Annotated in this window: 50 protein-coding genes and 1 tRNA gene (2 of these 51 cut by a window edge); 19 read left to right on the top strand and 32 right to left on the bottom strand. The window is 48.2% G+C overall.

Going from position 1 to position 57,671, the window contains the following annotated elements:
* Both SD53_RS16830 and SD53_RS16835 read right to left on the bottom strand, forming a co-directional pair.
* Nucleotides 1-235: the 5' end (the start) of a hypothetical protein gene (locus SD53_RS16830; protein ID WP_046521353.1), read on the bottom strand. The gene continues 377 nt to the left of window position 1, outside the view; the window shows 235 of its 612 coding nt (coding positions 1-235); its start codon is at nt 233-235; the stop codon falls past the left edge of the window.
* A complete protein-coding gene (locus SD53_RS16835) occupies nt 219-1,082 on the bottom strand; it encodes an MSHA biogenesis protein MshI (protein WP_125060863.1) in 864 nt (287 codons plus the stop codon). Before SD53_RS16835 ends, SD53_RS16830 begins: the two co-directional genes overlap by 17 nt.
* A 202-nt stretch (nt 1,083-1,284) precedes the next feature.
* On the opposite strand from SD53_RS16835, the gene SD53_RS16840 reads away from it, so the two are divergent.
* Nucleotides 1,285-2,202 carry a 1-aminocyclopropane-1-carboxylate deaminase/D-cysteine desulfhydrase gene (locus SD53_RS16840; protein WP_046521354.1) on the top strand — a complete coding sequence of 306 codons (918 nt, stop codon included), beginning with the start codon at nt 1,285-1,287 and terminating at the stop codon, nt 2,200-2,202.
* A gap of 14 nt (nt 2,203-2,216) precedes the next feature.
* On the opposite strand, the gene SD53_RS16845 is transcribed toward SD53_RS16840, so the two are convergent.
* Nucleotides 2,217-4,025, bottom strand: coding sequence for an EAL domain-containing protein (locus SD53_RS16845; RefSeq protein ID WP_046521355.1), 1,809 nt, complete (start codon nt 4,023-4,025; stop codon nt 2,217-2,219).
* A 171-nt stretch (nt 4,026-4,196) separates the two neighbouring features.
* On the opposite strand from SD53_RS16845, the gene SD53_RS16850 reads away from it, so the two are divergent.
* The gene (locus tag SD53_RS16850) at nt 4,197-4,664 is read left to right on the top strand and encodes a GNAT family N-acetyltransferase (RefSeq protein ID WP_046521459.1); all 468 of its coding nucleotides are present in this window, start codon (nt 4,197-4,199) and stop codon (nt 4,662-4,664) included.
* Here SD53_RS16850 and SD53_RS16855 read toward each other — a convergent pair.
* Nucleotides 4,661-5,362: a 2OG-Fe(II) oxygenase gene (locus SD53_RS16855; protein ID WP_046521356.1), complete on the bottom strand. Its 702-nt coding sequence runs from the start codon at nt 5,360-5,362 to the stop codon at nt 4,661-4,663. The two genes, SD53_RS16850 and SD53_RS16855, sit on opposite strands and share 4 nt — an antisense overlap.
* Nucleotides 5,363-5,379: 17 nt before the next feature.
* Between SD53_RS16855 and SD53_RS16860 the strand changes: the two genes are divergently transcribed.
* Nucleotides 5,380-5,778 carry an acyl-CoA thioesterase gene (locus SD53_RS16860; protein WP_046521357.1) on the top strand — a complete coding sequence of 133 codons (399 nt, stop codon included), beginning with the start codon at nt 5,380-5,382 and terminating at the stop codon, nt 5,776-5,778.
* Nucleotides 5,779-5,862: 84 nt separating this feature from the next.
* Nucleotides 5,863-7,575, top strand: coding sequence for a gamma-glutamyltransferase (ggt, locus tag SD53_RS16865; protein WP_046521358.1), 1,713 nt, complete (start codon nt 5,863-5,865; stop codon nt 7,573-7,575).
* 97 nt (nt 7,576-7,672) lie between these two features.
* On the opposite strand, the gene SD53_RS16870 is transcribed toward ggt, so the two are convergent.
* The 8 genes from SD53_RS16870 to SD53_RS16905 all read right to left on the bottom strand — a co-directional run bounded on the left by SD53_RS16870 (nt 7,673) and on the right by SD53_RS16905 (nt 14,355).
* A complete protein-coding gene (locus SD53_RS16870) occupies nt 7,673-8,428 on the bottom strand; it encodes an arylamine N-acetyltransferase family protein (protein ID WP_046521359.1) in 756 nt (251 codons plus the stop codon).
* Nucleotides 8,429-8,447: 19 nt separating this feature from the next.
* Complete coding sequence (locus tag SD53_RS16875; protein ID WP_046521360.1) at nt 8,448-8,774, bottom strand: DUF2288 domain-containing protein; 327 nt, start codon at nt 8,772-8,774, stop codon at nt 8,448-8,450.
* 15 nt (nt 8,775-8,789) lie between these two features.
* The gene (locus SD53_RS16880) at nt 8,790-10,139 is read right to left on the bottom strand and encodes a sigma 54-interacting transcriptional regulator (protein WP_046521361.1); all 1,350 of its coding nucleotides are present in this window, start codon (nt 10,137-10,139) and stop codon (nt 8,790-8,792) included.
* Between the two features lie 2 nt (nt 10,140-10,141).
* Entirely contained in the window at nt 10,142-10,717 is a 576-nt protein-coding gene (locus tag SD53_RS16885) for a hypothetical protein (RefSeq protein ID WP_046521362.1), read from the bottom strand.
* Complete coding sequence (locus SD53_RS16890) at nt 10,714-12,132, bottom strand: sensor histidine kinase (protein WP_046521363.1); 1,419 nt, start codon at nt 12,130-12,132, stop codon at nt 10,714-10,716. The genes SD53_RS16885 and SD53_RS16890 overlap by 4 nt, the downstream gene beginning before the upstream one ends.
* 134 nt (nt 12,133-12,266) lie before the next feature.
* Nucleotides 12,267-12,467 carry a hypothetical protein gene (locus SD53_RS16895; RefSeq protein WP_046521364.1) on the bottom strand — a complete coding sequence of 67 codons (201 nt, stop codon included), beginning with the start codon at nt 12,465-12,467 and terminating at the stop codon, nt 12,267-12,269.
* Between the two features lie 470 nt (nt 12,468-12,937).
* Nucleotides 12,938-14,167 carry an adenosine deaminase family protein gene (locus SD53_RS16900; RefSeq protein WP_046521365.1) on the bottom strand — a complete coding sequence of 410 codons (1,230 nt, stop codon included), beginning with the start codon at nt 14,165-14,167 and terminating at the stop codon, nt 12,938-12,940.
* A 101-nt stretch (nt 14,168-14,268) separates the two neighbouring features.
* Nucleotides 14,269-14,355: transfer RNA gene (locus SD53_RS16905), tRNA-Leu, on the bottom strand.
* 477 nt (nt 14,356-14,832) lie between these two features.
* Here SD53_RS16905 and leuA point away from each other — a divergent pair.
* From leuA to SD53_RS16930, 5 genes are all read left to right on the top strand, one after another.
* The gene (gene leuA, locus SD53_RS16910) at nt 14,833-16,404 is read left to right on the top strand and encodes a 2-isopropylmalate synthase (RefSeq protein ID WP_046521366.1); all 1,572 of its coding nucleotides are present in this window, start codon (nt 14,833-14,835) and stop codon (nt 16,402-16,404) included.
* A 2-nt stretch (nt 16,405-16,406) separates the two neighbouring features.
* Nucleotides 16,407-17,489 (top strand): 3-isopropylmalate dehydrogenase, encoded by a 1,083-nt coding sequence (gene leuB / locus SD53_RS16915; RefSeq protein WP_206539971.1) that lies wholly within the window; start codon nt 16,407-16,409, stop codon nt 17,487-17,489.
* Complete coding sequence (leuC, locus tag SD53_RS16920; protein WP_206539966.1) at nt 17,489-18,910, top strand: 3-isopropylmalate dehydratase large subunit; 1,422 nt, start codon at nt 17,489-17,491, stop codon at nt 18,908-18,910. The genes leuB and leuC overlap by 1 nt, the downstream gene beginning before the upstream one ends.
* Nucleotides 18,910-19,512 carry a 3-isopropylmalate dehydratase small subunit gene (gene leuD / locus SD53_RS16925; protein WP_046521368.1) on the top strand — a complete coding sequence of 201 codons (603 nt, stop codon included), beginning with the start codon at nt 18,910-18,912 and terminating at the stop codon, nt 19,510-19,512. Before leuC ends, leuD begins: the two co-directional genes overlap by 1 nt.
* 276 nt (nt 19,513-19,788) lie before the next feature.
* Nucleotides 19,789-20,160: a DUF3718 domain-containing protein gene (locus SD53_RS16930; protein WP_046521369.1), complete on the top strand. Its 372-nt coding sequence runs from the start codon at nt 19,789-19,791 to the stop codon at nt 20,158-20,160.
* Between the two features lie 89 nt (nt 20,161-20,249).
* Here SD53_RS16930 and SD53_RS16935 read toward each other — a convergent pair whose 3' ends face one another.
* On the bottom strand, nt 20,250-21,224 hold the full coding sequence (locus tag SD53_RS16935; RefSeq protein WP_046521370.1) for an aq_1923 C-terminal domain: 975 nt from the start codon (nt 21,222-21,224) through the stop codon (nt 20,250-20,252).
* A 131-nt stretch (nt 21,225-21,355) separates the two neighbouring features.
* On the opposite strand from SD53_RS16935, the gene SD53_RS16940 reads away from it, so the two are divergent.
* The 4 genes from SD53_RS16940 (at nt 21,356) to SD53_RS16955 (ending at nt 24,641) form a co-directional block, all read left to right on the top strand.
* Nucleotides 21,356-21,982, top strand: a complete 627-nt coding sequence (locus SD53_RS16940; RefSeq protein WP_046521371.1) for a trimeric intracellular cation channel family protein — start codon at nt 21,356-21,358, stop codon at nt 21,980-21,982.
* Between the two features lie 132 nt (nt 21,983-22,114).
* A complete protein-coding gene (locus SD53_RS16945; RefSeq protein ID WP_052749446.1) occupies nt 22,115-22,567 on the top strand; it encodes a MarR family winged helix-turn-helix transcriptional regulator in 453 nt (150 codons plus the stop codon).
* Nucleotides 22,564-23,628, top strand: a complete 1,065-nt coding sequence (locus SD53_RS16950; RefSeq protein ID WP_046521372.1) for an HlyD family secretion protein — start codon at nt 22,564-22,566, stop codon at nt 23,626-23,628. Before SD53_RS16945 ends, SD53_RS16950 begins: the two co-directional genes overlap by 4 nt.
* Before the next feature lie 17 nt (nt 23,629-23,645).
* On the top strand, nt 23,646-24,641 hold the full coding sequence (locus tag SD53_RS16955; RefSeq protein ID WP_046521373.1) for a DUF2955 domain-containing protein: 996 nt from the start codon (nt 23,646-23,648) through the stop codon (nt 24,639-24,641).
* Between the two features lie 34 nt (nt 24,642-24,675).
* On the opposite strand, the gene SD53_RS16960 is transcribed toward SD53_RS16955, so the two are convergent.
* The 8 genes from SD53_RS16960 to SD53_RS16995 are packed head-to-tail and all read right to left on the bottom strand — an operon-like array spanning nt 24,676 to nt 39,122.
* A complete protein-coding gene (locus SD53_RS16960; RefSeq protein ID WP_046521374.1) occupies nt 24,676-25,437 on the bottom strand; it encodes a TerC family protein in 762 nt (253 codons plus the stop codon).
* A 49-nt stretch (nt 25,438-25,486) separates the two neighbouring features.
* Nucleotides 25,487-26,299 (bottom strand): type 2 periplasmic-binding domain-containing protein, encoded by an 813-nt coding sequence (locus tag SD53_RS16965; protein WP_046521375.1) that lies wholly within the window; start codon nt 26,297-26,299, stop codon nt 25,487-25,489.
* Nucleotides 26,300-26,311: 12 nt separating this feature from the next.
* Complete coding sequence (locus SD53_RS16970) at nt 26,312-27,940, bottom strand: GAF and HD-GYP domain-containing protein (protein WP_046521376.1); 1,629 nt, start codon at nt 27,938-27,940, stop codon at nt 26,312-26,314.
* Between the two features lie 18 nt (nt 27,941-27,958).
* Nucleotides 27,959-30,166 carry a CHASE2 domain-containing protein gene (locus SD53_RS16975; protein ID WP_241481853.1) on the bottom strand — a complete coding sequence of 736 codons (2,208 nt, stop codon included), beginning with the start codon at nt 30,164-30,166 and terminating at the stop codon, nt 27,959-27,961.
* Nucleotides 30,160-30,975 carry an MBL fold metallo-hydrolase gene (locus SD53_RS16980; protein WP_046521378.1) on the bottom strand — a complete coding sequence of 272 codons (816 nt, stop codon included), beginning with the start codon at nt 30,973-30,975 and terminating at the stop codon, nt 30,160-30,162. Before SD53_RS16980 ends, SD53_RS16975 begins: the two co-directional genes overlap by 7 nt.
* Nucleotides 30,976-30,984: 9 nt before the next feature.
* Nucleotides 30,985-36,744 (bottom strand): Ig-like domain-containing protein, encoded by a 5,760-nt coding sequence (locus SD53_RS16985; RefSeq protein ID WP_046521379.1) that lies wholly within the window; start codon nt 36,742-36,744, stop codon nt 30,985-30,987.
* A 22-nt stretch (nt 36,745-36,766) separates the two neighbouring features.
* Nucleotides 36,767-37,927 (bottom strand): FecR family protein, encoded by a 1,161-nt coding sequence (locus SD53_RS16990; protein WP_052749447.1) that lies wholly within the window; start codon nt 37,925-37,927, stop codon nt 36,767-36,769.
* Nucleotides 37,917-39,122 (bottom strand): tetratricopeptide repeat protein, encoded by a 1,206-nt coding sequence (locus SD53_RS16995; protein WP_125060864.1) that lies wholly within the window; start codon nt 39,120-39,122, stop codon nt 37,917-37,919. The genes SD53_RS16990 and SD53_RS16995 overlap by 11 nt, the downstream gene beginning before the upstream one ends.
* 420 nt (nt 39,123-39,542) lie before the next feature.
* Between SD53_RS16995 and SD53_RS17000 the strand changes: the two genes are divergently transcribed.
* The gene (locus SD53_RS17000; RefSeq protein ID WP_046521381.1) at nt 39,543-41,042 is read left to right on the top strand and encodes a YifB family Mg chelatase-like AAA ATPase; all 1,500 of its coding nucleotides are present in this window, start codon (nt 39,543-39,545) and stop codon (nt 41,040-41,042) included.
* Here the strand turns inward: SD53_RS17000 and SD53_RS17005 are convergent.
* Entirely contained in the window at nt 41,039-42,223 is a 1,185-nt protein-coding gene (locus tag SD53_RS17005; RefSeq protein WP_046521382.1) for a Bcr/CflA family efflux MFS transporter, read from the bottom strand. The two genes, SD53_RS17000 and SD53_RS17005, sit on opposite strands and share 4 nt — an antisense overlap.
* 145 nt (nt 42,224-42,368) lie before the next feature.
* Here SD53_RS17005 and SD53_RS17010 point away from each other — a divergent pair, with 145 nt between their 5' ends.
* Complete coding sequence (locus tag SD53_RS17010; protein ID WP_046521383.1) at nt 42,369-43,073, top strand: transporter substrate-binding domain-containing protein; 705 nt, start codon at nt 42,369-42,371, stop codon at nt 43,071-43,073.
* Here SD53_RS17010 and SD53_RS17015 read toward each other — a convergent pair.
* The gene (locus SD53_RS17015) at nt 43,070-43,621 is read right to left on the bottom strand and encodes a sugar O-acetyltransferase (RefSeq protein ID WP_046521384.1); all 552 of its coding nucleotides are present in this window, start codon (nt 43,619-43,621) and stop codon (nt 43,070-43,072) included. The two genes, SD53_RS17010 and SD53_RS17015, sit on opposite strands and share 4 nt — an antisense overlap.
* 140 nt (nt 43,622-43,761) lie before the next feature.
* On the opposite strand from SD53_RS17015, the gene SD53_RS17020 reads away from it, so the two are divergent.
* The gene (locus tag SD53_RS17020; protein WP_046521385.1) at nt 43,762-44,436 is read left to right on the top strand and encodes a DUF3334 family protein; all 675 of its coding nucleotides are present in this window, start codon (nt 43,762-43,764) and stop codon (nt 44,434-44,436) included.
* 21 nt (nt 44,437-44,457) lie between these two features.
* Here the strand turns inward: SD53_RS17020 and SD53_RS17025 are convergent, their stop codons facing one another.
* The 4 genes from SD53_RS17025 to SD53_RS17040 are packed head-to-tail and all read right to left on the bottom strand — an operon-like array spanning nt 44,458 to nt 47,608.
* Nucleotides 44,458-45,663 (bottom strand): ATP-binding protein, encoded by a 1,206-nt coding sequence (locus tag SD53_RS17025; RefSeq protein WP_046521386.1) that lies wholly within the window; start codon nt 45,661-45,663, stop codon nt 44,458-44,460.
* A gap of 3 nt (nt 45,664-45,666) precedes the next feature.
* On the bottom strand, nt 45,667-46,362 hold the full coding sequence (locus SD53_RS17030) for a winged helix-turn-helix domain-containing protein (RefSeq protein ID WP_046521387.1): 696 nt from the start codon (nt 46,360-46,362) through the stop codon (nt 45,667-45,669).
* Nucleotides 46,362-46,736 carry a DUF3019 domain-containing protein gene (locus SD53_RS17035; protein ID WP_046521388.1) on the bottom strand — a complete coding sequence of 125 codons (375 nt, stop codon included), beginning with the start codon at nt 46,734-46,736 and terminating at the stop codon, nt 46,362-46,364. The genes SD53_RS17030 and SD53_RS17035 overlap by 1 nt, the downstream gene beginning before the upstream one ends.
* 14 nt (nt 46,737-46,750) lie before the next feature.
* The gene (locus tag SD53_RS17040) at nt 46,751-47,608 is read right to left on the bottom strand and encodes a MipA/OmpV family protein (RefSeq protein WP_052749448.1); all 858 of its coding nucleotides are present in this window, start codon (nt 47,606-47,608) and stop codon (nt 46,751-46,753) included.
* 577 nt (nt 47,609-48,185) lie between these two features.
* Between SD53_RS17040 and SD53_RS17050 the strand changes: the two genes are divergently transcribed.
* Nucleotides 48,186-49,226 (top strand): LacI family DNA-binding transcriptional regulator, encoded by a 1,041-nt coding sequence (locus SD53_RS17050; protein WP_206539967.1) that lies wholly within the window; start codon nt 48,186-48,188, stop codon nt 49,224-49,226.
* Nucleotides 49,227-49,247: 21 nt separating this feature from the next.
* Nucleotides 49,248-50,183, top strand: a complete 936-nt coding sequence (gene rlmF / locus SD53_RS17055) for a 23S rRNA (adenine(1618)-N(6))-methyltransferase RlmF (protein WP_052749449.1) — start codon at nt 49,248-49,250, stop codon at nt 50,181-50,183.
* A 75-nt stretch (nt 50,184-50,258) separates the two neighbouring features.
* Here rlmF and SD53_RS17060 read toward each other — a convergent pair whose 3' ends face one another.
* The 4 genes from SD53_RS17060 to SD53_RS17075 form a co-directional block, all read right to left on the bottom strand.
* Nucleotides 50,259-51,770, bottom strand: a complete 1,512-nt coding sequence (locus SD53_RS17060; RefSeq protein ID WP_046521391.1) for an MFS transporter — start codon at nt 51,768-51,770, stop codon at nt 50,259-50,261.
* Between the two features lie 332 nt (nt 51,771-52,102).
* Nucleotides 52,103-54,172, bottom strand: coding sequence for a M13 family metallopeptidase (locus tag SD53_RS17065; RefSeq protein ID WP_046521392.1), 2,070 nt, complete (start codon nt 54,170-54,172; stop codon nt 52,103-52,105).
* 143 nt (nt 54,173-54,315) lie between these two features.
* The gene (locus SD53_RS17070; protein ID WP_046521393.1) at nt 54,316-54,657 is read right to left on the bottom strand and encodes a flagellar biosynthesis regulator FlaF; all 342 of its coding nucleotides are present in this window, start codon (nt 54,655-54,657) and stop codon (nt 54,316-54,318) included.
* Between the two features lie 9 nt (nt 54,658-54,666).
* Nucleotides 54,667-55,527: a flagellin family protein gene (locus tag SD53_RS17075; protein ID WP_046521394.1), complete on the bottom strand. Its 861-nt coding sequence runs from the start codon at nt 55,525-55,527 to the stop codon at nt 54,667-54,669.
* Nucleotides 55,528-55,681: 154 nt separating this feature from the next.
* On the opposite strand from SD53_RS17075, the gene SD53_RS17080 reads away from it, so the two are divergent.
* A complete protein-coding gene (locus SD53_RS17080) occupies nt 55,682-56,065 on the top strand; it encodes a DCC1-like thiol-disulfide oxidoreductase family protein (RefSeq protein WP_046521395.1) in 384 nt (127 codons plus the stop codon).
* Here SD53_RS17080 and SD53_RS17085 read toward each other — a convergent pair.
* On the bottom strand, nt 56,059-57,671 hold the 3' portion of the coding sequence (locus tag SD53_RS17085; protein WP_241481855.1) for a glycoside hydrolase family 13 protein. Its footprint extends 241 nt past the window's final position; only the last 1,613 of its 1,854 coding nucleotides appear in the window; the start codon falls outside the window, past its right edge; the stop codon is at nt 56,059-56,061. The genes SD53_RS17080 and SD53_RS17085 overlap by 7 nt on opposite strands.

Below are 57,671 nucleotides of genomic sequence, written 5' to 3' on the forward strand. Positions count from 1 at the left end.
GCTGGCGATTACCCAGCGTGTCCTGCAGTTGTTTTAACTGCTGCTCCTGGCTTTTCAGTTGTGCCTGCAACGCCACAAGTTCAGCTTGTTTCGAAGCCGCCTGTGCGTTCATCAAAAGGCCGGCTGCCAGCAGCACAGCACAGAGCCCTACAGTGCTGCCCACTAACAACTTTAAGCTGATTTTCTCTTTCACAGGCTGTAAGGCCTGTACATAAAGGTTAACCCGCAGCTTCAAGGTTCACCTCCCGTTGCGCACACAGTGGCTCTATGGCGCCGGCTAATGCTAACCAATACAGACTAAATTGCTCTGCGGACATCTGAACACCGGCATCTTTCGCTGACAGAGCAAAAACCTGAGAAAAACCATTTTGCACAAACAATTGGACCACATCACTCTGGATATTGCTGGCCAATAACAAAGCGATCTCTCTGACCGGAGCCTGCTTTAGCTGCCCTTCGAAATAATCGATAGACCGCTGTAATTCCAGCAGCAGGTTATCAAATATTCCCTGTTGTAATTCATCCAGGCTGTAGTGATCCAGACGATTAAAGCCGCGTAAACGCCGGGAGAAACAAAGATGGCCCTGCTGTAAAATTTGTACGGCTAAATCCTGACCATTCTGATGAGAAACCAACATCAGCGCCTGATTTTTAGCGGGCAGTAAGTTGCGTGCCAGCCACTCTTCCGGCTGGATCCCAACTAACTGCAGTTTGTTTTGCGTAAACAACGCCACTATATCGGCCAGCCAGCTTTTGGAACTGACCACTACATTCACTTTGCTGCCCTGCAATTGGTTTTGCAAAGGTAAATCCAGATAATCCAGCACCATATCATCATCAGGCAAAGTCACTAAGTCTTTGATAGTCCAGGGCAAGGCTAAGGAAATCTCTTCATCAGGCACTGCAGGTTTGTCAATCTGCAACACCATATAACGTTCAGGCGGTATCACTAAAGTACACTGACAATCCGGTGGTAATTTTGCAGCGACAGCCTTAAAAGCTGCGGACAATTGTGCGGCAGAGCTGAACTGTTCCTGGAACATCTGCTCAACCCGGGGTTCAGTTGCGGATTGCTGGATCACAGCAACAACCTTTAAACTAGTGGCAGACAGATGAATCCCAGCAAACACATTGCCTGGTTTTTTGGTGATTTTTAAGTGCGCCAATAGCTTTGTTAACATAACGGCAAATACTACCTACTGTGCTGTTTAATTTATTGTAACTCTAAACCATCGCAGAAACGATAAAAATGATAGAATTTTCATACCAAATTTACCACAGCTCATGAAACTAAGTTCTTATTTGCAGTGGCAAAACCTTCAACATCCGTTACTTACGGCTCACAACATTGAACTGTGGTTGCGTTATACCTCTTGTAACAATCCTGACATATCCGGAAATAAATTGTTGAAGCTAAAATACCAGTTGGAGCAGGCTCTGCAACAAAAATATCCGGGGCTGCTAACCTTCGGTGGGGCTTTTTCCAATCATTTAGTGGCCACTGCCGCTGCGGCTGCTGAACATAAGTTACAGAGCATAGGTATCATCCGTGGTGAAGAAGCGGATCTTGCTAATCCGACGCTGGCGCTGTGCCGCGCCTATGGCATGCAGTTAATCCCCGTCAACAGAGAGGTGTATCGGGCCCGCCACGAACCAGGGCTGTTACAACAACTCGCCAGCCAGTTCCCGGATTATTTCCAAATCCCCGAGGGGGGAACTTGTGCAGCAGCAGTACAAGGAGTCAGCGAGCTGGATATGTGCAATACCCCCAAAGGCAAAGCCTCTTTGCTGCTCTGTGCAGTGGGCAGTGGAGGCACCATCGCAGGTTTGATCCATGGCTCACCAAACACGCCCGTCTTGGGGATTGCGGTGGTCAGGGATCCGAGCTTACCGGACAAAATTAAGCAATTTTTACCTGCCGAACGTCCCTGGCCCGAGTGGCAGTTAGTTCAGGCTTTGCATCAGCCAGGTTATGGTCGCTTTGATCAACAGTTATGGCAGTTTTGTTTATCTTTTATCGGGCAGGGCATTCAACTGGAACCTATCTATACCGGCAAGGCGTTGTATAGCGTCTTTGAATTAATCAAAAACGGCACTATACCGGCAGGCAGCCGCCTGAGCTTTTTCCACACAGGGGGATTACAGGCACTGAAAGGTTTGGCATACCGCGGCTTGATCCCTGACTCAGAGTCGAACTACTAAAACCTTAGCCAGGGTTATTCTGACAACTGGTTCTGCGCAATAAGACGAGCCAGTGGCTGACTAAAGTAATAGCCCTGAGCCCCGGTCACCCCGAGTTTCTTCAGGCATTGCCATTCCGGATCCTGCTCAACTCCGGTGGCAATGACCTTGATATCTTTTCCGACACAAGATGCCAATAACCCCCGGATAAATAATTGCTGCTCCAGTTGATGATCGACTCCCCTCACCACAGCAGGGTGAATTTTCAACATTCTGATCGGCAACTCGTCCGTGTAAGGAGTAGCATCCAGGCTCAGCCCCACGTGATCGACAATAAGCTCAAAACCCCACTGCTGTAATTGTAATAGCTTAGGCTTGAGGTTTTTATAGTGTTTCATTAAATGATGTTCATGAAACTCTAACGCTAGCTCGGTCGTTACGATGCTGCCAGAGCTGATCTGTAATTCCAGCCAGTGCCACCAGCCCTCATCCAACAGCGACTGCACATTTAAATTCACACTACAGCGACAGTGCTCCAGCGCTTCGGTTTCGGTCATTTTAGCCACTTTGAGCAGAACATACTGATCGATAGCGCCGACTAAACCACAGTTAGCTGCCATAGGTAAAAACAAAGCGGCTGCTAATTTTTCCCCCTCACTACTGGCCAGTCTGACCAGCACTTCGTGTTGTAAGACGTCATTGTCCTGCCAGGAAAACACCGGTTGAAAGCTTAACAAAAACCGGTTTTGCTTTAACGCATTGTGTAATTCAGTCCGCCACCAGACCGAACCTTTAATTTTTGGCTTTTGTGGGTCGTTAAAACCATAAGCTGCATTTGGTCCTTGTAACTGGGCAGTTTTTAGCGCCATATCTGCTTCAGCCATTAACTGATAGGAACTCTGGCCCTGCTGATACAACACAAAACCTATATGGACTAAATCAAAATCCTGACATTCGGCAAAAAAGTTTGCCTGACTCAACACCTGAGCCAGGCGATCGCCAAGTTGTTCAGCTTCTTTTCCGTTCAGGCCGGGGATCAGTAAAGCCAAGTCATTTTCAGCCAATCGGGCCATCACAGCTTCAGGCCAAGCCGCAACCAGTTCAGCCATTAATTCCGTACAGCCTCTTAAACGCTGCAATTTAATCAGGTTGGATAAATGCAGCTCAGGATGCGATAACTGCACTAAAAATACGGCGCCAGAGGCCACTTCGGCGCTCTCCGTTAAATAATGATTGAGGCGGCTTTCAAAAAATACTCTGTTGCCTATGGCCAGCTCGTGGTCAACCAGACCTTGCACCCGCACTAGTTGGCGGATCTCACTGTCACGCTTCTGCCAGTTTTTCAGCTTCAGTAACACCCGTTGCAACTGAGTTGCCGGATTCGTTTGCCGGTGAAAAGGTAATTCAAGGTGTGTCAGCAGCAATTGAGTTTGTTGCTCAAGCTGTTGCAGTTCCTGTCGAAACTGCTGTTGATAAGGCCGAAGCCAGATCAACCAGGCCAGCCAGAGCATAAAAGGCAAATTCAATACCAGATAATCCAGAGCACTCCAGCTTTGTACCAACTCAGGCGCAAGATGTAACACCGGATTGGAGCCATCCAGAGCGACAAAATCTGCTGCATGCGGGGGCGCAGTGAATTCCAGTTTCAATTGCCCCTGTTCAGCGCTGAGCCAGGACTGTTGTGGCAAAGGTTGCAGCTCCAGCCATTGTTGCCACTGCAACTGCCGCTGCTCGGATTGCCATTGACCAATGCTGTAAAAACTGACATTGACCAGAAGCCACACCAATCCACTTAATACCTGCTGCCAATGACGCTTCTTCTGAACCAACTGACTCAATCCCATCACAACTCCTTTTGCCCCAACCTGTTGCAGGAATGAACTAAGTGTGAGTCAAATTTGGCGTCCATGCCGATTTTTTTACATGCCCGGACGCTCTTGATCAGGTTCAGACAAAAGCACACTGACTTTGGTATAGTGCAAGCAGCACTGAAAAAAGAACAACGGAACCTCAGGATGGAATGGCAAGTAGCAAGCTTCTCTCAACTGGATTCATACACCCTTTACGCCATGCTGCAATTGCGGGTCGATGTGTTTGTGGTCGAGCAAAACTGTCCTTATCCGGAACTGGATAATAAAGACTTAGATCCACAAACCCGCCATATTCTATTGAAAAAGGGCGATAAAATTTTAGCCTACGCCCGGGTTTTAGCACCGGGCGTCAGTTATGAACACAACCCGGCGCTGGGTCGTATTTGTGTGTCACAAACCGCCCGTCGTCTGGCTTTAGGTCGTGGTTTAATGGACAAAGCGTTGGCGGTAGCCAGCAGTTGCTGGCCTGATCAGGAGATCCGTATTTCGGCCCAATGTTACCTGCAGCGTTTTTACGAGTCCTTCGGTTTTGTGGCCTGCAGCGAACCTTATCTGGAAGATAATATTCCACATCTGGAGATGATTCGTCCGGTTGTAGCGGCACAGAACTAAGCACCAGTGCCGTACAATTGTTCGGCACGGTTAAACAGCACCCAGCTAGTTAAAATATACTTATCACCCGATACCGGCACACAGCCCCTGTGCGTATGAGTAAAGTGAGCCGGCGCTATCACCATGCGGCCGGCTTTGGGTTGTATGGCTTTGTTCTGATAATAAAATTCTGTCTGGCCACCTTCGGCAACGTCATTTAAATAAAACATAAACAACAAAGTACGGTGCAAGGCTTCGTTATGTGGCAATTGAGGGTAAACCTCTGAATGCCAGTAGCCATAATTGCCAATGCCCTGTTGATATTTCTGCGCCTGAATAGGACCAAGCCGGTATAAATTACGCACTAACTGAGCGACCCGTGGTGCGCCAAATTCTGCATAGTTTTCCGACGTGATGGTAATGAAATGGTTTTCTGTCGGATGTGGCATACTCATACTAACAGGGCCTATCAAGGCAAAATGATACTTGGCGAAATAGCGCGTCACATAGTCTGTAGTAAAACGGCAAATTTCGTTTAAAACACTGTGATATTCCGGATGTTGGTTCAGGTACAAATCTGTACTGATCTTTTTACTGGTATCTACACCACCACCAGTGCGGCCGGCTGTGGTATGGGGGCTTTGTTCAAACAATTGGATCAGTTGCTGACAAAAATCCCGCGGTAATACATCATCATAGACTTCAATAAAATCATTCATAGTTTTAGGTTATTGTTATGTTTAAAGAAATTATTCAGCCACGTTTCAATGAAACGGACGCTCTGGGTCATATCAACAATACAGTGCTGACGCAGTGGTTTGAAGGGGCTCGCGATCCTATTTTCAAAATATTTACACCCGACCTTGATACCAGGCAATGGCGACTGATCCTTGCCAGTATCAGTGTGCAGTTTAAAGCTGAACTATTTTATGGGCTACCGGTGGAGCTGCGCACTGCGATCAGTAGGGTAGGCAATAGCTCCTTTGAGGTACAGCAAGAAGCCTGGCAACAAGGCCAATGCTGCGCTGTAGGAAAGGCCGTGTTAGTGCAATACGATTTTGCGGCCAGGCAAAAAATACCGTTGAGTGCAGAACAAAAAGTCAGTTTGAGCGCACATTTGGTTTCAGCAAGCTAATCTGGCTTTTGGTCGCGTGCCGCTGGTAATTTCAACTGGTCCTGATTAGTTTGAATACTCCTGTATTTCAGAGGCACAACCAGAATGAAAAAACTCCTGCTCTGCAGTTTGATGGCTTTATCCCCTCAGTTAATGGCATATGACCGGATCACTGGCGCCGATTTTGCCAGCCGCTCCGAAGTGATAGCCCCCCATGCGATGGCGGCGACTAGTCAGCCCTTAGCCACTCAAATTGCGTTGGATATCATGAAACAAGGTGGCACTGCAGTGGACGCAGCTATTGCTGCCAATGCAGCTTTAGGCTTAATGGAACCTACGGGTAACGGCATAGGCGGTGACTTGTATGCCATTATCTGGGATGGTAAAACCAATAAAATTTATGGTCTGAATGCGTCAGGCCGCTCACCAAAAGGGCTGAGCTATAACCAATTATCGAAAGAGCTGAAAAAGCTCGACCGCAGCACTATTCCGCCTTATGGCATGTTGCCGATCAGCGTTCCTGGCGCAGTGGATGGTTGGTTTGAGATGCATCAGAAGTTTGGCAAATTGCCTATGACGCAAATTCTGCAACCTGCCATCACCTATGCTGAGCAAGGTTTTCCGGTCAGCGAGCTGATTGCCTATTACTGGGATAGGTCTGTACCACGCCTGAAAGACCAGCCGGGTGATTTTGTTGGCACTTTTACCATCAACGGCAAAGCACCGGCTAAGGGTGAAATCTTTAAAAACCCTGATTTAGCAGCCACTTATAAAGCGATAGCCACGGGTGGACGGGACGCCTTTTACAAAGGCGACATCGCCAAACGTATTGATGCGTTTATGAAAGCCAATGGCGGTTATCTGCGGTATGAAGATTTCGCCAGCCACAAATCAGACTGGGTAGAACCAGTGTCCGTCAATTACCGGGGTTACGACGTCTGGGAATTACCGCCTAATGGCCAAGGTATAGCCGCTTTGCAGATGTTACAAATTCTGAAGAATTTCGACCTAAAGGCCATGGGCTATAACAGTGTCGAAAGTATTCATACGTTAGTGGAAGCGAAAAAACTGGCTTTTGAAGACAGAGCTAAATATTACGCAGACTCAGATTTTAATAAGTTACCGGTCAAGGGCCTGATTTCCGAAGCCTACGGCAAAGAGCGCGCGAAGTTAATTGGCACTAAAGCAGCACAACGACTGGATGCCGGGAATCCAGCCGCCTATCAGGGCGATACCATTTACCTGACCACAGCCGACAAAGACGGCACTATGGTTTCACTGATCCAAAGTAACTACCGTGGTATGGGGTCAGGTGTGGTGGCGCCGGGTACTGGTTTTGGTTTTCAGGACAGAGGCGAAATGTTCTCTATGGATCAAAAACATGTGAATGCCTATGAACCAGGTAAGCGCCCTTTCCAGACTATTATTCCGGCTTTTATCAGCAAAGATGGTAAACCACTGACCAGCTTTGGCGTGATGGGTGGCGCTATGCAGCCTCAGGGCCACGTGCAGATTGTGGTCAATATGATTGATTACGGCATGAACTTGCAGGAAGCGGGGGACGCTGCGCGCTGGCAACACCTCGGCAGTACAGAACCGACAGACTCGCAAGCCATGTATTTAACCAATGGCGGCTACGTTCAACTGGAAAAAGGTGTGCCGTACGAAACAGCCCGGGAGCTGATGAAAAAAGGCCATGACGTACGTTATGGTTTGGGTGAGTTTGGTGGTTATCAGGCCATCATGAAAGACCCCAAAACCGGTGTGTATTACGGCGCTTCGGAATCCCGCAAAGACGGTCAGGCTGCTGGCTATTAACAGTGGGGCGGAGCTATCAGCTCTGCCCGCAACATCAGATCTTCAACAGATATTGGTTGTATCAACCGACAAAAGGGTCAGAATCAAGGTTCTGACCCTATGCCAACAACTGCTTTAACACTGTTTCCCGCTGTTCTGGGCTTAACTGCTGAACTTGTGTGCTATCAGCTCGTATTTGTTTGAACTGATCCCCCAGCAGAATATCGCGGCCTTGTTCGTGGTGTTTAATGACTAATAACTTCTGCACAAAAATGGTATCTGGATGGGTGCTGTTTAGATAGTTGGCAGGCATAAAATCGACCCACTCACTGGCATAAGGTTCAAAGCCAAACTGGCTTAGCCATTGACCATCCACCCAGGCCTGTACCACGTAAGCACCACTTGGCTCAGTGATTAAACGGAACTGATCAAAATCCTGCTGCTGTACCTGTTGCAGTGAAGATAAAGCAATAGGCGCACGAATACCGTAGCTACCAAAACCTAAATCACAGATCCACTGCTCGCCCTCAGCTTCCACCAGCAACACCATATGGGTTTTAGGGCGGCGCACCGGGTAAAACATCGGGCGACAGGCGACAAACTTGTAGCTGAACCCCAAAGCCTGTAACGCCATCGCAAAAAGGCCATTGACCTCATAACAATAACCGCCACGGCGCTGGCCTACTATTTTATCCACTATCTGTTCCGGTACTAAGGAGACTATCTTACCGGCCTGCACATCCAAGTTCTCAAAGGCGACACTGAAGAGCTGCGCACGCATCAGCTTGGCTAAGGTGTCAGTGCTGCGCTCTAACGACCCTGTATAACCAATACGTTTCAGGTAAGTCTCTAACTGGAAATTTTCTGCATACATAAAGGATTGACCTGCGTAGTTAATGAGTAGCTTGAGCCGCTTTATCCTGTACTAAGATCCAGGGCGATATCACCACAGCCCAAAGTTCAGCTTTTTGCTCCACCCAAAGCTGAGCTTGTGCATCTGAGACTCTGTCAACTAAACCCGCTTGCAGCCAATTCTGTACTGCTGCTTTATCATCCTGACTAAAGGCAAACGCCACTTCGACCAAATCCAGTTGTGCAGACACCTGCACCACAGAGCCTGAGGCATAAAATTTTTGCAGCTCCAGCCAGTTGATCCGGGCGGTCTCGCTGATGATTTTGGCCTTGAGTACATCGGGTTCGACATCAAAATTTTCGTGCATCAATCAATCTCTGAGTTATTCTAATTCGTCGCTTTGCTCGGACACCTGAGCTGCGCTGAGTTCATGTTTTTTCAGCAGTTTGTGAAAGTCTGTTCTGTTGCGCCCGGCCAGTTCTGCAGCCCGGGTGACGTTGCCTTCGGCCATTTTTAACACCCGGATTAAATACTGGCGTTCAAACTGATCACGGGCTTCGCTCAAGGTTGGCCAGAAACTGCGGTTTTGTGATAAAGCCTGCTCAACCAAAGCCACACTCAGCACTGGGCTTTGGGTTAAAGCCACACATTGCTCAACCACGTTCACCAATTGGCGCACGTTCCCCGGCCACTGCGCTGTCACCAGCGCCTGCATTGCATCTTCGGAAAAGCGGTTCACCTGCACACCATGGCGCTCGGCATTTTGTTGCAGCACATGACGGGCTAATAATGGAATGTCTTCCGCTCTTTCTCTTAAGGTGGGCAGTTGCAGATTCACCACGTTTAAACGGTAATACAAATCTTCGCGGAAACTTTGTTCCTGCATCGCCTGTTTTAAATCACGGTGCGTTGCCGACAACACCCGCACATCAATAGGAATAGTCTTAGTGCTGCCGACAGGGCGGATTTGCCGCTCCTGCAAAGCACGCAATAACTTCACCTGCAATGGCATCGGCATATCCCCAATTTCATCAAGGAATAAAGTGCCGCCGTCGGCTTCGCGGAACAAACCTAAGTGTTCATTCACAGCGCCGGTAAAAGCCCCTTTGGTGTGACCAAACAGCTCGGATTCCAGCAAATGCTCAGGCAAAGCGCCGCAGTTAATAGCGACAAAATGGCCTTTAGCCCGGGGGCTGGCTTTATGAATCGCCTTGGCCAGCATTTCTTTACCTGTACCGCTGGCACCGGTAATTAAAACACTGACATCGCGCTGCGCTACACGATAAGCCTGATCCAGCACCTGCTCCATCACTTTACTGCGGGTGATAATATCAGCACGCCATTCATCTTTGCTGGGCACATGGGACTGATGCACAGCCTGCGCTAAAATATCGCGCAAGTCATTATTATTCAGTGGCTTAGTCAGAAAACCAAAAACACCACGTTGTGTTGCGGCTACAGCTTCAGGAATAGAGCCATGGGCTGTCATCAACACCACAGGTAAACCCGGATGGCGCTTGGCGATTTCATCAAACAAGGCCATGCCGTCTAAACCCGGCATGCGCAAATCACTCAGCACTACATCGACTTTATTTTTACCCAGCAAAACCAGAGCGGTTTCAGCGCAGTCGGCGCTGATCACCTGATAGCCCTCGCCTTCCAGGCGTAAAGTCAGCAAACGTAATAAGCTGGGATCATCATCCACCAGCAACAAGCGGGCGCCATTGCTCATGCTTAATTTCCTGTCTGATTTAATTTGGCTTCAATTTGTGTCAATGCATCAATTTTCTTCTGCAAATCTTTGCTTTGCCGACGTAGCCTGTCCAGTTGCTCTTGCTGCTGTGCATTTAAACGCGATAACGCTGTCACTGCAGATTCACTTTCCAGTAATTTTTGGTTGTAGGCTAAATCCCAGCGTAACAAATCGGCTAAGCCTTTAGGCAAAGTGGTTAGTTTGTCGCTCAACTGAGTTTGAGCCGCAAAACGCACCGCATAAGGGCTATCAGGGTGCAGTTTTATTAATAGCGTCTGCAAAGTGGTGACAGGGCTGGTTTTAAAGCTGCGCAATAATAAATCCCGCTCCGCCACTGGCATCAATAACAATTGGGCACGGAAATCGCGCCAGGCTTGCAAAGTTAAAGCATCGTCAGCGATCGCCAGTTCTGCCTTTACAGGTTTAGGCGGTTCCACCTGTTGGGTTTGCACCGGTTCAACTTTGGGTATGGTTTTATTTACCACTGGTACTACAGGTTTTACCCCCTGACAGGCCGTTAACACCAGACAAAGGCCAAGACTTAACCAAACTTTCATACCGCATCCTCAACTAAAGGCAAACGCACCTGAATACATACATCGGCGTAATTCACATCGATAATTTCCGCCAGACCACCTAATAAACGGGCGCAGTCGGCGACAATAGATAAACCTAAACCTGAACCTTGTACTGCATCAAAACGTGGGGCTTTACCACGCTGGAAAGGTTCAAATAATTTGGCCCGCAATTCGGCAGGAATAGGGGTGCCGTTATTCGCCACATCCAACAACATGAATTTATCATGTTGACGTAAATTGACCCAGACATTACTGCCTTCAGCCCCATACGCCTGAGCATTGTTAATCAGGTTATCCAGAATGCGCCGGAACAGCATAGAGTCGGTGTAAATCCGCGGGAGCTGACAATCCAGCACAATTTTTTGTTCACGTTGCTGCAAAGATAACGCATGGTCGTTAAAGCAATTTTGTAGCAGAGTGTGGCTGTCATGCCAGCCAAACTCGGGTTTAGCCTGCTGCAGTAGCTTGTTGTAATCCAACAGTTGCTCTGTCAGCACACTCAAACGGTCTGCACTGCCATTCAGTAAACTGACCACTTCCATTTGCTGGGCATTCAGCGGACCTACCAACTGCTCGCTCAGTAAAGCACAGCCCTCACGGATACTGGACAAAGGTGTTTTAAGTTCGTGGGAGGCATGGCGCAATAAAATCAGTCGTAAAGCTTCCAGTTGCTGTAAACGGGATGCCAGCCAGCGTAGCTGTTCACCCAGTTCAGTCAATTCACGTGGACCATCCACTTTGTCATGTGGGAAGTGGTGACTGGCCTGACCTATAGAACGGATCATGGTATCGAGCATTTTCACAGGCGCGGTAATACGGGCAGAGGCCCACAGTACCAGCAATAAAGTCAACACCACTAAAGCCACAGTTTGCCAGGCCAGGTGGCTTTGTGCTTCTTCGGCATACACCTGCTGTTGTTGCAAACGTTGTTCCAGCAAAGCCCAAATCACTTGAGTCAGTTGCACCTGCTGCTGACGGATTTTTTGCAGAATAGGGCTCAGCTCTTCATTGCTTTCATGCAGATAGCTGTCAAACAATAATTCCAGTTGCTTTTGCTGCTGCGCGCAGAGCACAGGCTGGGCCAGGTTCAGACAAACAGATCCCAGATTCTGCTGGTAGTTATTTAAATGCGTGGCCGCCAGTTGTGACAAGGCATCGGTTTTTAAAATACTGAACTGCAATACCGAACGTTCAATATCATTCACCAGCTTTTGCATATTCTCAGCACGGCGCACATTGGCCACTGAGCTTTCAGCTTCAGCGATGGCATAACGGCTGACATCAGATAAAGCACTGTGACTTTGCCACAACAAAACCCCAAGCGGGATCAAGGCCATAAAAAAACTGAGTAACACAAACTGCCGCAAGGAAGCAGGCTGAACAGGCATTCGCATCAGGACAGGGTTCCACGAAAAATCAGGCGCTTATCATAACGGATTTACAGAAGTAGGTTAAGCACCACGGATGGCTGCGCATAAAACAAAAAAGCCAGTCAGAGACCGGCTTTTCTTCTATACAAAGCAACAACTTAGTTAGCGGCTTGTTCCAACGCGACTGAAGCGCGGGCTTTACGTACTTTAGCAGCAGTGCGGGCGTAAGCATCAGCGGCCTGAACACGCTCTAACTCTAAAACTGCAGTGCCGTTTAAATCAATTTTGCGCATGTAGGTAACGAATACAAAAGCGTTCACCATGAAGAATGCGATAGCTGCGATTAAAAATAAGTCCATAATTCACCCCGTCTTTACTACTGTTCATTTCAGCCTTTTGCTGAGCCTGCCGGTAAATTAGGTAAGAGTAACAACTGCGTACCTCTTACCTAATTTACCGTTACGAACTTACAAATGCAGAGTCTGTGCCAAGTTTTAAAATTAATTTTTAATGATTAAATATCAATAGCTTATGTAGAATTTATTTCATTCCTGGCTGAAACTGAACCGAAACCCGAAAAGATCTGTCGCTAATTAGCAACAGCAAAACGAGGGGCAATTAAATATTGTTAAATTTCAATAACTTAACATGTATGTTTTTTGCGACACTTTTGTCAGGAATCATTAAGAAGTGATAATTCAATTAAATTTCAATAAGTTACGAAAGCAGCAAAATGCGGAATTTACAGCGAAAAGTGAGTCGAATGCGGGATCTATCTAATTAGGCTCAAAGTAAAATTAAATTTTTACTCTGAGCCTCATTCAGCAGCTTAATTAATAAAGCCGTATTTTTGTGCGACTTTGTCGAAGTACTCTAAACATTGTTTAGCGTATTGACGCTTTTCGACATAGCTGCCCGGAAAAAAGCTTTTCTTAAAGCCGTAGGCCACCATATCTTTTAAGCGTTTTAGCGGAATATCAAAGTTATCCAACGCCAGTTTGTATTCACGGCTGACAGTGGTGTTTGATACCAGCCTGTTGTCGGTGCAAATCACAGTAGCGATACGATGGTCCAGCATATCGCCAAACTTATGCGCTTTGATATCGCTGATTGCCGGATTGGTTTGCAGGTTGCTGGTTAAACAGACTTCAATGGCAATACGTTTGTCGGCGATGTAAGACGCCAGTTCACGAATGTACTTTTGTTTATCTTTGATGGCCGGGTCCTGGATCATCTCCGGCACAAACAACGAATACCCATGGCCGATACGGTCGGCATAACACTCGGTAATGGCCTCAAACACACTTTCAGCACCATAAGCTTCACCGGCGTGCAGGGTTTTTAGCAAAAAGTGCTGATGAGCAAACTCGTACACTTCTTTAAATTTGCTGGCCGGATAACCCGACTCCTGCCCTGCCAAATCCAGAGCCACTATAGGAATTCCAGCTTCATCACGCAGCCGCACACTGGCGCGCACTAATTCCATGGCCGCCAGCTTAATGACTTCGATAGGGCTGAAATCCCGCATCAGTTGAAACAAGTTGGTGTAATAAGGAGAGAAGCCTTTGTCGCCAAACATCCGCATAGCGCAGTTGATAATGCCGTAGGCAAAAGCAGGTTTATCGCCACTAAGCACCAAAGCCTGACTATTGTATTGCTGCTGCGCTCGTTTCAGACCATTGTTGACTGCATGCATCACCCGGTCAAAATCTATGCCGGATGGCAAGTCAATTAATAACTGAGGTGCAAAACGCACTTCGATGTAGTTCACACCTTCAAGCTGGTTGTCGATGGCCAGCTCATAGGCAGCCCGCTCCAGATTGTCCATATCGCGCAGCACAGCGCAGGTATACTGGAAACAATGCAGGTATTCGCCCAGATTCTGGTAGCTGTCTTTAAATACCAGCTCTTTTAAGCCTTCCACCGTTTGACTCGGCAGCTTTACGCCGACTTTAGCCGCCATCTCAATCAGACTGTCTAAACGTAAACTGCCATCTAAATGCAAATGCAGATCGGATTTTGGCATTTCTTTAATAAAATCAAGAGAGTAAAAATGCATAACAGAATAAACCTGCAAAATAAGCAAAGTGTTTTAGTTATAGCAGTTAAGTAGCAGAACAGGAATTTAAAAGGAAATGTATCAGGATAACAGGAGAGAAGTGGTGCCCGGGGCCGGACTTGAACCGGCACGCCCTTTCGAGCGAGGGATTTTAAATCCCTTGTGTCTACCGATTTCACCACCCGGGCATGAGCAGAGTGTGTTTGACAACACTGGCAGAACGGGGCGCATTTTATGCTGAATAACTGGCTTTCGTCATGTGTTTTTCATAAAAAAACCGAAAAAAAACATCAAACGCCTAATTTTTCAACAAAAACAAGCTTGTTTCACTGCTGTTGTTGCAAAAACAATCATTCAGCAACGGACATAAAGACAAAAATACTTAGATATTTAGCCGTCTATACTGTTGCAATGTCCAAATGGCCGTGATATTACTAACCACAGTTGTATAAATTAGACTCAATGAAGACTCAAACAACAATGAATTTAACACAGCGTTTCGCTAACCTGCTCACTCTCCTCGTGCTCCTCAACAGGCCACGGGGCTTTGTGCATTGGTAAAACGACTGTACCAGTAAACCAAAAACCCCGTGCCACAGGCCGGGGTTTTTTGTTTTAACCAAGGCCACCAAAACGGGTTTGAATCAATCAATGAGGAAAATGTGATGAGTGGTCAGGACAAAGTCTGGATTTTTGACACCACCTTAAGAGACGGCGAACAGGCCTTGCGGGCCAGTTTAAGCCATAAACAAAAAATTCAGCTAGCGCACGCTATTGCCCGCTTAAATGTCGATGTAATGGAGGTAGGTTTTCCGGTATCCTCCCCTGGCGACTTTGAGTCAGTGCATAGCATAGCAACCCAAGTCAAAGGCCCGATTATTTGTGGTTTAGCACGGGCTGTCAGTGCGGACATTGAAGCCTGTGGTCAGGCGCTGGCCAATGCCGAACGTCGCCGTATTCATACTTTTATTGCCACCTCCCCTTTGCATTTACAGTACAAATTACGCCGCACTTTAGAACAAGCCACAGAACAGGCTGTTGCCGCTATTCAACTGGCGCGCCGTTACACCGATGATGTCGAATTCTCCTGTGAAGATGCAGGCCGCACCCCTATTGATGATTTATGCCGTATTGTCGAAGCCGCCATTAAAGCTGGCGCCCGCACTATTAATATTCCGGATACGGTGGGCTACACCATTCCGAATGAATTTGCCCGCATTATTACCGACCTGCGCAATAAAGTGCCGAATATTGATCAGGCCATTTTAAGTGTGCATTGCCACAACGATTTAGGTTTGGCGGTAGCGAATAGCATCAGTGCCGTTCAGGCTGGTGCGCGTCAGATTGAATGTACAGTCAACGGTATAGGTGAACGGGCCGGTAACTGTTCATTAGAAGAGGTGGCGATGATTATCAAAACCCGCCCGGATATTCTGCCGTTTTACACCGACATTAAAAGCACTGAAATTTATCGCAGCAGCCATTTGGTCAGTCAGATTTGCCATATGCCTATTCAGCCGAATAAAGCCATTGTTGGCGAAAATGCCTTTGCCCATTCCTCAGGTATTCACCAGGATGGTGTATTAAAAGCGCAAAACACTTACGAAATCATGTCGCCTGAGCAAGTGGGTATTCGTCAGAACGAATTAAACCTGACCTCCCGCTCTGGCCGTGCTGTGATCCAGCACCGTTTAAGCGAGATGGGTTATACCTCTGAAGACTACAACTTAGACGAAATTTACAAAGCTTTTGTCACTTTGGCGGACCAAAAAGGCCGAGTCTTTGATTACGACTTAGAAGCGCTGGTGTTTTTCCAGAACTTACAGGACACCAACGAACCCTACAAACTGGAGTTTTTAAGTTCTTCCACTCATACCGGCCATGTCGCCAGCGCTACAGTCGGCATCAGCATCAATGGTCAAACCCACACTGAAGCCGCCACAGGCAATGGCCCGGTGGAAGCTTCATTCCAGGCTATTCAGCGTATTGTCGGCACAGACGTCAAGATGGTCGACTTTAACTTACAGGCTAAAGGCAGTGGTGAAGATGCTTTAGGCCAGGTGGATATTATTGCCGAACATCAGGGCCGCCGTTATCACGGTGCAGGCTTAGCCACTGACATAGTGCGCTCTTCAGTCTTGGCTTATGTGCACGTATTAAATTTAATTGAACGCAGCAAACAGGTGGATGCCGCCAAGCAGGCGCGCCGTTTATCTGAATCACAGACAGAGAAATGATGATGAAAAACTATAAAATTGCCGTATTGGCCGGAGATGGTATAGGCCCTGAAGTGATGGTTCAGGCGTTAAAAGTGCTGGCTGTGGTGTCTGATAAATTTGGGTTCAATATTCAAAGCACTGAAGCTTTAATTGGTGGTGCTGCTATTGATGCGACGGGCGTGGCCTTGCCGGAACAGACACTGGAATTATGCAAAAGCAGTGATGCTATTTTGTTTGGTTCTGTAGGTGGCCCTAAGTGGACCAGCCTGCCACCGGCTCAGCAACCAGAACGTGCGTCTTTATTACCGCTTCGTAAAACCTTTGATTTATTCTGTAATTTAAGACCAGGCCAGATTTACCCGGCTTTTGCTGAGTTATCGCCTTTGCACCCAAAAATCAGCAGTCAGGGCATGGATATTTTATGTGTACGTGAACTGACAGGCGGCATTTATTTTGGTGAAAAAGGCCGTACCGAAGACGCGGCTTTTGATACACAAAAATACAGCGTGGCTGAAATTGAACGTATCAGCCGGGTGGCTTTTGAAGCCGCCACCAAACGCCGCAACAAAGTCACCTCCATCGACAAAGCCAATGTGCTGGCAACCAGTGTGTTATGGCGTGAAGTGGTAGAACGTGTCGCGAAAGACTACCCACAGGTGCAGTTGGAACATATGTATATCGACAATGCGGCTATGCAGTTAATCCGGGCGCCACAGCATTTTGATGTGATGTTATGCGACAACCTGTTTGGCGACATTTTGTCGGATGAAATAGCCGCCATTGCCGGTTCTTTAGGTTTATTGCCTTCCGCCAGTTTAAACGGCTCCAAATTCGGTTTGTACGAACCTGCGGGGGGCACAGCACCGGATATCGCAGGCAAAGGTATTGCCAACCCTATAGCCCAGATTTTAAGTGCGGCTTTAATGCTGCGTTACAGCTTTGCGGAAGAAGCAGCGGCCCGTGCTATTGAGCAAGCCGTGGCCAGTACTTTAGAGCAAGGCATAGTGACCAGAGATATCAATGCAACTTCCAGTTATGGCACAGCAGAGGTAGGCGCCGCAGTCATTGCCGCCTTACATGCTATAGAGACAAAGAGAGTTTAATGATGGCGAAGACCTTATACCAGAAAATTTACCAAAGCCATGTAGTGGCGCCGGTTAACGGCAGCACCGACTTATTATTTGTCGACCGGCATTTAATTCATGAAGTCACCAGCCCACAGGCTTTTGCCGGTTTACGTCAGGCTGGCCGTACTGTGCGCCGCCCGGATTTAACGTATGCCACTATGGATCACAATGTCTCGACTCAGCTACGCAGCATAGATGCAGCGGGCGAAACCTCGCGCAAACAGTTGGAAGCACTGGCCGCCAACTGCAAAGAATTTAATGTGCCTTTGCTGGATTTAATGCACCCGGATCAGGGCATAGTGCATGTGATTGGCCCTGAGCTGGGTTTAACTCAGCCCGGTATGATTATTGTCTGCGGCGATTCCCACACCTCCACTCATGGTGCCTTTGGCGCTATCGCTTTTGGTATTGGCACCTCTGAAGTAGAACATGTACTGGCCACTCAAACCTTGCAGCAGCAAGTGGCAAAAACCTTAAAAGTGGAAATCACCGGCACCTTATCGCCTTTTGTCACGCCTAAAGATGTGATTATGGCGGTGATAGGCCAGTTAGGTACGGCTGGCGGTAATGGTTATGTCGCTGAATTCTGTGGCTCAGCTATTCGTGGTATGAGCATGGAAGGCCGGATGACGCTGTGTAATATGAGCATAGAAATGGGGGCGAAAGCCGGTTTAATAGCACCGGATGAAGTGACTTTTGCTTATTTAAAAGGCAAACCTCATGCACCTCAAGCAGAACATTGGGATGCAGCAGTCACTTACTGGCAAAGCCTGTACTCCGATGACGATGCCGTCTTTGATAAAACAGTGACTATTGCCGCAGAAAACATCAAACCGCAAGTGACCTGGGGCACCAACCCAGAGCAGGTGATAGCTGTCGATCAACCCATTCCAGCGCCTGAGTCCTTCAGCGATTTAATTAAAGCCGACGCCGCGCGCCGTGCTTTAACTTATATGGGCATTGAAGCGGGCCAGAAATTAACGGATCTGAAAGTGGATGTGGTGTTTATTGGTTCCTGTACCAATAGCCGGATTGAAGATTTACGTCAGGCTGCTGCTGTAGTTCAGGGTAAACAAGTGGCGTCCGGTGTGCGGGCTTTGATAGTACCAGGCTCTGGTCAGGTCAAACGTCAGGCCGAAGCCGAAGGTTTAGCCGATATCTTTAAAGCTTCTGGTTTTGAATGGCGTGAACCGGGTTGCTCTATGTGCTTAGGCATGAACGATGACCGTGTTGAAGCAGGCCAACGCTGCGCTTCCACCTCAAATCGTAACTTTGAAGGCCGCCAGGGCCGTGGCGCCCGTACCCACTTAGTCAGCCCGGCTATGGCCGCCGCTGCTGCTATTGCCGGCCGATTTGTTGATATTTCTTATGTAGAACGTGCAGCAGGAGCAAACTAATGAGCCAGATTTTTGCACAGGGCCTGGTTTGCCCTTTAGATAAAAACAATGTCGATACCGACCAGATTATTCCAAAGCAATTTTTAACCTCGGTCAGCCGCGATGGTTTTGCACAAGCCTTGTTTTACGACTGGCGTTATCTGGCCGATGGTCAGCCTAACCCTGACTTTGTGTTAAATGCCCCGCAATACCAGGGTGCATCTATTTTGCTGACCCGGGCTAACTTTGGCTGTGGCTCCAGCCGGGAACACGCGCCCTGGGCTATTCAGCAGTATGGCTTTAACGTGGTGATTGCCGAAAGTTTTGCTGATATTTTCTTTAATAACAGCATCAACAACGGCATGCTGCTGATTAGCTTAAGTGCATCCAATATCGAGTTTTTATTCAGCCGCTGCCAACAAGGCACACAGGAATGGAAAATTGATTTGGCCGGCCAGCAGATTATTCTGGGCAACAACGCCGCTGTGGGTTTTCAGATTGACCCGGACATCAAGCAGCGTTTATTAAGTGGCCTGGATTTTATTGGTGTCAGCGAACAATTTGCCCCACAAATCCGCAGCTACGAACAACAACGAGCCAGTCAGCAGCCTTGGTTAGGTTAACCAGGCTTGAGTAGGGGCCGCGGCTTGTCGCGGCCCGTCCATGGCCACCACGCTCCCCTTTGAAATGCCACCCGCTTGGAATGTGAGACGGGAGAGGCAAGTCTCTGTCTTCTCACTATCGCTCCATCCAGACATCCAGCCATAAACTACTGATTTTATTCAACTACTTGCTTATGAAAAAATGCAGGTAATACTTGGCAAAGTAGTATCTGGCAGTATATAGTTTCATTATTATCAATTTTACCAGTTCACCTACTCACCTCTAAGGGGTATTTTATGAAGAAATTACTGATAGTAGCAGCAGCGGTTGGCGCTTATTTTGCGGCAACACCAGCAGCTTTGGCTCAGGATCAATGGGCCGTCTCTTTGTGTGAATACACCAAAGCCGACGACAAAAACCGTGTCCGTAAAGTGTTGTCGGACAATAAAGTCAATGTTCGTAAAATTTATGATGCGATTCAGTGCAATGGCGAATCTTTAATTAAGTTTGCGATGCGCAGTGATGCTTACGAAACTGGCTCATTTTTTGTAAAACAGATGCCAGCGAAAGCTTTAGTGGCTGAAGATCTGGAAGCCTGGGCTGCAGCCAATGGTTTTGGTGCTTCTCCACTGATCAACGATATTAAAGCCCGTATCGGCCAGGACTAATAGTCTTGCTAAAAACGGCCCGAACAGGGCCGTTTTCTCTTCACGCTGAACTAGTTATCCTTGATTCAGACAGTTTAGTACTGATTTAATCAACGCCCGGAAACCGCATTGCCTTCAATAGTCAGGCCTGCGAAATTAATAAAATCCTCAGCAGTTTCAATACCAGCCAGTGCTGAACCGTCCTGCATTTGAGAAAAAGTAGGAGGCTGTTGAAATTGGAAACTGAGCTTTAATCGCTCAGGCTGCTTTAAAAAGTTCAGCACGGGCTCAGTGATCACAGCAGGGATCTGTGGGTTTTGCATGATCGCCGAACTGAGTTGTTGTTGTGAGCTGTTATAGTCTGTAGTCATCCGGGCCGCAGCCAACTGCTCGAAAAGCTGTTGTAAAAACGCTTTGTTTTCGATTTCAAAAGAACCACTGGCTACACCTATAGCTCCAACTCTCTTCATCAAATCGGGCAGATAGTCAGGTTGCTCGGATTGCTGCTGCTGCTGTTCAGGCGTCAAGCCATGGATATTTTCAGCAAATTGCCATAATTCTGTTACCCCAGTCAGTGCAAAACGATAATTCAGACTGAAGTGGTGATCGACTCTTAATTCCTGCTGAAACGTCAGTTCACCTGTTTTTTCTTTGTACTTGTACTGGTAGCTCATCTCCATCACTAAAGTCGTCAGGTAATCAGCCAGGTCTTTGGGCAAAGCCGCCAGCGCTTGAGGAGCAAGCTTCAGATCTTTTAAGCGGGCAGCACCATCTTTAGGTAAGCCCTCCCGCTGCAAACCAATCAGTTCGACCTGACCTACGCTAACCAAGTCTCCCATACCGGCAATTCCGATATGCAAATTCTGGATTTTATAGCTGGAGGTGATCACATTGGCGGATAACTCACTGTAGCTCATCTGGATAGGTGGCATATCACCCTGCTCAGCCAGTTGCAGATACTGCTGATTACTGCGCTCGATATGGCCTGCCATCAGCTGTTCTGCATGATGATTGGCATACAAAAAACCTGCCACGGCACTGGCAGACAACACCAACACAACTCCAAGCCAAACCTTTTTCGCCATCTTCTGTCTTCCTTCCACAAAACTAACGGCGCCATACTAGCATGAGCAGAAAATAAAACACCTGCTTCAACCTGTGATTCAGTGTAAAAGCCTGTTAATTTGATGTCATTCATCTTCGTTTTTGGTGTGGTATGGAGATCTATTTTCATTGGTTCGATTTATTAGGCATAGCTGTGTTTGCGATTTCCGGTACTTTGGCGGCATGGCGCAAACAAATGGATGGTTTTGGTGTGATAGTACTGGCCACAGTGACAGCTATAGGCGGCGGGACCTTACGTGACCTGATCCTGGATTCTCCTGTGATCTGGTTAAGTGATAATAGCTATTTTTTGGCGATATTTGCGGCTGCTGGATTCACCATACTAGCGGTCCGCAACAGAGTGCTGATCCCCAACAATACCTTACAAATTGCTGATGCTATTGGCTTGGCATTTTTTGTCATTATGGGCACCCAAAAAGCACTGGACCATGGTACCTCGGGTTTTGTCGCAATTATGATGGGCACCATGAGTGGAGTCTGCGGAGGCATGATCCGGGACGTGTTATGTCGTGAAATACCCATGGTATTTCGTGGCGAACTCTATGCGATTACCTGTATTTTTGGTGGGCTCGTTTATGTGCAATTGCTTGGTTTTGGTGTTGCACAGATGCCCGCTATGCTGATTGGTATGGCAGCGTTGTTAGCCTTGCGTCTGGCGGCTATCCGCTGGCATTTGACTATTCCTGTGTTCGGTAAAAAGGCCAACGACCTGCGTTAACTTCACATCATCAGCAGTAGACTCGTATTCTTTTATTTATACAAAAACATATCATTGTCCGTACTGCAGCTTGAAATTGATTAGGAGGCTAACTAAAATATAGTTAGCTTCCTAATTATTAACGAGCAAATTATGAGTTTTCAAAGTTTAGGCCTGCAAGTCCACCAACTATCGCGACAATGGCGTTGTTTATTGGATAAGCAACTGGCCTGTCAGGGGCTGACACAAAGCTCTGGCATCGCCTTAGTATATATCGCTGAGAATCAGGGCTTTAGCCAAACTGAATTGGCCCGTCTGCTCGCTGTAGAGACCCCTTCCCTGGTGCCTGTGCTGGATCAACTGGAAAAACAGGGGCTGATTGAACGCCGCCCTTCAGAACAGGACAGACGCCAGAAGGCTCTGTTTTTACGGCCAGCGGCGACAGATTTAGTCGCTGCGATTAATGAACAGCGCAGCGCGCTACAGCAACAATTATTAGCCAAACTGACCCCACAACAGCAGCAGGAGTTTCCACTGTTACTCAGTCTGGTGTTGCAGCAGGCAGCGATATTGTTGCAGGACCAAAAAAGTGGGGATCTGACATGAGCGCCGAGCAACTGTTTAACCGTTGGGTAAAATGGACCCTGACGCTGTTTGCGCTGGTGTTTGCTTATTATCTGGCCGCAGATTTGTATATGCCTGTCACCACTGACAGTTTAGTACAACGTTATGTCGTGCAGGTGGCTCCACAAGTCCCTGGCCGCGTGGTCGCTGTTGCGGTGCAAAATAACCAGCAGGTGAAAAAAGGCGATTTGTTATTTGAACTCGACCCAACAGACTACCAGCTCAAACTGGAATTGGCTCAGTTACAACTGCAGCAAAGTCAGCAAAATAATCGTCAGTTAAATGCTGCTTTGCAAAGCGCATCTGCCCGTGTCGATCAGGCACGTTTTACTTTGCAGGAGGTGCAAAGAGAAGATCAGCGTTATCAGCAACTTTACAGTCAAAAACTGATCCCTCGTCAGCAACTGGAGCAGAGCCAAACCGCCGTGCTTAAAGCCAAAGCAGAACTACAGGCCAGCACAGCCAATTTAGCAGAACGTGAAGCTGAACTCGGTATGCCAACCGAGGAACTGGTGCAAATTAAACAAGCCCGTAATCAGTTGGCCTTAGCCCAACTGGAGCTGGAACGAACCAAAGTCTATGCCGATGTTGATGGCGTAGTGACCGACTTACAACTGGAAGTTGGGACCAATTTAGCCAGTCATCAGGCCACTATAGCTTTGGTTTCCACTGAGCAAAGCTGGGTCAGCGCTTTGTTTCGGGAGAAAAGTTTGTTGCATGTACAGCGAGGTACGGAGGCTCTGATCACGTTTGACGCTTTGCCCGGTGAAGTATTCACAGCGTCAGTGCGGGATATAGATGCAGGCGTTGCCAATGGTCAAAGTACACCAGATGGCCGTTTAGCTACAGCGGACAGCAGTAGCCGCTGGGTACGTGATGCGCAGCGTTTGAAAGTCAATCTGGCACTGCAACAGCAGATGCCGCCAGCTTTAGTGGTTGGTTCACGGGCTACAGTACAACTGGTGCCCAAAGACCATGGCTTGATGGCGATGTTAGCCAAAAGCCAAATCCAGCTTATTAGTCTGCTGCATTATGTGTACTAGAGATTACAGAGCCCGCAATGTTTGCCCCTAGCCCTTTTAATAAAGTACTGCGGTTGGCTTTTGGTGCCAGTCTCGGTTTACTGCTGGCAAAACTGACAAACTCCGATCAATGGGGAGTATTTTTTACTATCAGTCCGGTGTTGTTATTAGGCCTGATCCCACGCCTGACCCCTTTTGTCGTGCTGCAATACTGCACCGCCAATTTACTGGCTGGCGCTATGGTGCTGTTGTACAGCTGGCTTGGTGCTTTAAGTGCGGTGATGAGCTTACTGGTATTTGTGTATTTTCTCTGGTTATTCCGCCTGATGGCCAAAGGCACGCTGTTTGTCTTTGCTGCTATTGCTATTATCAATGGCAGTATCTTTTTGCATTTTGCCAGCTACCCCAGCATGGATCCGGGCCAGATGCTGAGCAATGCCTTAGTGGCTGTGCTGATGGCGTTGCTGATAGCAGGCACTATGATTGGGCTCTTTCCAGTTCCGGAGCAGCCAATCCAACTGCCTCCGGCGAAAGCAGCGCTTGAGCAGCAGCAACAAAGCCTGGTGGCTGCTTCTTTGGCGACCTTATCTTTTGTGGTATTCCAACTGCTGGATTTGCAGGACTCTCTGTCCGCTCAGGCCAGCAGTATACTGATCCTGCTTCCCATGAGTTTCACTGGCATAGTGCAAGCTGGCCTAAAGCGGGCGTCAGGAGTTTTGCTGGGATCGGCTTATGCCATCGCAGCTCAGGTGCTGTTATACGACAACTATCAGCACTTGCCATTAACCTTACTGGCGTTCTTTTTTGGCTTGTTAATTTTCGCCAGAGCACAACAACTGGAAGGGCCCGGCTCCGGAGTGGCGTTTGGCGGCATGACCACTATGGCCATTATCTTTGGTCAGTATGTAAAACCGGATCAGGATTTAATCTACAGCGCATTGTATCGGATAAGCTCCGTCAGTATAGCGGTGGTCATCACTCTGGTGCTGGCGACCTTGCTGTATCTGCCATTGGAAAGAAAAAGCCCCGCTTAAATCACGGGGCTTTTTTCAGATCAGAACCTGAAGTCTATTCAGCTTTGTCTTCCGTCATGGCTTTATGCAGTTTCACCGCATTACGGCCTTTACGCATACGGATATTGATCATCTCTACCGCCACAGAGAATGCCATAGCAAAATAGATGTAACCTTTTGGCACATGCACATCAAAACCTTCAATCATTAACGTGACACCGACCAAAATCAGGAAAGATAATGCCAGTACCTTAATCGATGGATGCGCATCAACAAAGTCTCCAATAGATTTAGCGGCGAACATCATCACTAATACTGCAGCGATAATAGCAATAGCCATAATCTCAATCTGATTCACCAGACCCACGGCTGTGATCACTGAATCCAACGAGAACACTATATCTAAAATAGCAATCTGGATTAGTACCATAAACAGGTTATTCGCAACCACTTTAGGGCCCGCATTTTCTTCCTCGTCGGCACCTTCCAGACTGTGGTGTATCTCCTGAGTGGATTTTGCTAACAGGAATAAACCACCCCCTATTAAGATCACATCACGGCCTGAAATTTCATTACCAAGCACGGTAAACCAGGTTTCTGTTAACCCCATCACCCAGGAAATAGAAAATAATAAAGCCAGACGGGCAAACATAGCTAAACCCAATCCCATACGGCGGGCAAAAGCACGCTGATGTTCAGGCAAGCGTCCGACCAAAATAGATAAAAAGATAATATTGTCTATACCTAAGACAATTTCTAAAGCCGCCAGAGTTCCCAACGCAATCCAGGCCTCAGGACTGGCGATCCATTCAAACATATCAAGTTCCTATTGGTTTTAATTCACTGCTGCTAGTGTAGCGACTTTATTAGTGAATTTCAGCTTTAACCTGTTGGCTAACTGGCAATGTGGGCAGTTGTTCTCTGTATTCCACCAGAGCATAACGCTGTTTTAACTGCTGGATTTGATCCTGCTGTTCGATCAGAAACTGATTAAAACGCCGAATTTGCTCCGGATGTTTTTGACTGGACAAATGAAAGGCCAGATTACTGAAAGGTAAATGCTCGGCCATCACCAAAGCGCCGGGCAGTTTCATTTGCTCAAGATGATACAGAGCAACATTGTATTCAACATTGGCCGCGTCCACCCTATGCCGAATAGTCATACGCAAGGCCGATTCAGCGTCGGGCACATCCAAAATAGTAAACTTATAGTGCTTTTTCAGTTTCATCCAAAGCGTCGGCGAAAAGCCATGAATATTGGCCAGTACTTTAAATTCAGACAATCTCATCTGCTGCTTGTGCGGCAACACCATAGTGGCTCCCAGGGTATAGATCACCGGAGCGCTGTAATATTTAGTGATCTGTTCATCCACACCTAAATGCGGCTGCCAAGCTTTGTTATCCGGATAAACAAAGTCCGTCAACTCAACGGAGTCTTTGTATAAACGTTTCACAGGCAGAGCTTTAAACACAAATTTATCGCCACTCCACTGGCTGTAAAGCTGCATTAAATCAAAGAAATAACCTCTGGGCTGAGCTGATTTAAAATCGTAATGTGGGTAATAGTCCAACTGCTCTATGCCTATGACATAGGTTTTAGCCTGCAGACTCCAGCACAAACAGAAACCGCACAACATGGTCAATACAAAGCGCATCAGACTGTAGTTTTTTTCACACATACGGCTATCCGGCTATTTCATGGCATAACGCTGCTCTGGAGGCAGGTAACCAGGAATACGGCTGTGATCAATCTTATCTATTTGTCCGGGTTTTAAAAATTGCTCTGCGTACTGCAAATAGACTTTTCGTTCGATAAAAATATCAAACAGATCCGGATCTATATGCTGGTTTTCTTTCATCCGGCCCATAATAGCTAAACATTCACTCAGAGGTTTGCCCTCTTTATAAGGCCGATCGGACGCCGTTAAGGCTTCAAAAATGTCTGCGATTGCCATCATACGGGCGGGTATCGACATTTGATCTTTTGTCAGCCCTTTAGGGTAGCCGGTGCCATCCATTTTTTCGTGATGCCCGCAGGCAAACTCTGGCACTCTTTGCAGATGTTTGGGGAAAGGCAAAGACTCCAGCATATCGACAGTGACATCCATATGCCGATTGATGATCTGCCTTTCCTCAGGTGTTAAGGTACCGCGGGCTATGCTCAGATTATAGATTTCGTTGTCCGACAGCAAATTCTGCGCTGTTCCTGCAATACAAATTTGGGTCTGGCGGCCAAAATCAGCCACTTTTTGCTGATCCGTCTTATCCATAAATTCACCACCAATATTGGCTTTTCGCAGGAATTCACGCCCGGCATCCAAGGCGGCTAAGCCTTCCGCCAGTTGTTGCTGTAACAAGTTCACCTGAGCCTGATCCTGCTGGTGAGACGCAAGATACAGAGGTCCGGCAAAACGCAGCTCTAAGTCCCGCCTGGCAATTTCTATTTTGGCGTCCACCAGCTCTATCCGATCAAAAATAGTCTGTAACTTACTGGCTTTATCCATCACATATTCTGGAGTGGCAATTTTACCGCAGTCGTGCAGCCAGCCTGCCACACTTAACTCATGCCGATCGGCCTCCGTCAGTTTAAAATCAGCTAAAGGTCCGCTGTTATGACTGTGCACCGCATCAGCCAGCATCATCGTCAGTTCAGGAACCCGCTTGCAGTGTCCGCCTGTATAAGGTGATTTTTCATCTATCGCTTTAGCAATCAGACGCGCGATGCCCTGAAATAACTCCTCCATATTTTCAATCAATTGTTTGTTCGTCAGTGCCACAGCCGCTAACGAAGCCAAAGAACGCACCAATTCCATCTGCTGGGCGGGGAAAGCGCTCACTTTGCCATCTACCGTGGCATTAATCAGCTGCAAGACGCCATTGAGTTCACCTTCGTGATTTTTCATCGGCACAGTCAGCACAGACTGGGTACGGTAACCCGTACGCAAGTCCATACTGCGCGCCGCACTTAAATCGTATTGCTGACAGGCATAAACGTCGGGAATATGGATCATGTCACCTTCAGCCGCAGCGATGGCCACAATAGCGTGTTGGTTTACCTGGCCCTCTTTATAAATCGGAATAGCCGGAAAAGGGATAGGCTCCCCAGAACTACCGCCCATGTACAAATTCAGCGAATTGTTGATTAAGGTCTCAAACTTCAGACTTTTGTCTGCGGTCACCGAATAAATAGTGCCACCATCAGCCTGAGTTAAGGTTTGAGCACTGGTTAAAATGCGCTCGAGCAGACGAGTTGTATTTCTCTCTACCGATAACGAAATACTGATATCGATCAGATGCTGCAATACTGAAGGTTCAGTCATTATATTTCACTACCCTTACTACTTTTCTGCATGAGTATAGACGCCATCCCAATCTGTACCAGTAGGATGACGACGGTAATAGTCTGTCCGCTCCAGATAAATACGGTATAACTGATGCGCTGAGCTTTGTTGTAACGCGCGCCACAGCGCTTCGGCTTGCTGCCAGCGCTGCTGAAAATACAGTGACAGCGCCTGCTCATGCTGCTGCCAGGCCGCAACCAAAGCTGGGTTACTCAAAAACTCAGGGCTCAGCGGCTCGTAAATCGTCACTGCTGAAGTCTTTCCTTTCACTCTGACTTTATCTACGGTGCGAAAACTCATGTTCTGGCAATGCTGTACTGTGGTTTCGCTGACTAAAAACCGTACGCCATAATACTTGGTCAGGCTTTCTAGGCGAGACCCTAAATTCACTGCATCTCCCAGCACAGTATAGGCCCGACGATATTCTGATCCCATGTCGCCGACGTTCATTTCGCCTGTGTTGACGCCAACGCCGATATCAAGGGCAGGTAAAGCCTCCTGAACAAATGTTTTGCTCAGTTCATCGGTAATTCTCAACATAGAAAACCCTGCTTTTACCGCCAGCTCAGCATGAGCTTTTACGTCCAAAGGCGCATTCCAGAACGCCATCACCATATCGCCAACGTATTTATCTATGGTGCCCTGATGTTCAAAAATAGTTTTAGTAACAGGTGAAAAGTAGCGGTTCAACAGAGATTTTAGTTCTGTTGCAGATAGCTGTTCAGACAAGGTGGTAAAGCCCCGTATATCTGCAAACAATACTGACATTTCTTTTCGTTTTCCCTCCAGACTTATACTTTCGGGATGATTCAGCATTTCATCGATATGGGCAGGAGGCACGTACTGATCAAACATAGATTTAATCCGGGCTTTTTGTTGGGACGCGCCGAAGAAACCATAGATCAAATTCAGTAAAGTTAGCCCCAGGATCAGCAGCAAACTGGAGGTCAGAGGCAAATCCAACTTCAACACATGCCAACTGTAGATATTGCCTGCCAAAGTCAGTATCACCAAACTGCCTCCGGTCAAAGCCAGACTGACAGGGCCTAACACCGGAAACAGCAGACTCATCAAAGTCCCCAGCACCACTAAAAATAAAAAAACCAAAGCTTCGGCCCAATCCGGGTGGGCATGCAACAGGTGCGGATAAATTAATCCCTCAAACACATTGGCATGCACCTCAACTCCGGGGTATTGCACGCCAACAGGTGTAGACCGCAGATCGGCATGTCCTACCGCTGAGGTACCAACAAAAACCACGGCGTCTTGGAACAGTGTTTTGTCTACAGTCCCCTGTACCGCATCGACCGCTGAGACATAAGGAAAGCTCCGTGCTGGTCCACGATAAGGGATCAAAACTCTGCCATATAAGTCGGTATTAATACGGCTGTTACCTACTGTCACTCCTACTATGCTGTTCATCTGCGACAAAACCGCTGTCTCAACCTTCAACTCTTGTGCAAGAGCATATAAACGCGCGGCCTCCAGCGCCAGAGATGGATACACCTGATCCTGATAGCGGATCAGTAATGCAGCCTGACGGATAAAACCGTCCGGATCAGGGGATGAATTAATAAAACCTGTGCCTGCACTTTGACCTTGCAATACAGCCGTATTCGCTACATAGCCGGCAAACGGGCTGACAGAACTTTGCCGGGCCGGAGAGTCCAACACGACATAAGTTTCAGGCAACTGACCCACAGCCAGTTGGTCCTGCTGAAATAAAAAACCTAATACCACATCTTTATTTTCAAGGCTGGCAGCAAACTGCTGGTCGGCATCAAGCTGCGGCGCTATCCGCTGCAACTCAGCCGCAGCTTCAGAAGATAAGTGCTGCTGACCAGACTGCAACACTTGCTGTGCCGGGTTGCGTTCTGGCTCAGAAAAAATCACATCAAAAGCCACCACTGACGCACCTGCCGCAGTTAGTTGCTCCACCATCTGCGCAAGAATTTGACGACTCCATGGCCAGCGGCCTAATTGCTTCAGACTTTTTTCATCGATATCGACGATCACCACAGGTAGCTCTGTCACTTCTCTGAACGGCAACATCAGTTTTAACCGACTGTCATACAACAAGCCGTCCAGTCGTTTTAACACAGACTGCGCGGAGTACACTGCACTGAGCTGAGCCAGCACCAGCACAGCACTGAACAGCAGGCCACAGACTATGATCCATTGATGACGCCGCCAATACCTCAGCACCAGAGCTCCACCCCTTCTTTGGCCATCACAATTTCAGGTTGCTGATGACTCAAGTCTTGCGCAAGCTGATCCAACTGCTGGTCTGTCCGAGCCGGATCATGACTGAAAATCACCAGCTTTTTCACTTTGGCGTCCTGAGCCAGAGCGACGGCCTGACTGACCAGCGAATGGCCCCACCCCAGCTTGTAAGGCATATCAGCGTCCAGATACTGGCCATCGTGGATCAGCACGTCCACCCCGGCCACGAAGTCCAGCCACTGCGCTCTGGAGGTAAATTCCTGTTGTGGAGGAAAAAGTTCATTATCCGTGACATAAGCCATAGCTTGTCCATCTGCACTGATCCGGTATGCACTGCCAGAACCAGGATGATTGAGGCAGCAGCGTTGAATAAAAAAATCGCCCAAGTGCCACTGATCCGCGTCTTGCGGAGTAATAAGGACTCGTGATGGCAGTTGCTCTGGCGCCACCGGGAAAAACTCACCGGACATTTGCCTTAAAATAGCGTCATGCTCTGCGTTTAACGTCTTGCCGGGAATAATACGAATTTGACGCCCCGGCTGATAAGCAGGTGCAAAAAAAGGAAAGCCCTGGATATGGTCCCAGTGGTTATGGCTAAGCAGGAGCACCAGCTCTTCGCGACCAGTCGCCAACTCTTGCCCCAGCAGCCTGATGCCAGTCCCGGCATCAAGAATCAACTGCTGACCACTTTGACTGGTCAGCAGTACACAAGGGGTATTGCCACCATAACCTTGTGTATCAACTCCGGGAGTCGGAATTGAGCCACGTACCCCATAGAATTTAATTTGCATAATGACCCACTAAATAGGGTTCGACTGATACAACAGGTACTGCCGTAACGTCGCACTGTAACCACCATTGCTGTAAAAACTCCAACCAAGCGTCACCTTGCTGCTGGTTAGCTCCAAAAATAAATCAGCATCGAAACTAAGACCGTTGAACTGGTAAGCCCCATAGGTTGGAGAGTCGGGTTCGAACGCTGGATCCCAGCGGCCAACCTCACTACCACTGCCGTCTAACAGTACTCGTCCGACCCAGGCATTGACACCATAACGTCCAGCCATCAGTAATCTGCCTGAGGGATCAACATGAATAGCATTGATTTCCAAATCGACAGCAAGCTGATCGCTGAAGCTGTCAAATACCTTTGGTGCCCCAAAGTTGAAAGAGGCATCTGTTGAGCCATCTTGCTCCAGTCGATACAAATAATAGGCCTGATCCCCTTCATAATTTTTCGATAGTGCAAAGACTAAATGTCGTCCAGCGTCAAAATCCATGGCATTGAGGTATTCAGAATATTTGGTCTGATCATTGCTGTTATCAACCAGATTCATCAGGCTATACCCCTGAGCAGAGTCGCCAAACGTTTCAGTGGGACTATTGGTTGCATTCATCAGCAGCCCTGCATGATTAAAGCGGGCAACGTAGAGCCTGGGATCGGCCATGAGCTTGTATTGACCTGCGATGACCAGACTATTATCCACCGGGTCCAATTTCATTTGACTGAGCCTTTCTTCAGTCTGAGCGTTGGTATCTATTTCAGTAAATAAGGTGAAGCCTGCCGCTGAAGAACCAAAGTTACCGACATCCAATGAGCCGTCTGGATTAAATTGCAACAAGGCGATATCAAAATTATCCTGATACTGACTGTACTCAGCTCCAACCACTAAATGACCATCAGCCTTGAGCTGTAAATGTAATGCCGATGATCTGTTGTAACTACCAAGGTGGTCTGGAATCAAATCCACTATGCCGCCAGCAAAGCCCTGATCGACAGAACCATATTGATCTAATCTTGCGACAAAACCAATCTGGTCATTATTTGTATCCAGACCAGCGCCTGCCACATAGAACTGATTCGAACCTGCTTCCAAAATTGTATTCACGGTCATCTGGTTCAGTTGGTCATCCGCCAGCAGTACCAGACCGTGATTACCAAAACTCTGATCCAACGCGCCACTTGAGGTAAGTCTGCCGACAAAAGCCTGCTGGTAGTAGCCATTCAAATAAGAGTAACTGTAGCCATAAAACAATGTTTTATTCACCTGACTGCCTAGCATTAACCTACGACTTCCAAGCAGAGTATCACTGCTAAAACCTGCATTAAACCAGCGTTGGCCATCCGCAGAAAATGTTGTATCGGCCACCAGCGTGGTCGGTTGATATTTACCTACCCAGTTAAAACTCACAGTTCCAACAGCACCGTAATTCGGATGGCTGAACTGTTGTAGTAACCAGAGGCTGTCACCCGTACTATGCAGATCTACGATATCGAACTGCCCTTCGGCGACGAGAGGTTGGTCTTGTATGAACTGTCCCGTCAAATCATATTGACTGACAGAAACCGGAACGTTATTTGCAGTTTCTGTGCTGGCCAACATATAAATCCCGGTTGCATCGATAGCCAGAGCTTTGTAATACAAAGGGTTACCGGCGTTGCCATTGACCTTTGTATAGCCTGAGTGGCTACCAAACGTAGGATCAAGCTCTCCGGTCTCAGTCAGTTTGAACAACAACCCATCAGGGCTTGCAGGAGCAGAAGACTCGGTAACAGTGCCAATCAGGTACAATTCATCGTTGTACAGCTCAGCGTCATAAGCAACAGAACCAGCTAACGCAAAATCATACTGTTTGTATCCGGCGCAAACCGGGGGCATAGCAGTATCACAGCCAAAGGTTGTAGTATCAGGATGAAAAGAAGACGAGAAACGAGCCACTGTAATAAAACCAGCAGACGACTGCCCCACGGCATAATAGTTATGACCAGAGTCCTGTCGTACCAGATCAAACTGTACCAAACTACTTAGCGTACTGGTCCAGCCGGTCTGGTAACCGGAATCCGCAAACTCAAATAAGAAAGCTCTGCCATCTTTACGACCAGCAACGACATAATGACCAAGATGGTTCAATACAAGGTCAGTAGCATGTACATCTGCAGTGTCACAAGGAGTGAATTCACACAGCACATAGCCCTGTAAATTACCAAAATCGTTGTCCAAAGAGCCGTCCTGATTCAGCTTGATCAGATAGAAACCTGAATCAGTGTTTTCACTATAGTTTGCCAGCACGACCAGTTCGTTGCTGCTGGTTAATACAGCAGCAACAGCCTGCTCAGTGCTGTAGACGGAAAGTATCTTACTCCTGAATACCCCTTTGTCGGCGTAAGCAGAATCGATGGAACCATCTGCATTCAATCGGGCAACGAAAATCTCCGGTCCTGAAGAGTTGACGACTGTGCCCAGTATCAGGCTACGACCGTCGCTCAGTGGAATGATCTGCGCCGGTTCGTTGTATTCACCGCTGAGCATCAGGTCCAGGATTAGATTTGAACCACTGGCAAAACCTGTGTCTGGGATAACTGTCGTTTCTTCGACCTGAGCTGCTATCACAGTGATCACCACAGTCGCAGTATCTACCAGATTGGTATCACTATTTTCGGTGACTTTGACCACCAAACTGTAAGACGCTGTACTGCCGGCATCAAGCAAGGACGAATTCACTACGGTAATAACACCGCCAGCACCTATAGCAAATACGGCGTCCTGATTGCCCGCTATGATCTCGTAACTGTAATTCCCTGGGTCGATGTCATTAAGTGTCAGTGTTAAAACCGGCTGTAAATCGGCATAGTCATCTGAAATGGTCACTGCAGCATCCTGCAAAGATGGTGGGTCATTAACAGGAGAAATATTCAACTCCACCTGAGCATCTGATGTTTCAGTGCCCTGCGTCAGACGATAAGTGAAATAGTAAGCCCCGTAAGCATGAGCAGCAGGTTGATAGGTAAAAGTACCGTCAGCATTTAAACTTAAGCTACCGGTGGGCGGAGCCTGCACCAGACTGACAGTCACCGCAGCAGCAGGGTCAAAACTATCATTTTGTAGCAAAGACTGATTGGTCTGTACGGTAAGAAGGCTGTCTTCATCCAGCATGTAAGTATCAGAAATTGCCTGCAAAGCTGGCGGCACGTAAGTCACATTCAACAGTACCGTTGCCTGAGCGCTGTAAGTGCCGTTTGAAGCCTGATAAGTAAAGCTGTCCGGACCGTAAAAGGATGGCGCTGGTGTATAGACAAAACTGCCATCCGCATTGAGTATCAACTGACCATGTGAAGGTCCTGATACCAGGCTGGCCAGTAAACTCGCCCCAGAGGCTTCAATATCATTTGCCAAGACACCCGGCATGGCGCTGAGGCTGGCCCCCTGAGGCACGTCATAGCTATCCGGCAGGGCAATCACTGGGATTGCCAAAATTTCGATTTGAATGAGCGCCTGATCGATGAAGCCATAACTGTCAGTCACTTGGACCAGCAAAGATTGGGTTGAACCTGACAGTGCAGTTAAAGCAGCGTTGTCTGCAACAGTCAGAGCCCCTGTAGCTGATAAGTTGAATAAACCAGAATTATTACCACTGACAATACTAAAAAACACCGTATCATTGGGGTCGCTGTCGGCAGCAGTCAGTTGAGCAAACTGATAGCCACTGATAGCGTTGGCAAAAACCTGATACGTGGCATCCGCCAACACCGGAGCCGTTGCCTGATAAATAATATTAATCACCACAGTCCCAGTACCGGACGCTCCCTCAGCATCGACAACTCCGAATACGAAACTGTCGGAACCTTCTGCCTGAGTGTCAGCAATATAGCTGAAGCTACCATCCTCAGCTAACTGCACTGCACCTTTTGTTGGTGCCACTACCAACTGAGGATCTAAGGTTAAACTCTGCGCTTCCACATCAAAGGCATAGGCCAGTAAACCGGGGGCTGCTACAGATAAAGTTGCATTGCTGTTGACAGAATAGGTAGCTGCTTGCACTACAGGCGGATCATTTTGGGCTAACACTGTCAACACCACTGTTGCAGCGCCGACTAAACCGGCAGGGTCTTTGATTTGATAGCTAAAGCTGTCCGTGCCGAAAAAGTCCTGATTAGGGATGTACTGAAAACTGCCGTCTGACGCCAGGATCAACTGACCATTTTGCACTGTACTGAGTAACTCAGTGATTAAACTGACGCTATCGCCATCGGGGTCTGTATCATTGGCTAAAATACCGGCGCTGGCAGTGACGGTCAGTTGTTCATCCTCCCCCAGTTGGTAACTATCAGTTTGGGCCAAAGGAGCGGCATTGGTCATTTCAATACGCAGTGAGACTTTTGCTTGCGCAACCTCACCTTGCGGATCGCTGATCTGATAAACAAAAAAATCCTCTCCGCTGAAATTTGCGATCGGAGTATAGATAAAAGCCCCGTCCGGACTAAGTTGCAGCGAGCCATGCGACGGAGCCGTCAATGCGATGCGCTCCAGTGTCAAAGTATCGCCGTCAAGATCGAAATCGTTAGCTAAAACCCCCGGAGCCGCTATGGTCAGGCTGGTATTTCTGTTCAGACTGTAACTGTCATCCAATGCGGTTGGTCTGTCATTCGTTGCTAACACCGTCAGACTGACCAGGGCTTGTGCTGTTAATCCCTGAGTATCTGTGATCTGGTAAATAAAACTGTCGCTGCCGGAGAAGTTAGCCGCAGGAGTGTAACTAAAAGAACCATCCGTATTCAGAACGACTACGCCATTTTCAGGGGAACGAACAGCCTGCGGGTCCAGGCTGAAACGGCGGGCATCAGGGTGGCTGTCGTTGCCAAGCAAAGACCCTCTGAATTCAGTGTCTTCATTTACACTAAACTGATCGGGTGAAGCAACAGGAGCTGAAAATTCAGGTGCACCAACTGGCTGGATCACATGCTGCTCTGAGTACAGGCTTTCACCCGAGGAGTCCACACCAGTGATCAGCATAAAATAACGCCTGTTATCCTGCAGGTCAGGCACAGAAAAACTGCTTTGAGTCAACGCTAAAAACTGTCTGCCACCGCTTTTGCTCAGAATATTCTCAGGGGTAATACCAGGTTGCTCCGCGATATACAGATTGTAACGGCGGGCATTGCTGTTTGCGGTCCAGTTCACCTGCAAAGCGCCTGCACTGCGGTTAGTATTCACTCCAACCACAGGTTCAGGTTGCCATTCTATATCGCGGGCATCAAATAAAATCCGGTTACCAAGCTGATCTTCCAGCCATAACTCCAGACGCAGAGAGCCTGGAGTTAAACCAAAATTACGAGGATTCACCCCTGTCAGTGTCTGGGAAAAAGCTGAACCACAATTGGTCTGACACAACACCAGAGCCTGTTCACTGCCATTAAAACCCACTAACACTCTGGCTATCCCATCAGGGTCAGCAACATTCACAGCAATAGTCAAATTACCGCTGATCCGTTCACCAGAACGCGGAAAACGGTAAGTCGCACTGCCATTTCCAACAGCAAGCTGTTGTACCTGATCTCTGCGTAAAGGCGATCCAGCCGCCAGAGGGTTATAACCAAACGCAACCATCAGCGCCATTTCTACCGGAGTTCCTCCCACTGGCGGTGAAGAAACAGGGGGCTGTTGTCCTACAGGGGTATCGGGTACAGTTTCACTGCCAGAACCACCGCCACACGCGGTCAGCAGGACGCAGAAAGTAATAGCTATCCAGCGTTGAAAATCGTGGCGAAACAGAAAGACACCCATAATATTATCCTTTGAGGCAGAGCTATTTGATCAAAAAGATCCCACCGGCTGTTGTCGTGGGGTCTGCAATCTCACTCAGCACAAACTGACCGAGGATCTGGTCAATACCATCCACAAATAAAGTATCTATCTGACCTTGCGCTCTCTCATTGCCGTGACTGGCGAAATTAATCCCCAGTTCCAGTTGATCAACATTGACCACACCATTAAAAGCAGCAAACCACTCACCACCGGCATCATTAAAAGACAACTCGCCCTGAGGCACTGTGCCATTGTCAAAATCTACCGTCATACTGACCTGAAAATCAGACACAGGCCCCTCAGTGCTTTGCACACTGAATTGTTCTAGGCGGCCATATTGATAACTGCCGGAACGGGCGGCGATCAGATCAGCAACAGGAATTGAATTGGTATTGCCCTGATAGGCTTGCTCAGAAATAAAAGATGTATCTTCAGAGCTCAGGGCTGACACTGAATTGATTGCCGCGGTAAAAGTACGGCCTGCTGTTGCATCTGAACTGCTGCCTGCGGCTGAATTCGCCGGGTTACTGGCTGGGTCTCCGGCAAAGGCCGCCGGAGGTTTTAATAAAGGCGTCACCTGACCTGCTGTGGTGATTTGTGCAAATGACGCACTTTGGCCACCGCCGAAGGTGACATTCTCTACAGTGCCATCGGCACGGGTGATCTGTAACTCAATCTGACCATCCCAGACGCCTATCAGCATAATGCCCTCTATAAAAGACAGCTGAAAGGTAGTCCCTCTGATACCAATACTTCCTACCGGAGTTTTTAGCTGATAATTGCCTGCCTCTCCTTTTATCGAGCCCGTTACCGTACGTAAACCACCTTTAACCAGCTCCATCACCACAGAGCCCTGCTCTGTGGCAGAGCCTGCATTGTATTCGGAGATCAACAGTTCGGTGTCACTTTGTAAGGCCAGTAAAGCACCGTCCAGCATTCTGAACTGCGCCTGGCTCTGTGCACCGGTACTGACCTGATCAATAGTAAAAACTGGCGCTTTGCGGCTCAGATCGCGGCTTTGCCGGGTATCTGTTGCTGTAGCCGTCACTGAACCGCGGGCCATCAGTGTCAAACCTGCATTTTGAGTCTGCTCCTGTGCTGACACAACAACACTGAACAGAACCGCCACAGGCAACGCATAAAGTTTAAACTTAGAACGCATAACTGGCTCCTAACACACATTCAGTGCGGTCATACTCATACAAAGTGACAGGGCTGGTTTTATCAGTGTAACTGCATCTGAGCTCGGTGCTAAGCGACGTTGAATACTGCCAGATCCAGGCCGCAGTGAAGGAAAACAGCGACTCATCCCGTTCCACCCTGAATAACGGATGAGGCGCTTTGTAGCGGATGTCCTGCAGTTCTGCCCTGCCCAGCACCAGATGAGTGGCATCAGCTAACCAGATACTGGTGTAACTGAAGGAGCTGACATCTCTGCTGTTGTAGTCCGCACTGGACAGACGACTGCGCTCATTGGAAATACTGATACTGGCCTGGTTTATCCAACGATTCGCTTTACGCTCCCATGAAGCCGTGATGCTGTGCAGGGTAAGATTTAATCTATCGTCTATTCTGTTGTCTGAACGGCCCGATAGCCACTGAAGCGCCAGCGAGTTCAGCGTATTCATTTGGTACTGTCCACTGATTTGCCCACCCCAGTCATGGCGATATAACTGCCCTCCCAGGCGCAAAGGTCTGCTGTAAGCCCGCGCAGTGTAGCTGTGATGCTGATAATCGGCCTGATAACCAAAGCGGCTGACCAGCGTTTCGCGGTCAAATTCTGATAACTGATTAAACTGAGTGGCCCCCAATTGCACATCCACCAGCCAGGCATAGCGCTGGTTCTGCTGCCAGCGACCATCAAAGCTGTATCCTAGCTGATGAAAGTAGTCACTGCTTGCCTTACTTTGAGGAAAAACATCGATTTCACCCAGCGACGGAATAAAAATCCGGTCCTCGGCTGTACCGCTATTGACATTGTCATCATGCCCAAAAGCGTAATTGATTTTATGCCGCTGGTAACCACTTAGCTTGTCCTGCTCGCGCTGGGCGGCACTGCGCAACGTGGCAACAGCCTCTGCCAGCGAGGTTGGAGACTGCGCCTCCAGTTGGGCAAGCTGGTATAAAGCGGCAGGATAATTTTTAGTTTTGTAATAGGCCTGAGCCAAAGTAAAACGAGCCTGCTGCCAGCCCGGTTGTTCTGCCACAACCCGCTCCAGCGCAAACACAGCCCTGTCATTCTGACCAACCTGCAAAGCTATGCGCCCGTATGCCATATCAAAATCGGCATCACCCGCCAATTCACGTTCTAACATGCTTGCCAGTTGATAAGCCTGCTGCATTTGACCAGATTGCACGAACTGAACAAACTTTGTTTTTTGCTGTTCAAGGTTCAGTGGTTCAGCCTGCACACTGCAAAACGGCAGACAGAGCAGACTTCCGATGAAAATTCGCAGTAAAACCTCTGCACGGTGTCTTACCTGTTGTCCCCCGACTTTTTTCACAGCAACCTCATGTATTGTATTCCGGCCTGACCAAGCAGCAATCGTCAGCCTGTTTATTATTCTGCTGTTAGAGAAATAGCAGGAATTGTAAAAAATGAAAGTCTTCTGCTTGTATATTACTGTGGAAAAACAAAATAAATAGTACGGATAAACATAGATTTAACTTCGGAGCTGCGCGGCCTGAAGATGACAGGTTGTCAATTCGCTGTGTCTGCTGGCGGATTGAAGTTTAAAGGTTAAAATTAAGTAAACAAACCTATCTAAGGATGGATCATGGCACTGGCTTTGGTTCACAGCAGAGCACGCTGCGGCTTGCAGGCTCCACTGGTTACTGTGGAGGTGCACTTGAGTCGTGGTCTGCCCGGATTTCAACTGGTAGGCTTACCTGAAACTTCAGTCAAAGAAGCAAAAGACAGGGTACGCAGTGCTTTGATCAATAGTGGTTTTGAGTTTCCGGATCATAAGATCACCGTCAATTTGGCACCTGCGGATCTCCCTAAAGAAGGAGGTCGGTTTGATTTAGCTATAGCCCTTGGCATCTTGCACGCCAGCGGTCAGTTACAAGCCGATTTGTCAGACTATGAGTTTTTTGGCGAATTGGCATTATCAGGAGAAATCCGCAGTATAGTTGGAGAAATTCCGCTGGCTTTGGCATGTAAACTGGCCGGGCATATCGCGGTTTTTCCACTGCACAACGCCATACAAGCACAACAAATTGCCGATATTCAGCTCTGTGGTGCAGAGCATTTACTCCAACTGCATGCATTTTTACTGCACCAGCAGGCTTTGCCTGCTATTCCGCCTATTCCTGACACTCCAACGGAGTCTTACCCGGACCTGGCCGAGGTTCGTGGTCAGGCTCAGGCGAAAAGAGCATTGGAAATAGCTGCAGCCGGCGAACATAATTTATTAATGTTTGGCCCGGCAGGGACAGGTAAGTCGATGCTGGCTCAACGATTACCCGGTATTTTACCTGAGCTGAATGACCAGGAGGCACTGGAAACCGCAGCGATTTACTCAGTTGCGGCTCAACCCCGGACCTTACAACAGTGGCATCAAAGGCCCTTTCGTCAGCCTCATCATACCTGCTCTGCTGTGGCTTTGGTTGGAGGCGGTTCTGTACCCCGTCCCGGAGAAATATCTTTAGCCCATAGCGGAATACTGTTCCTCGATGAGGTACCTGAATTTCCACGTGCTGTGCTGGAGTCACTACGTCAGCCATTGGAAACCGGCAAAGTATTTATCTCAAGAGCCGCACGACAGGCAGAATTTCCCGCCTGTTTTCAACTGGTAGTCGCGTTAAACCCAAGCCCATCCGGCCACCACAAAGATGGCCGCTCCAGCCCGGAACAAGTACGCCGTTACTTAAGCCGCCTGTCCGGCCCTTTTCTCGATCGCATTGAATTGCAAGTGGAAGTTCCACTGTTACCCAAAGGTAGCCTGAGCCAGCATCAGCAAGAAGAGTCCAGTGCCCAGGTCAAGCAAAGAGTGTTGTCTGCACGCCATATTCAGTGGCAACGACAAGGCAAAAGTAATGCACGCCTCAATCTGACAGAACTGCAGCAGTATTGTCAGTTAGCGCCAGCGGATGCCGACTTTTTTGAACACTGCCTGCACCAGCTTAAACTGTCTGCCCGCAGTTATCATAAGCTTGTCAAAGTGGCCCGGACTCTGGCCGATTTAGCCCAGCGTCCGCAGATAGAAAGAGCTGACTTACTCGAAGCGCTGAGTTATCGCTCTTTTGATCGTTTGCTGAATTATTTGCAGTCTTAACTCTTTCTGGCAAACCTGGCCTGATACAAACCCAACAACTGACTGATGGCGATCGCCAGCACGCCGGATAGCATCAATAACGAAAAAGGTAAGGCGGTTCCGCTATACAGCACAGCTAACAGGGGTCCTGCTAAGGCACCACTGCCAAATCGTAATGTTCCAATCACGGCGGTTGCTGTGCCGCTATGTTCGGGGAAACGCATCAGAATCATCGCATCGGCATTAGTGGCTATTAAGCCTAAACTAGCCATCAAAGGCGCAATACTCAGTACGGTCAGGACTAAACCCAATTCAAGCCAGTTCGCCAGACAAAGCAGCATAGCGCTGCACAGCGCCGATACCAAGCCCAGATTCAGCATACGCTGTGGACCAAAGCGGCCTACTAACCTGCTGTTACAGAAATTAGCCAGCATCAGCATACCCACATTCAACGCAAACAACAGGCTAAATAGCTGTTCATTGACTCCATAATATTCAATGTAAACAAAAGGAACAGCAGTCAGAAAGCAAAAGAAAGAGAAAGAGGCAAACATTGAAGTGGCGATTTGTGGCCGCGCCGCAACATGGCCAAATACAACACGATAACCGGAAAGAAACTCCAGCCGACGTCCTTTGACCACAGGCACCGGATCAGGCAAAAAACGCCAGGTCAGCACTGCTATCAATGCCGAATACAACGCCAAGACCAAAAAAATATCCTGCCAGTGCCCGACCCAAAGTACAGCGCTACCGATAGCGGGAGCGATCAGCGGAGCCATCATCATAATCATCGACACATAGGACATGCCTTTGGCGGTATTTTCCTGATACAAAGCCCGGATAATTCCGGGAATAACCACAGTAGCAGCGCTGCCGGCAAACGCCTGTAACGCACGTAATACCAACAGCCACTGCGCATCATGGCAAAAACCTAATGCCAGGCTGGCCAGGCAGAAAACACAAAGCCCGCCCAACGCCAGGGGACGACGACCAATAGCGTCAGCCATAGGCCCAAACAGCAGCATTCCTACCCCATAAGCGGCCAGATAAATACTCAGAGATTGTTGGATCAGTCCACTATCTGTATTCAATTCATCCGCCATGACAGGCATAGCAGGTAGATACATATCTATGGCAAGAGGGGTTATAGCGATGATACTGGCAAGCAGCGCCAGTAACGCAAAAGAAACTGTTTTACTCATTTTGGGATCCCGGCAGGAAGTGCTTAAATGATACCTGATCGTGGCGAAATTTATTCGAAGTGCCATCTCAAAAATTGCGACACAGGTCCCGAACTGTGTTAAAACCACTAAGGCACCTTAGATCTTGCGCTTTGCCGGAGTTTTTATGAAGTTGTTTATTTTCGTCGTCAGTCTGCTCTGTTTCTGCGCTCAAGCCAGCGTAGTTAAAGTCGGCTTGCACGATTCTGCCCCTTGGGCTTACCGCGATGCTCAGGGAGAAATCACCGGCGTAGACTACGAGATAGTCAAAACTATTCTGCAGCGTGAGGGGATAGAAGCCGAATTTGAACTATACAGCTACAGTCGGCTGCTCAAACTATTTTCAGAACAAAAACTCGACATTGCCAGTCCTGTTGCAGTGCCTTATCCGGGCGCATTTTACAGCCAGCCTTATTTCACCGTACTGGATGTGGTGGCCAATAAAAGTACAAAGGCGATCAGCATCAATAGCATCAAGGACCTGACAGGAAAAACTATAGTGGCTTATCAGCAGGCCAGTGAGGTTTTAGGCCCGGATTTTTCCGCCATCATTAAAACGGCCCACTATCTTGAAGAAGCAGACCGACAAAAACAGTTCGAGCTATTGATGAATGACAGGGTGCAATTGATGGTAGGTGATGTCAAAGTGCTCAGTTATTACGCCAACAAAAATTATGGCCAGGGCTCTTTGCAAATACATAAGATTTTCCCGGCTGTTGATTACCCTGCGGCATTCTGGAGTGCCACATTACAGGCGAAGTTTAATGCCGGATTACTGCATTTAATTGAATCCGGTGAATTTCAGCAGATCCATAACCAGCCCCGGCTTTAGGTGAGTTTTTTTATCACTGTTGCCGGGTTTCCTGCGACAACTACAGCGTCAGGAACATCTTTAGTGACTACAGCACCAGCAGCGATCACAGCTTTCTTTCCTATCTGCACGCCGGGCAGGATGATAGCGCCACCCCCAATCCAGACGGAGTCCCCAATGCTGATAGCCCGGCCTTGCTCTAATCCGGTTTTACGCTGCGCCGCATCCAGCGGATGGGTCACTGTGTAGATCTGTACGCCAGGCCCCAACAGCACATCATCCCCAATACTCACTTTCGCCGCATCCAAAATCACACAGTGATGATTGGCATAAAAATTCTGCCCCAGTTCAATGTTATAGCCGTAATCACAAAAGAAATTGGGTTCTATGTAACAACTGCCCAACCGGCCAAAAAGCTGTCTGGCTAGTTGTTGATGCGCTTTAAAGGGCAAAGGCCCCTGTTGGTTCATTTGTACACACAACGCTTTAGCGCGCTGTCGTTGCAGAGCCAGCTCCTTGTCTGCCGGATTAAACCACAGGCCCGCGACCATTTTTTCCTGCTCTGTCATCCTTATCTGCCTCGTTAAACCTGTCAGTCATCTGTGTTGCTGTACCGGGCTGTTCGCATAAAGCCTCAGTCTTTTTATAGTGTTATGCGCCGTAATAGAGATATACTAAAGCCAATGTTGTTGCTTAGCCGGATAAAGAGATGAAAAAAACTAAAGTCATTACCACCGAAGAAATATTGCTCACACTCTGTCATTCCGTGACTCAGGTTCTGGCTGCAGCAGGTAACGATAAAGTTGCCTATTCGCCTATGGTGCAGAAAATCCAAAAAACCTGTCTGCGTCCTGATTTGGGCTGTTTCGTCTTGTTTGATGGTGGTTTTTCTGGGTTGGTCATCATCAACTTTACCGCTCAGGCCGCTATGGAAATTTACCGTAAGTACATGATGAGCATGGGGATGCCAGAATCTGAACTTGCAAATTTCCATACCTCAGACGAGGTGGGTAATGTGATGGGTGAGCTGATGAACCAGATCGTAGGTGACTTTACCAACAGAGTCCGGATCGAGCTGCAAACCTCTATTAATCAAAGCCAACCTAAAATGATGGCCATTAATAAGCAAGTGCAAATCATGATCAACACTCAACTGGATCAACCTCAGGCCAGACGCGTTACCTTCAGTACTCCCAATCACGCCATTTTCTATATGGAACTGTCGATGGATAAAACTGAATTTATCCAGCTTCACGATTTTATACCGTCGCAGGATGAAAATCCGGACGATATTATCGCCAATACTCATGCCACTGAAACAGATGCGGTTGAAGTATTAACTTCTGACGCCGACGATGACTTCCTGAAAAATCTTGGACTATAACTCCAGGTGACTGCCGTTAGCTCAATGTTCTAACGGCAGTTTGATCGTAAAACAAGCGCCCCCTAAACGACTGTCTTCGACCCTGATACTGGCCTGATGCCATTCCATCACCCGACTGACAATAGCCAAACCCAGACCAAAACCACCAAAGCCTTTTTGTCTGCTCGGATCCAATCGGACGAAAGGCTTCAGAATTTCCTCTCTTTGTGCCAATGCTATACCTGGCCCATCATCTTCAACTTTAATCTCAATCCACTGCGGCTTAGCCTCGAGTGTCAGCAGTACCTCAGTACGCGCAAATCTTTTGGCATTCACCAGTAAATTTTGGACAGCCCTTTCCAGATAATGGCCATCGCAACAATAAACACAACAAGTCGTCAGACAAAGCTCGACCGGCGCGCCGGGCAAAGGAGATAACTTTTCGACTAAATTTTGCAGCAGCTCAGATAAATCAACCTGTTGCCGCTTCAACTGCGGCTGTGCTGACTCCAGACGGGCATAATCCAACATCTCATCGACCAGATGCTCCAATTCTTTCACATCGTTCAACATCAGTTGTTTTTCGTCTGCGGGCAAGGCAGATAGCTCCAATGCAAAGCTTAGACGGGCTAAGGGCGTACGTAATTCGTGGGAGACGGCCTGAGTCATCTCACGCTGCAACCCCAGCAGGCGCTGAATTTGTTGGCGCATCTGTTCAAAACTCAGCGCTATAGGGGCGATAAAAGACCGGGCTGGCAACGCGGCTGTGGCATTGGGATCGGATAATTGTTGCTTTAACTTCTGAATATCGCGGGCGACGGGCCACAACCATAACCAGACGGCCACAGCCAACAACCCCAAAAATAACAGACTAAACCAGTAGGAGGGCACTGCGCTGTCCGTTAAATCCGCAGGGCCCAGTTGCCACAACTGGTCCTGCTGCATCGCATAAAAAAACACCTGATCTTTAGTAAAAAGCGGCAGCACCTGCCCGGCTTTTAAGGCCGCCAGTTCAGCCTCCGACCACAGTATACTGCCAGCGGGCAACTGAGTGACGGCCAAAGTAGCAGACAACTTTGCTGCAGGTAAAGATTGAGTACTGAGTTGTCCGGCCAGATTATCAGCCAGTAACAGCACCCAGGGCGGAACCTGGCTTTGGGTTTCCTGCCAGATCCGCTCTACAGTCCAGCCAACACCTATTAGTACCAGCGAGATAAACAGATAAAAATGCAGGAATAACCTGGACACTGCTTAACTGTTCCAGGCGTCTGCAACAAATAAATAGCCTTTGCCCCAGACAGTTTTGATGCGAAATGGCGTCTCGGCGTTATCATTTAGTTTACGGCGTAAATGCGATACACGAACGTCTACAGTGCGATCCAAACCGTCGTATTCGCGGCCAATGATCTGTTTATGAATGGCTTCACGTTTGACGGTCTGACCCGCATGCTTAGCCAGCATCCATAACAAATCAAACTCATAACTGGTTAACTCGACCAGTTGGCCAGAAAAATGCGCTTCTCTGGCACTGTTATTTAAATTCAGCAGACCAAAACTAAGTTCCTGATTTTCAGTCTTTTGGGTCGGGTTACTTCGTCTTAACAAAGCGTGCACCCTAGCCAGTAACACACGAGGCTCAACCGGTTTAATCACATAATCGTCCGCCCCCAGCTCTAACCCCAGCACCTGATCAATATCACCTTGTTTGGCGGTTAACATCAGAATAGGCGCAGTAAACCAGGGTCTGATGGTACGGCACACCGTAAAACCATCCATACCGGGTAACATCAAGTCCAGGATCAGCAAATCAGGCAACCAGCTCTGACAAATAGCAGCCACTGTATCTCCACGACTTTCCAATCGAACCTCAAAGCCTTGTTGTTGCAGAAAACTCTGCACTAAGGCTGCTAAGCGGGCATCGTCTTCAACCAGTAAGATTTTTTGCATCAAAACACACTCCAGGGAGCCACCAAACGTCGTCTTTTTTCCGGCTGACGGCTTAAGACTATCAATTCTTTTCGCAATAACACATCATGCTCATGCTGCAATCTGACTTCAGTTTTACCCGACCAACTCAACACCTGTTGCCATTCTCCCTGTTTGGCATGCTGCCAGCACTGCATTTGCTGCTGTGCAAAATACAGACACAGATGTTCAGCTTTGCGGCTACTCCAACTCACACTGAGCTGAGCCTCACAGTGTTGCTCTGGTGTTGCAGCAACGCAAAAAGCCGGACTTACTGACCAGCATAATTCAGCCTTGCATTCAGGGGGCTGGGCGGCGGCCAGCATCAGATTACCGGCGAATAACAGCCCGAACATTCCCTATCCTTCGATCAATAAAAGCGATACACCATACCTATAAACCAAGTCTGCACTGAATCGTCTTGCACCAACGGACTATCCGTCATCGCATCATCCAAATGCAGATATCGATAAAAAGTCAGCACAGACCAGCGTGACGTCAGCTCTTTTTGCCAGCCCAAACGTAATTCAGGTTGCACACTGGCCCGGCCATTATAGCGTTCCAAATAATACAGCTCGTCCTCACCCACTCCATAGTAGGTGTCGATCAGTTTGGCACTTTTCCAGTGTAAGGTGGTACTCAGATCAAACTGACCACCAGCCAGAGGCCAAAAACGTGACCAGCTCAGACTAATATTCTGACCTTCATATGTGGAGTTGATGTCCTGCCACAGATTCAGTCTGCTTTGCCACTGTTCGCCAAACCAGTTGAGCTGTAACCCGGCATCCAGCGCAGTGGGACGCTTGCCAACATCCTGTACTGACACTGTGCTCATCGACTTTTCGGCGCCTGTCTCGACTTCGGGAGGTAAAAGAGTACCAGTGCTGCTCATTGTAATAACGTTGCCAGCAAACCAGCGCTGGAAATAGCCTTTCTCTGGATTCAACCTCATCACCAGACTGGCAGCAAAGCGATCATTTTGTATCAGACTATAGCCGACAGTACCGTTATCGATGAACCAGCTCTCGGTGTAGTAACTGAAATCCGGCAAAATCAGCATAGGAAAACTATCCCCATCATAAAGAGGATTACTGCGTTGCCCTGCACCTAAAGCCACAGCAAGCTGAAATTGTTCAGACTCTACGCAACTGTCTGTATTTTTATTGCATGCCAACGCAGCATTGCAACTCAAAACACAGATAAGAAAAAACCAAACTACTGATTTCATCGGACAGTTACTCAGACTATTCATGCGGCATACTTTAGCAGTTAATACGAAACAGCTTAAGCGAAGTTAACAACTTCGTACAAATTGCCGCATTCTGTCACAGCAGGGCTGTGGCTAAACCGCGGATCCACGACGTAGAAAAATACGTAATCAAATCAAATTGTGAGGTTGTGACAGCAACCCGTGAAAAGGATCACTGACCACAATTTAATGCTATGATGCCCAGCATTATTAAGAATAAATCAGCACCTCGAAGCCGCGCTCAGAAAGAGCTATTGTCGGGGCTGTGGTTAGCCCAAAGCATGCCGAAGATAAAGCCATCTGAGGGTGACAAGAAAAAGAGACCCCAATCATATAGTTGCGCTATGTGGTTGGGGCGAAAGAGCGCAGTCCAGCTGCAGCTTCAAGTAAGAAGGGGGTTACCCAAATTAATTGGAGTTGCAGTAAGGCGACAAGAGATTGAGTCGTCAGGAACATAGCTGTCTATGTGACTGATGCGAAAGAGCGCAGTCAACGCAGCTGCAGCTTCAAGTAAGAAGGGTATATGAAGTCAAACAATCAGCCAGGAATAGCCCCGATGACACCGATGAAAGGAAAAGCGACCTCTTTTGATATCGCTTATCTGGCCGGAGTCTCGCAATCCACGGTTTCGCGTGCGTTGCGTGATAGCCCGGCTGTGAATCAGGAAACCAAAGACAAAATATTCGCCATCGCCAAGCAGTTAAATTACAAAGTGGATAAAAACGCCAGTAATTTACGCAAACAAACTACTGGCACTTTGGCACTATTACTGTTTGAAGACCCGACTGTAGACGACTCTCAGATCAATCCGTTTTTCCTCGCTATGCTGGGCAGTATTACCCGGGCCTGCAGCCAGCGTGGACACGACTTATTAGTCTCTTTTCAGCAACTGAGTAATGACTGGCATGCTGACTATGAGGACAGTAAAAAAGCCGATGGCATTATTCTGTTAGGTTACGGGGACTACAAAGATTACGAAGAAAAACTCAATACCTTGCTGGCACAACAAACTCACTTTGTCTGTTGGGGCGCCGAGGTGCAAGGTCATCCTGAATTCACAATCCGTAGCAATAATCTGCAAGGTGGCAAGCTGGCAGGTCAACATCTAGTGCAACAAGGACGCCGCCGCTTTGCTTTTATAGGGAACGCGTCCGATAACAGTCCTGAATTTCTGGCCCGTTATCAGGGCATGGTACATGCTTTAGAACAGGCAGGCATCACTGAAGACACCGTAGCGCAACTGGATGCCATCTCAACAGAACAAGCGGGCTTTGATGCCATTAATCAATTGCATGCCCAGGGTAAAAGTTTTGACGCGCTGTTTTGTGCCAGCGACTTGATTGCAATAGGGGCTATTCGTGCCTTGCAGAAAAAAGGCTTGAGGGTGCCTGAAGATGTTGCTGTCGTCGGCTTTGATGATATACCTGTGGCCTCATTTTCGTCGCCAGCGTTAACCACTATTCAGCAAAATACCTCGCTGGCTGGCGAAATGCTGGTCGTCAACTTGTTAAAACTGATCAATCATCAGCCGGTAGAACTGACCGAAATTCAGCCTAAAATTATAGTCCGTCAATCTTGTGGTGCTGCAGAGCGTTAAGCTGCAGCCCTGGTTCTTTGCATGAAACTGTCCACTAAAGCCTTGCATCCACGCAATAAACATCAGCAACCCTATGATTTTACAGCTCTCTGTGCTGCGGTACCGGCACTCAGTGCGTTTGTCCGTGACAATGGATACGGCCAACTATCTATAGACTTCGCTAACGCGGATGCAGTCAAAACTCTGAACCAGGCCTTATTAAAGCAGCTATATTTGGTGCAGCACTGGCAACTGCCTGATGGTTTTTTATGTCCGGCAGTGCCCGGCCGCGTTGATTACCTGCATTATCTGGCCGACCTGTTAGCTTTGCTGAATAAAAACCAAGTTCCGACAGGTAACAAAGTGCAGTTACTGGACATAGGTTGTGGCGCCAATCTGATTTATCCTTTATTAGCTCAGGCCGAATACGGCTGGAAAGTCACAGCCTCAGAACTGGATCCAGTGGCTGCAGATGCTGCTGACTTATTGATACAGCGCAATCAGCTTCAGCATAAAATTGCAGTGCGTCGGCAGCAAAACTCCCGCCATATTTTTCACGGCATTATTCAACCTGCTGATTTGTTTGAGCTGACCTTATGTAATCCGCCTTTTCATACCTCGGCTGAACAGGCGGCAGCAGGCAGTGAACGTAAAGCCAAAAATCTGGGGTATACAACAGCGGCACTTAACTTCGCCGGTCGCTCGCATGAACTCTGGTGTGACGGTGGAGAAGCAGCTTTCATCAAAACCATGATTGAGGAAAGCCAAAGTTATGCGCAGCAAGTACTGTGGTTTAGTAGCCTTGTTTCCAAGCAGGAGAATCTGCCTGCATTGCAACAGCAGTTAACCAGATTAAACACTGAGCATCAGGTGATAGAGATGCAACAAGGCAATAAACAAAGCCGGATTTTAGTCTGGAGTTTTATGTCGGAGAAGCAGCGCCAGCTTTGGGCTCAGTTCAAATGGCAGAGGAAATAGCAAACTCAATCGGAGTGCTTCTGACCTGTCCATCGCTAAACGAGGCCAGAAGCGGGAGAACTGTTATGCTGAGCCTTATTTAGAGGCTAGACGACGTGTTTTGACGCGCAGTACATACAAGGCGGCAATAATCCAACTGACACCCCCTATTACCAGAGCGTAGATAGCCTGCTTGTCGAACACATGATTTACCAGCGAACCTAAAATACTGGCAGCCAGTAACTGTGGTAACACGATAAAGATATTAAATATCCCCATGTAAACCCCCATTTTATGGGCAGGCAGGCTATCGGCCAGCAAGGCATAAGGCAGAGATAAAATAGAGGCCCATGCCATCCCCACCCCTATCATCGGGATCCACAGCATCAGCGGGTCTTCGATCCACATAAAGCCAAATAAACCAAAAGCACCACAGACCAGGTTAAAACTATGGGTCAGTTGAATACTGCTTTTTCGGACCATCACAGGGATCAGAATAGCCGCAATAGCCGCAAAACCATTGTAAATAGCAAACAGTATCCCGACCCAATCGGCACCCTCGTTGTAGGCGGCTGAGGTGGTATCACTGCTACCATAATGCGTGGCCGTCACTGCCGCTGTGGTGTAGATCCATAGAGAAAACAAAGCAAACCAGGAGAAAAACTGCACTACAGCTAATCTGCGCATTGTGATTGGCATGCTGTACAAATCATCCACTATTTGCACCACCATATTGTAGTTTTCTTTGGTCTTGTACCAACTGGTCAGCCACTGCAATAAACCAAAAGCAGCTAAACCACCACCGAGAATATACAACTGCTTGTCCATATCCCAGTTGTACACTACCGTCAGGCAGATAATACCAACCAACACAAAAGCCCAGCCACGATGAAAATAGGTTTTGCCTGAACCTGCAGGTTGCATCACAGGAGCCTGATGATCCGGCTCGGCCATTTCGGCTTTTTCGTACTCAGCCAGTTGTGCCGGGCTGTATTCTCTGCTGCGGATCACAGTCCAGAGTACGGCCAGCAATAACACGGCACCACCAGCATAAAAAGAGTATTTCACCGAGTCAGGGATCTGGCCTTCAGGGGCAGTATTGGCAACATTAAACCAATTGGTCAGAATCCAGGGTAAAGCTGAAGCGACAACAGCACCGACACCGATGAAAAAGCTTTGCATGGAAAAGCCCATCGGACGTTGTCTGGCATTTAAATTATCGCCAACAAAAGCACGGAATGGCTCCATGGTCACGTTAATGGCAGCGTCTAAAATCCACAGCATACCAGCAGCTATCCACAGACCCGGAGAATTCGGCATAAAAAATAAGGCTAAGGTAGTGACTATAGCGCCGTAGAGGAAAAATGGACGACGACGCCCCAGCTTGGTCCAGGTTTTATCACTAAAATGTCCAATCAGCGGCTGCACTAATAAACCTGTTAAAGGCGCGGCGATCCACAGAATAGGAATTTCATCGATACTGGCGCCCAGCGTTTGAAAAATACGGCTGACATTGCCGTTTTGCAAAGCAAAACCAAACTGGATACCGAGGAATCCAAAACACATATTCCAGATTTGCCAGAAACTGAGATTAGGCTTTTGTTGCATATCGTTGTCCTGTTGCGTCCGGTAGCTTGAGTCCGGATCAAATCCGCCTATCAGCCACTCTTGAATAAAAAATAGGAGCGATCTCAGGTGAAGCTCTTTAGCTTCAGGTCTGCAAACCTTTATCCCGGATCGGATTGTCAGCCTTATCAGTGGCTGAACATAGTTTTATAGGGTGCCCGATTAGAACAGTGATACATGCTGTACAACAAGATGAATACGTATTCAGGTCAGGCGCTGAACTGCATTTATAGCGCAGTACTTCGCTACTATGCACTGCCTGATAAAAAAGTAAAAGGACGCTTAAAAGCGTCCTTTGGGCTGAAACGACTCTGTTACCAGATTTTGACCCGCACCGCGTCATCACGGTACATGCCATCACCCGGCTTCACATCAAAAGTCTGATAGAACTCAGGCATATTCGACAATACACCCAACACCCGGTACATACCCGGAGAGTGAGGACCAGTGATCACCTGTTGACGTAAAGATGCATCACGGAACTTAATACGCCAGACCTGAGCCCAGCCCATAAAGAAGCGCTGATCACCGCTAAAACCATCGATCACAGCCGCAGGCTTGCCCTGTAACGAGTTCTGATAGGCTTTAAAGGCAACGGTTAAACCACCTAAGTCAGCAATATTTTCGCCTAAACCTAAAGCACCCTGCAGTTTTAAATCATCAATAGGATTAAAGGCACTGTATTGGTCAATCATCAACTGAGCACGTTTCTGGAATTGCTCTGCATCCGTAGGTTGCCACCAGTCCGTTAAATTACCATTACCGTCCGAGCGGCGACCCTGATCGTCAAAGCCGTGGGTAATTTCATGACCGATCACACCGCCTATAGCCCCATAGTTCACGGCATCGTCGGCATTCACATCAAAAAATGGTGGCTGCAAAATAGCGGCCGGAAACACAATTTCGTTCATCGTCGAGCTGTAATACGCATTGACGGTCTGAGGCGTCATACCCCATTCAGTCCGATCGACAGGCTGACCGAGTTTGGCAACCATACGGTCGAACTCACATTGGCCACTGCGACGCATATTGCCCAACAGATCCGCGGCTTTGACCTCTAAACAACTGTAATCGCGCCACACATCTGGATAACCAATTTTTGTATTAAATTTAGCCAGCTTTTCCTGCGCTGCTTTTTTGGTTTCCGGGCTCATCCACTCCAGCCCATCAATAGCTTCTTTAAAGGCCACCCGCAGATTTTTAATCATCTGGTCCATGCGCTCTTTCGCTTCAGGCTTAAAGTGACGTTCAACATAGATTTTACCCAGCATAAAACCTAAAGAGTCTTCTAAGGCCGCAACAGCACGTTTTTCCCGCTCACGCTGAGCCTCTAAACCGGACAAGGTTTTGCCATAAAACTCGAAACTGGCCTGGTCAAAACTGCTGGCCAGCAATTCACTGTTGGCACGCACCAGATGGAATTTTAAGTACGTCTGCCAATCCGCAAGCGGAATTTCGCTTTGTAATTTGGCAAAAGCCGTCAGGTAAGTCGGTTGACGCACCACCACTTCGTTGACATCGGCCAGCTTGGCAGCGGCCAATAAGGCAGACCAATCAAAACCCGGAGCTGTTTCAGCCAATTGCGCCACAGTCAGTTTGTTATAGGTCGCGTTACGATCGCGATTTTGTACTCTGCTCCACTGTGCCTGAGCCAGTTGACTCTCAATGGCATAGACTGTGGTCGCCACTTTGGCGGGTTCTGGCCACCCTGCCAGCTCTGCCACTTGAGTGATATAAGCCTGATACTTCTGCTGAATCTGTTTCGACTTCTCATCAGTGTTCAGATAGTAATCGCGGTCCGGCATGCCCAAACCTGACTGGCTAGCCAGCGTAATGTATTGATCAGACGCTTTCTGATCCTGGCCAACAAAAAGTACCACAGGCGTGCCAGTGCGATAGGCCTGTAACTCGCCCCACAGTTTGGCTAAATCGGCATGGGAGCTTAGGGCATCCACTTTGGCAAAGTCAGCTTTTAACGGTTCCAGCCCCAAACTGTCCAAGGTGGCTGTATCCATATAAGAGCGATAGAAGTCAGCAATTTTCTGCGTGTCAGAACCAGGTTCTGCGGTTTTTGCTGCCAGTTCCTGCACTATAGCCAGCACTTGTTTATCAGCGTTTTCACGCAGCTCGTCAAAACTACCCCAGCGACCTTTGTCAGCCGGAATTTCAGTCTTCGCCAGCCAGTTGCCGTTGACATAACGGAAAAAGTCTTGCTGCGGTTTCACGCTGGTATCCATATTGGACAGCTCAATGCCTGAGGTTAAAGTTTTAACTTCAGTAACAGCAGCAGGGGTTGTGTCCGTGGCTTGAGTTGGAGTTTGAGCTTTTTCGCAGCCAACCAGTGCGATCAGCACGGCAAGGGCCAGAGTTGTTTTATTGAACATGATGCTTCCCGGAATTGATTTTAGTTATGAGTTTTTACGCAAATCCAGTGTAAAGAAAACCAGGGTATTGTCCAGCCTTAAGAATTTGACTGCGACTAGCTGCACAGCAAACCGGACAAAATCATGTCGTTGTACGCGGCTACTCAGGCCTCCAGCCCTTCAGCGATATGGCTGGTGACCTGAATGAGCCAGCTCCTGTCCTGCTCAGCTAAGGGTAAATCCAGCTCTGCGATCACCCTATGAGCCAGTTGCTCCAGAGCCTTTTGTAGAGCTAAAGACAAGTGATTATCCGGATCCATCACCAGTCCCAATACAGTGACCCAAAGTAAACGCAGATCGGCCAAAGCTTTAGCCTGCTCCAATTCGGAAGTTTGGGCTGCGGTTTCCAACTGATACAAGACGCGACGAAACACCTGAGCTTCAAGGGCTTTGGTGTTCGACGCTAAAAGACGGGTGGTGCGATACAGGTCGAGCGGACTACGCATCAGAATGACTTAACTAAACAAACTGAGCAGAGAGCGTGCCCCTTGCTCTTTATTACCTATGCCCATAGTCTGCTGTTTTAACTGCTGCCGGGTTTCCTCAGCCTGTTTTAATAACGCAGCCCGGCTTTCCTCATCAGGCGCAGCCCGACGGGAGTTGCGTCCACCAGTCCGCTCAGATTCCAGACTACTGGCGGCTTTACTGACGGCTGTGGCTGTCTCTAAACGGCTTTTGAGTTTTTGCTCCTCTTTGGCTAAACGCTCAGAACTTTCATTGACAGATTTCTCTGCCGCAGCCAATACGCTGCCTTTCCCTTCTTTACCATTCAGTAACTCGCGGGCCTCTGCCGCTGAGGCAATTTTTTCCGGCAGCCCCAGACTTTTGTCTAACTTACTGCTGCCAAGCTCTGACTGACTGCCGAAGCTGTTGATGGTGACCTTGGTCCCCTTTGAGTCTGTCAATAAATTAACACCTTTGCCGCCATCAGCACCTTTATAACTGGCACCTTCTAATGACTTTTCAATACCGGAGCGTAACGCTGAATACTCTTTTTGCAGTTGTTCGCGCTGTGAGGTCGCCAGAGAATCGTCAGCCAACTTAGTGGCAACGTCACGTACTTTGAGCAGAGATTGTTGAATATCACTGCTTGCTGCCTGAGCAGTTTCTACCGCACCCTTGCCTTTGGCCAGACTTTGTTGCACTGCCGAATAATCCTTCGCCGAGTTACGACCCGGACTAAATTCTAATTCTGCTTTTCTGCCTGCCCCGCTGGTCGTCGTGGCCGTAGCTGGGGCAGCGGCAGAGCCAGAGGTTGCAGCAGCATTGGTGAGGGTACTGGATGGAATGAATCCCGGGCTGATAGTGTTGATCATCACAAGCTCCATCTGATCCGGCGATCAGAAATTAAACTACCTACAAGTGTAACTCTGCAGCACTATTTCGCCAATCCAAGAAGGCGATTTATTAAGCAAAGATCCGCAGCCTGTTATTTTCCGTTAAAGTAACAGTGTTGATGAGGGGCGTTTTATGCAGCAACTTTTACTGATTTATGACGGTGATTGTCCTTTGTGCCGTCACTTTGTTGCGGCACAGCGTCTGCAGCAGCACTTTGGCACACTGACACTACTTAATGCGAGGGATTTGCCCGAACAAGCGCCGTTGTTACTGGCAGAATTGCAACACCAGCGTCTGGTGATTAACCAGAGTATGGTGCTAAGAGTGGACGGACGCTGGTTAAAGGGACCCGAGGTGCTGCAGTTACTGGCTTCACTGAATGAAGCCAGTTGGCGCAACTCACTCTGGTTGTATTGGTTTCAGTCAGCAAGCCGGGCCCGCTTCAGTTATCCACTACTGCGCTCTGGCCGTAACCTGCTGTTAAAGCTACTGAAAGTTCCACCTTTACCTTACTGAAGCTCCAGCAGCAGACTGCTACGCGCTGGCAATTCCAGCGTGCCTTTGGTGCTGATGGTTTGACCTGTCAGCACCTCTTTAAAACGCGCATTAGCTGGCATCAACTCAAGGTAACGGTTGAGATCCACAGTTCTGGCTTCGGTACTTTTATTAAAAAATACCCAGACCTGCCTGCTGCCCTGATAACGGGCATAACTGTAAACACCGTGCACAGGACTAAAGTGTTTCATCTTTCCTTGCTGCAATACCGTATTGGTCTTGCGGTAATTCGCCAGTGTTCTCACCAGGTGCTGTGCCTGCAACTGTGCCTTGCTCAACCCTTGACCACTGAATGCATTGACAGTATCACCCGGCCAGCCCCCCGGAAAATCGCTGCGCACTAAACCATCATCACGCTGCTTAGGACTTTGTTTCAGAATTTCAGTGCCGTAGTAAAGCTGCGGAATACGTGGCGCTGTCAGTAGGTAGATCATCGCCATCTGATACAAGTCGCGGTCCTCGTTTAGTAAGGAGAATATTCGCGCTGTGTCATGATTGCCCTCAAACAACACCAGGTTGGTTGGATCCGGATAAATCACGTCATTGCCCAAAGCCTCATAGAGTTTAACCCAGCCTTTATCCCAGGCTTCTTCTTCGGTCAGCGCCGCCAGTAAAGCGTAATACAGCGGGAAATCCATCATGCTGGGGGTAAAAGACTGGTAACCATCGCTATTCTGTTTCCCCCTCTGCCAGTACGATACCACCACAGGATTCGCACTCCACTCTTCACCGACAATGTTAAAATTCGGGTACTCGCTCATCAGGCGCTTTGACCAGGCCGTTAAAAAGTTTTTGTCCGCATAAGAGTAGGTGTCTTCCCGAATACCGGACAGGTTGGCGTATTCCACCCACCAGACTGAGTTTTGGATCAGATAAGTGGCAAGTAACGGATGCCGCTGGTTTAAATCCGGCATGGTGTCGACAAACCAGCCATCAACAAAAGCTTTGGCATCCACTTTTGCAGCATAAGGATCCTGCACTGTAGTACGGGCATGGTTAGTCGGGTGAAAGCTGGCATCGTAATTCAGCCAGCTTTTTTCAGGTAAATCCTTCAGCCACCAGTGATTCGAACCAATGTGATTCACCACTATGTCCTGAATCACCCCTATGCCGAGTTTTTTCGCTTCCGCCACAAAGTTCTTATAGTCACTGTTGCTGCCAAAACGAGGATCGATTTTATACAGATCCGTGGCGGCGTAACCATGGTAGGAATAGGCCGGGCTATTGTTCTCCGTCAGCGGCTGAGGCCAGATTTGTGTTACACCCAGTTGCTGTAAATAAGGTAACGCCTGTTGCATACCAGCAATATCACCACCATGCCGACCGCCGGGACTAGCTCTGTTTAGTCCTTCGCTTAAACCTTTGACTTCGTCATTAGCGCTATCCCCATTTACAAAACGGTCCGGGGTAATAAGATAAATCAAATCCTTTTGACTAAAGCCCTGACGCTGCGCTGAACCTGGCTGACGCGCTAATAAGCTATAGTGATGTCGGGCTATTATTTCGCCATCTTGTGTAAACACCAGCTCAAAACGACCGGGTTTCACATCAGGACTCAGCTCCAAAT

Source organism: Rheinheimera mesophila (assembly GCF_000986865.1).
GTDB classification, from domain to species: Bacteria; Pseudomonadota; Gammaproteobacteria; order Enterobacterales; family Alteromonadaceae; genus Pararheinheimera; species Pararheinheimera mesophila.

Coding starts and splice junctions, on each gene's coding strand:
- ggt (WP_046521358.1), top strand. CDS start 5,863: ATGAAAAAACTCCTGCTCTGCAGTTTGATGGCTTTATCCCCTCAGTTA.
- SD53_RS17040 (WP_052749448.1), bottom strand. CDS start 47,608: ATGAAATCAGTAGTTTGGTTTTTTCTTATCTGTGTTTTGAGTTGCAAT.
- SD53_RS17030 (WP_046521387.1), bottom strand. CDS start 46,362: ATGCAAAAAATCTTACTGGTTGAAGACGATGCCCGCTTAGCAGCCTTA.
- SD53_RS16850 (WP_046521459.1), top strand. CDS start 4,197: ATGGAATGGCAAGTAGCAAGCTTCTCTCAACTGGATTCATACACCCTT.
- SD53_RS16985 (WP_046521379.1), bottom strand. CDS start 36,744: ATGGGTGTCTTTCTGTTTCGCCACGATTTTCAACGCTGGATAGCTATT.
- SD53_RS17020 (WP_046521385.1), top strand. CDS start 43,762: ATGAAAAAAACTAAAGTCATTACCACCGAAGAAATATTGCTCACACTC.
- leuA (WP_046521366.1), top strand. CDS start 14,833: ATGAGTGGTCAGGACAAAGTCTGGATTTTTGACACCACCTTAAGAGAC.
- SD53_RS16990 (WP_052749447.1), bottom strand. CDS start 37,927: ATGCGTTCTAAGTTTAAACTTTATGCGTTGCCTGTGGCGGTTCTGTTC.
- SD53_RS16840 (WP_046521354.1), top strand. CDS start 1,285: ATGAAACTAAGTTCTTATTTGCAGTGGCAAAACCTTCAACATCCGTTA.
- SD53_RS17000 (WP_046521381.1), top strand. CDS start 39,543: ATGGCACTGGCTTTGGTTCACAGCAGAGCACGCTGCGGCTTGCAGGCT.
- leuB (WP_206539971.1), top strand. CDS start 16,407: ATGAAAAACTATAAAATTGCCGTATTGGCCGGAGATGGTATAGGCCCT.
- SD53_RS16855 (WP_046521356.1), bottom strand. CDS start 5,362: ATGAATGATTTTATTGAAGTCTATGATGATGTATTACCGCGGGATTTT.
- leuC (WP_206539966.1), top strand. CDS start 17,489: ATGATGGCGAAGACCTTATACCAGAAAATTTACCAAAGCCATGTAGTG.
- SD53_RS16960 (WP_046521374.1), bottom strand. CDS start 25,437: ATGTTTGAATGGATCGCCAGTCCTGAGGCCTGGATTGCGTTGGGAACT.
- SD53_RS17070 (WP_046521393.1), bottom strand. CDS start 54,657: ATGCGTAGTCCGCTCGACCTGTATCGCACCACCCGTCTTTTAGCGTCG.
- SD53_RS16880 (WP_046521361.1), bottom strand. CDS start 10,139: ATGAGCAATGGCGCCCGCTTGTTGCTGGTGGATGATGATCCCAGCTTA.
- SD53_RS17010 (WP_046521383.1), top strand. CDS start 42,369: ATGAAGTTGTTTATTTTCGTCGTCAGTCTGCTCTGTTTCTGCGCTCAA.
- SD53_RS16965 (WP_046521375.1), bottom strand. CDS start 26,299: ATGTGTGAAAAAAACTACAGTCTGATGCGCTTTGTATTGACCATGTTG.
- SD53_RS16890 (WP_046521363.1), bottom strand. CDS start 12,132: ATGCGAATGCCTGTTCAGCCTGCTTCCTTGCGGCAGTTTGTGTTACTC.
- SD53_RS16900 (WP_046521365.1), bottom strand. CDS start 14,167: ATGCATTTTTACTCTCTTGATTTTATTAAAGAAATGCCAAAATCCGAT.
- SD53_RS16940 (WP_046521371.1), top strand. CDS start 21,356: ATGGAGATCTATTTTCATTGGTTCGATTTATTAGGCATAGCTGTGTTT.
- SD53_RS16860 (WP_046521357.1), top strand. CDS start 5,380: ATGTTTAAAGAAATTATTCAGCCACGTTTCAATGAAACGGACGCTCTG.
- rlmF (WP_052749449.1), top strand. CDS start 49,248: ATGAAACTGTCCACTAAAGCCTTGCATCCACGCAATAAACATCAGCAA.
- SD53_RS16875 (WP_046521360.1), bottom strand. CDS start 8,774: ATGCACGAAAATTTTGATGTCGAACCCGATGTACTCAAGGCCAAAATC.
- SD53_RS16845 (WP_046521355.1), bottom strand. CDS start 4,025: ATGGGATTGAGTCAGTTGGTTCAGAAGAAGCGTCATTGGCAGCAGGTA.
- leuD (WP_046521368.1), top strand. CDS start 18,910: ATGAGCCAGATTTTTGCACAGGGCCTGGTTTGCCCTTTAGATAAAAAC.
- SD53_RS17075 (WP_046521394.1), bottom strand. CDS start 55,527: ATGATCAACACTATCAGCCCGGGATTCATTCCATCCAGTACCCTCACC.
- SD53_RS16885 (WP_046521362.1), bottom strand. CDS start 10,717: ATGAAAGTTTGGTTAAGTCTTGGCCTTTGTCTGGTGTTAACGGCCTGT.
- SD53_RS17015 (WP_046521384.1), bottom strand. CDS start 43,621: ATGACAGAGCAGGAAAAAATGGTCGCGGGCCTGTGGTTTAATCCGGCA.
- SD53_RS16945 (WP_052749446.1), top strand. CDS start 22,115: ATGAGTTTTCAAAGTTTAGGCCTGCAAGTCCACCAACTATCGCGACAA.
- SD53_RS16935 (WP_046521370.1), bottom strand. CDS start 21,224: ATGGCGAAAAAGGTTTGGCTTGGAGTTGTGTTGGTGTTGTCTGCCAGT.
- SD53_RS17035 (WP_046521388.1), bottom strand. CDS start 46,736: ATGTTCGGGCTGTTATTCGCCGGTAATCTGATGCTGGCCGCCGCCCAG.
- SD53_RS17050 (WP_206539967.1), top strand. CDS start 48,186: ATGACACCGATGAAAGGAAAAGCGACCTCTTTTGATATCGCTTATCTG.
- SD53_RS16870 (WP_046521359.1), bottom strand. CDS start 8,428: ATGTATGCAGAAAATTTCCAGTTAGAGACTTACCTGAAACGTATTGGT.
- SD53_RS16950 (WP_046521372.1), top strand. CDS start 22,564: ATGAGCGCCGAGCAACTGTTTAACCGTTGGGTAAAATGGACCCTGACG.
- SD53_RS17065 (WP_046521392.1), bottom strand. CDS start 54,172: ATGTTCAATAAAACAACTCTGGCCCTTGCCGTGCTGATCGCACTGGTT.
- SD53_RS16955 (WP_046521373.1), top strand. CDS start 23,646: ATGTTTGCCCCTAGCCCTTTTAATAAAGTACTGCGGTTGGCTTTTGGT.
- SD53_RS16930 (WP_046521369.1), top strand. CDS start 19,789: ATGAAGAAATTACTGATAGTAGCAGCAGCGGTTGGCGCTTATTTTGCG.
- SD53_RS16970 (WP_046521376.1), bottom strand. CDS start 27,940: ATGACTGAACCTTCAGTATTGCAGCATCTGATCGATATCAGTATTTCG.
- SD53_RS17080 (WP_046521395.1), top strand. CDS start 55,682: ATGCAGCAACTTTTACTGATTTATGACGGTGATTGTCCTTTGTGCCGT.
- SD53_RS16980 (WP_046521378.1), bottom strand. CDS start 30,975: ATGCAAATTAAATTCTATGGGGTACGTGGCTCAATTCCGACTCCCGGA.
- SD53_RS17060 (WP_046521391.1), bottom strand. CDS start 51,770: ATGCAACAAAAGCCTAATCTCAGTTTCTGGCAAATCTGGAATATGTGT.
- SD53_RS17005 (WP_046521382.1), bottom strand. CDS start 42,223: ATGAGTAAAACAGTTTCTTTTGCGTTACTGGCGCTGCTTGCCAGTATC.
- SD53_RS16895 (WP_046521364.1), bottom strand. CDS start 12,467: ATGGACTTATTTTTAATCGCAGCTATCGCATTCTTCATGGTGAACGCT.